General features: G+C 41.8%; 35 protein-coding genes (2 of these 35 cut by a window edge). 31 read left to right on the top strand and 4 right to left on the bottom strand.

Annotated elements, in window-relative coordinates; all coding sequences use genetic code 11:
• The 13 genes from ppc to IFO66_RS09345 all read left to right on the top strand — a co-directional run.
• Positions 1-1069 carry the end of a phosphoenolpyruvate carboxylase gene (gene ppc / locus IFO66_RS09405; protein ID WP_192024906.1) on the top strand. Its footprint begins 1724 nt before the window's first position, so 1069 of the gene's 2793 nt are visible here — the last part of the coding sequence; the start codon falls outside the window, past its left edge; the stop codon is at positions 1067-1069.
• Positions 1070-1285: 216 nt separating this feature from the next.
• Complete coding sequence (gene sigW, locus IFO66_RS09400) at positions 1286-1852, top strand: RNA polymerase sigma factor SigW (protein ID WP_192024905.1); 567 nt, start codon at positions 1286-1288, stop codon at positions 1850-1852.
• 143 nt (positions 1853-1995) lie between these two features.
• Entirely contained in the window at positions 1996-2613 is a 618-nt protein-coding gene (locus IFO66_RS09395) for an anti-sigma factor (protein ID WP_192024904.1), read from the top strand.
• Positions 2614-2792: 179 nt separating this feature from the next.
• Positions 2793-3617 (top strand): diadenylate cyclase CdaA, encoded by an 825-nt coding sequence (cdaA, locus tag IFO66_RS09390; RefSeq protein ID WP_028595364.1) that lies wholly within the window; start codon positions 2793-2795, stop codon positions 3615-3617.
• The gene (locus IFO66_RS09385; RefSeq protein WP_192024903.1) at positions 3610-5061 is read left to right on the top strand and encodes a CdaR family protein; all 1452 of its coding nucleotides are present in this window, start codon (positions 3610-3612) and stop codon (positions 5059-5061) included. The genes cdaA and IFO66_RS09385 overlap by 8 nt, the downstream gene beginning before the upstream one ends.
• Positions 5062-5220: 159 nt before the next feature.
• Positions 5221-6561 (top strand): phosphoglucosamine mutase, encoded by a 1341-nt coding sequence (gene glmM, locus IFO66_RS09380; protein WP_192024902.1) that lies wholly within the window; start codon positions 5221-5223, stop codon positions 6559-6561.
• 826 nt (positions 6562-7387) lie between these two features.
• Positions 7388-9223, top strand: coding sequence for a glutamine--fructose-6-phosphate transaminase (isomerizing) (glmS, locus tag IFO66_RS09375; protein WP_192024901.1), 1836 nt, complete (start codon positions 7388-7390; stop codon positions 9221-9223).
• A gap of 275 nt (positions 9224-9498) precedes the next feature.
• The gene (locus tag IFO66_RS09370; RefSeq protein WP_192024900.1) at positions 9499-10860 is read left to right on the top strand and encodes a hypothetical protein; all 1362 of its coding nucleotides are present in this window, start codon (positions 9499-9501) and stop codon (positions 10858-10860) included.
• Between the two features lie 139 nt (positions 10861-10999).
• On the top strand, positions 11000-11824 hold the full coding sequence (locus IFO66_RS09365) for a TnsA endonuclease N-terminal domain-containing protein (RefSeq protein WP_192024899.1): 825 nt from the start codon (positions 11000-11002) through the stop codon (positions 11822-11824).
• Positions 11825-11829: 5 nt separating this feature from the next.
• Positions 11830-14022, top strand: a complete 2193-nt coding sequence (locus IFO66_RS09360; protein WP_192024898.1) for a Mu transposase C-terminal domain-containing protein — start codon at positions 11830-11832, stop codon at positions 14020-14022.
• The gene (locus IFO66_RS09355) at positions 14019-15689 is read left to right on the top strand and encodes an ATP-binding protein (RefSeq protein WP_225445623.1); all 1671 of its coding nucleotides are present in this window, start codon (positions 14019-14021) and stop codon (positions 15687-15689) included. Before IFO66_RS09360 ends, IFO66_RS09355 begins: the two co-directional genes overlap by 4 nt.
• A 12-nt stretch (positions 15690-15701) precedes the next feature.
• The gene (locus IFO66_RS09350) at positions 15702-17456 is read left to right on the top strand and encodes a TnsD family Tn7-like transposition protein (RefSeq protein WP_192024897.1); all 1755 of its coding nucleotides are present in this window, start codon (positions 15702-15704) and stop codon (positions 17454-17456) included.
• Entirely contained in the window at positions 17444-19042 is a 1599-nt protein-coding gene (locus IFO66_RS09345; protein WP_192024896.1) for a Tn7-like element transposition protein TnsE, read from the top strand. Before IFO66_RS09350 ends, IFO66_RS09345 begins: the two co-directional genes overlap by 13 nt.
• A gap of 19 nt (positions 19043-19061) precedes the next feature.
• Here the strand turns inward: IFO66_RS09345 and IFO66_RS09340 are convergent, their stop codons facing one another.
• Positions 19062-20384 (bottom strand): TRM11 family methyltransferase, encoded by a 1323-nt coding sequence (locus tag IFO66_RS09340; protein ID WP_192024895.1) that lies wholly within the window; start codon positions 20382-20384, stop codon positions 19062-19064.
• Between the two features lie 113 nt (positions 20385-20497).
• Here IFO66_RS09340 and IFO66_RS09335 point away from each other — a divergent pair, with 113 nt between their 5' ends.
• From IFO66_RS09335 to IFO66_RS24215, 5 genes are all read left to right on the top strand, one after another.
• The gene (locus tag IFO66_RS09335) at positions 20498-22462 is read left to right on the top strand and encodes an AAA family ATPase (protein ID WP_192024894.1); all 1965 of its coding nucleotides are present in this window, start codon (positions 20498-20500) and stop codon (positions 22460-22462) included.
• 206 nt (positions 22463-22668) lie between these two features.
• A complete protein-coding gene (locus tag IFO66_RS09330) occupies positions 22669-23076 on the top strand; it encodes a hypothetical protein (protein ID WP_192024893.1) in 408 nt (135 codons plus the stop codon).
• A complete protein-coding gene (locus IFO66_RS09325) occupies positions 23069-24103 on the top strand; it encodes a hypothetical protein (RefSeq protein WP_192024892.1) in 1035 nt (344 codons plus the stop codon). Before IFO66_RS09330 ends, IFO66_RS09325 begins: the two co-directional genes overlap by 8 nt.
• A 554-nt stretch (positions 24104-24657) precedes the next feature.
• Positions 24658-26091, top strand: coding sequence for a Cthe_2314 family HEPN domain-containing protein (locus tag IFO66_RS09320; protein ID WP_192024891.1), 1434 nt, complete (start codon positions 24658-24660; stop codon positions 26089-26091).
• 853 nt (positions 26092-26944) lie between these two features.
• A complete protein-coding gene (locus tag IFO66_RS24215; RefSeq protein WP_337912783.1) occupies positions 26945-27313 on the top strand; it encodes a DUF6713 family protein in 369 nt (122 codons plus the stop codon).
• Between the two features lie 289 nt (positions 27314-27602).
• On the opposite strand, the gene IFO66_RS09315 is transcribed toward IFO66_RS24215, so the two are convergent.
• On the bottom strand, positions 27603-28934 hold the full coding sequence (locus IFO66_RS09315; RefSeq protein ID WP_192024890.1) for an IS3 family transposase: 1332 nt from the start codon (positions 28932-28934) through the stop codon (positions 27603-27605).
• A gap of 599 nt (positions 28935-29533) precedes the next feature.
• Here IFO66_RS09315 and IFO66_RS09310 point away from each other — a divergent pair.
• From IFO66_RS09310 to IFO66_RS09300, 3 genes are all read left to right on the top strand, one after another.
• A complete protein-coding gene (locus IFO66_RS09310) occupies positions 29534-30007 on the top strand; it encodes a DUF2975 domain-containing protein (protein WP_192024889.1) in 474 nt (157 codons plus the stop codon).
• Positions 30004-30207, top strand: coding sequence for a helix-turn-helix domain-containing protein (locus tag IFO66_RS09305; RefSeq protein WP_113035934.1), 204 nt, complete (start codon positions 30004-30006; stop codon positions 30205-30207). Before IFO66_RS09310 ends, IFO66_RS09305 begins: the two co-directional genes overlap by 4 nt.
• 710 nt (positions 30208-30917) lie before the next feature.
• Positions 30918-31781, top strand: a complete 864-nt coding sequence (locus IFO66_RS09300) for a polysaccharide deacetylase family protein (protein ID WP_337912781.1) — start codon at positions 30918-30920, stop codon at positions 31779-31781.
• A gap of 186 nt (positions 31782-31967) precedes the next feature.
• Here IFO66_RS09300 and IFO66_RS09295 read toward each other — a convergent pair whose 3' ends face one another.
• On the bottom strand, positions 31968-33191 hold the full coding sequence (locus IFO66_RS09295; RefSeq protein WP_192024923.1) for an MFS transporter: 1224 nt from the start codon (positions 33189-33191) through the stop codon (positions 31968-31970).
• Between the two features lie 422 nt (positions 33192-33613).
• Between IFO66_RS09295 and IFO66_RS09290 the strand changes: the two genes are divergently transcribed.
• From IFO66_RS09290 to IFO66_RS09280, 3 genes are all read left to right on the top strand, one after another.
• Positions 33614-35257: a sensor histidine kinase gene (locus tag IFO66_RS09290; protein ID WP_225445621.1), complete on the top strand. Its 1644-nt coding sequence runs from the start codon at positions 33614-33616 to the stop codon at positions 35255-35257.
• Positions 35254-36003, top strand: coding sequence for a LytR/AlgR family response regulator transcription factor (locus IFO66_RS09285; protein ID WP_192024888.1), 750 nt, complete (start codon positions 35254-35256; stop codon positions 36001-36003). Before IFO66_RS09290 ends, IFO66_RS09285 begins: the two co-directional genes overlap by 4 nt.
• Positions 36004-36175: 172 nt before the next feature.
• A complete protein-coding gene (locus tag IFO66_RS09280) occupies positions 36176-37429 on the top strand; it encodes an L-lactate MFS transporter (protein WP_192024887.1) in 1254 nt (417 codons plus the stop codon).
• 120 nt (positions 37430-37549) lie between these two features.
• Here IFO66_RS09280 and IFO66_RS09275 read toward each other — a convergent pair whose 3' ends face one another.
• Positions 37550-38800 carry a macrolide family glycosyltransferase gene (locus IFO66_RS09275; RefSeq protein WP_192024886.1) on the bottom strand — a complete coding sequence of 417 codons (1251 nt, stop codon included), beginning with the start codon at positions 38798-38800 and terminating at the stop codon, positions 37550-37552.
• 468 nt (positions 38801-39268) lie between these two features.
• Here IFO66_RS09275 and asnA point away from each other — a divergent pair, with 468 nt between their 5' ends.
• The 7 genes from asnA to IFO66_RS09235 form a co-directional block, all read left to right on the top strand.
• Positions 39269-40291 carry an aspartate--ammonia ligase gene (gene asnA, locus IFO66_RS09270; RefSeq protein WP_192024885.1) on the top strand — a complete coding sequence of 341 codons (1023 nt, stop codon included), beginning with the start codon at positions 39269-39271 and terminating at the stop codon, positions 40289-40291.
• Between the two features lie 643 nt (positions 40292-40934).
• A complete protein-coding gene (locus IFO66_RS09260; protein ID WP_192024883.1) occupies positions 40935-45479 on the top strand; it encodes a non-ribosomal peptide synthetase in 4545 nt (1514 codons plus the stop codon).
• A 70-nt stretch (positions 45480-45549) separates the two neighbouring features.
• Positions 45550-46794, top strand: coding sequence for a macrolide family glycosyltransferase (locus IFO66_RS09255; protein ID WP_192024882.1), 1245 nt, complete (start codon positions 45550-45552; stop codon positions 46792-46794).
• Positions 46787-49915 (top strand): cyclic peptide export ABC transporter, encoded by a 3129-nt coding sequence (locus tag IFO66_RS09250; RefSeq protein ID WP_192024881.1) that lies wholly within the window; start codon positions 46787-46789, stop codon positions 49913-49915. Before IFO66_RS09255 ends, IFO66_RS09250 begins: the two co-directional genes overlap by 8 nt.
• Positions 49916-49951: 36 nt before the next feature.
• Entirely contained in the window at positions 49952-53800 is a 3849-nt protein-coding gene (locus IFO66_RS09245; protein WP_192024880.1) for a non-ribosomal peptide synthetase, read from the top strand.
• Between the two features lie 35 nt (positions 53801-53835).
• Positions 53836-55122 (top strand): ACP S-malonyltransferase, encoded by a 1287-nt coding sequence (fabD, locus tag IFO66_RS09240; protein WP_192024879.1) that lies wholly within the window; start codon positions 53836-53838, stop codon positions 55120-55122.
• A 50-nt stretch (positions 55123-55172) separates the two neighbouring features.
• On the top strand, positions 55173-57671 hold the 5' portion of the coding sequence (locus tag IFO66_RS09235; protein WP_192024878.1) for an SDR family NAD(P)-dependent oxidoreductase. 1662 nt of this gene lie beyond the right edge of the window; 2499 of the gene's 4161 nt are visible here — the first part of the coding sequence; the start codon lies at positions 55173-55175; its stop codon lies beyond the right edge, outside the window.

Genomic DNA, 57671 nt, shown 5'->3' with positions numbered 1-57671 from the left:
GCAGGAGATTATGCTTGGCTACTCCGATAGTAATAAGGATGGCGGGATGCTTACTGCAAACTGGGAGCTTCGCGTTGCATTGAACGAGCTAACAGAAACTGCGAAACAACATCAAGTGAAACTGAAGTTCTTCCATGGACGTGGAGGTGCACTTGGACGTGGTGGTATGCCGTTGAATCGTAGCATCTTGAATCAACCGCCTCATACGATTGGCGGCGGGATTAAAATAACGGAGCAAGGTGAAGTGCTATCTTCGCGTTATTCTATGCAGGGGATTGCATACCGCTCCTTGGAGCAAGCAACGTCTGCTTTGCTGCAAGCGGCTATGTTGGCCCGTTATCCGCAAGTTAACGTTGAGGAAGAGAAATGGGAACTGCTTATGCCGAGCATTTCAGAAACGGCGCAGAAGAAGTATCAGGATCTCATTTTCCGTGATCCAGGATTCTTAACCTATTTCAAAGAGTCTACACCGCTTCCTGAGATTGGTGAGCTTAATATTGGTTCACGTCCATCGAAGCGCAAAAATAGTGATCGATTCGAAGATTTGCGTGCAATACCATGGGTATTTGCTTGGACTCAAAGCCGTTACTTACTGCCTGCATGGTATGCGGCGGGTACTGCATTGGATAAGTTCTATAACAATAATCCAGAAAATATGGCGACATTGCGAAATATGTACGACAACTATCCGTTCTTCGGATCTATGATCGACAACCTTCAAATGGCTCTTGCTAAAGCTGATCTGCTTATCGCGAAGGGATATGCGAGCATGATTAAAGACGATAGTATTCGCGAGCGTATTTTTGCTCTGGTAGAAGAAGAATATAAGTTAACTTCCAAAATGCTGTTAGAGATTACAGGCCAACGCGAAATATTGGATAATGTACCAGTCATTCAGGAGTCCATTCGCTTGCGTAACCCGTATGTTGATCCTCTCAGCTATATGCAAGTTGAATTATTGAAGGAACTACGCGCTTTGCGTGAATCTGGTGAAGATGATCCGGTATTGCTGCGCGAAGTGCTGCTCACCATTAACGGCATTGCATCAGGTCTTCGCAATACAGGTTAAAATTATAGCTAATTCGGTTCATCTTTTCATGGAAGCATGCCTTATAGCAGAAATGCAGTCATGGATAAGGAATGGTACGGTGGTCGAGTCTTGTTCCAGCAAGGCTCGGCCTTTCCTGTGTTACGTTGCAGGGATTTATGCCCTAAGCTCCGTCAAATTCCTAGTATGGATTTAAACCGATAAAGCAACACGAGTAGTGAGGACGGAGGGACACTGTTGGATACGTTAGAAAGACGACTCGCGAAGTTAGCCCGGGCGGGAGACACACGAGCGTTTGCCGAGATTGTCGAACTGTATAAAGACAAAATCTTTCACCTCGCATACCGTATGTTGAGTAACCGACATGAAGCGGAAGATATTGTGCAGGATACTTTTCTGCGCGTATACCGTAACTTAGATCGATACGACGAGAATCAGAAGTTCTCGACTTGGATATACCGTATAGGGACGAATCTTTGCATTGACCGTTTACGTAAGCGCAAGCCGAACTATTCGCTTGATGCGGAAATGACGGATCAAGATGGTGTAGATGGCTATGCTATGATTCCAAGTGATGATCGTACACCCGAGACGTATTTGCTTGTCAGTGAGACGCAGCGAATGATACACGAAGCGATAGAGACGCTTCCGGCTAAATACAAGTCAGTTATGATTCTACGGTACTTGCAGGACATGTCTTTGCAAGAGATAAGCGATGTAATGGATATGCCGGTTACAACGATCAAAACCCGTGTGCATCGTGGACGTGAGTTTTTGCGGAAGAAATTGGAGAAGAAGATTTAATAACAAGCGTAAGAAAGTTTGAAACGCTTTTTGGAACGTAACGTATCGTATATTGTTACGAAAACATTAAATAATGGGTTTATCCGTATTATCGGACAAGAGCTGCTTACTCTCTCACAAACCCTAAGAAAGGATTGGCTCAGATGGATTGCAAACAAGCCGTCTCATTGATGCATGATTTACTGGATGAAGACCTGGAGCGACAGTGTGCCTTGGACCTAAAAGCGCATATGCTTGCATGTCCGGCTTGCCGTGAGCGTTTCCGCCAGTTAGAAGAAGCGGAAAGGCTGCTTTACGGATTCAATCATCGTTTGCAGCCGCCGTCGGAAGATTTGACTGAACGGATTATGGGTGTGATTCCGCGGCCGCAGCGTAAGCAGAGTCCAATGATTGCTTGGGTGAAACGTCATCCTGCCATCACAGTAGCAGCTGTTTTCTTCCTCGTCATGACGACGAGCTGGTTAAGCATGTGGAATGCTGACAAGCAGTTAATCGTCAAAGGCGATCAAATGAATATTATTATTCAAGATGACAAAGTCATTGTGCCTAGTGGTCAAGTTGTTAATGGTGATTTGACGATTCATAATGGCAAGGCGGAAGTTCATGGCGAAGTCAAAGGTAACCTAACGGTTGTTGACGGACAGGTATATCAGGCGTCAACGGCACATATCTCAGGATCGGTTCAAAAGATTGATGAGGCATTTGATTGGATTTGGTACCAGATAAATAGCCTGTTCGGCAGTTCGGCGGTAGCGCCGTAGTCTGACGACATCTCGATCGATAAGCTAGCTCTCCCGTGTATATGTCTACGGGGGAGTTTTTTTATATTCTAAGTGAAAATGTACATATTCTTGAAGGAACTTTGTAATCTGTTGCCGAAAAGGATATAGTTAAACTAAATAGAGAAGGATTATCTTATTAGGGTCTCGGGGGTACCTTCATGGATTTTTTTGCTGAAATCGAATGGACGAATACGATTAAGAACATACTCGATATTTTAATCGTCAGTTACATCATATATAAATTACTCGTACTCATTAGAGGTACACGAGCAGTACAGCTGCTTAAAGGGATTTTTGTACTGGTTGTTACATGGGCAGCTAGTACGTGGCTCAATTTGTATACACTAAAATGGTTAATGAATCAGATGTTCACGTTCGGGGTATTGGCACTGGTAATCATTTTTCAACCTGAACTGCGTCGTGCGTTGGAGCAGCTTGGTCGAGGAAAGATTTTTGGTGGTCGCTCGAATACGGAGGAAGATGAGACAGGGCGTGTCATTGGAGAATTGATTAAAGCCATTAATTATATGTCTCGTCGAAAAATAGGGGCATTAATCGTGTTTGAGCGGAGTACAGGACTGAATGAGTACGTCGAGTCAGGCATTCCAATGGATTCGCGGATTAGCTCTGAACTGCTTATCAATATTTTTAGCCCAAATACACCGCTTCATGATGGAGCTGTCATAATTCAGAATAGTAATATTGCGGCAGCGGCTTGTTATTTACCATTGTCAGAAAATCCTTTTATTAGTAAGGAATTAGGCACAAGGCATCGTGCTGCCATCGGCATTAGTGAAGTATGCGATGCAATATCTGTCGTCGTTTCAGAGGAAACAGGGCAGGTGTCACTGGCTATTAACGGTCAAGTTGTGCGTGATATTAAAGAGGAATCACTCATTTCTAAGCTATTTGAAGAGCTGAAGCCGGATACGAAAAAGGAACGTCGTTTGTTCTGGAAGCGGAGAGGTGATCAGCGTGGATAAATGGTTAATGAACAATAACTCAGCAAAGATCATTGCGCTTGTGTTGGGCGTGCTGTTGTTTGCTGTAGTGCACCATAATGAAGATAGTGCAAATGAAGTGACACATCCCCTTATGGAAACGCGCGTTATCGATGGGGTGAAGCTGCAAGAGAGAGGTTTGGCAAGCAATCTTGTTCTTAAAGGAATAACGCCAAATACGGTCAGTGTGAAAGTAAGCGGTAAACCGGCAGCGGTTGCGGCAGCTCTTTCTGAGGAATATAAAATTGTTGTTGATCTTACGGGCTATGGAGCGGGCAAACATATTATTCCGTTGCGATATGATTTTCCAGATGGAGTAAGAGTGGATAGCTTACAGCCTTCGATGGTTACGGTTGTACTTGAAGAGGTGCAAACGAAACAAGTTGATGTCGTGATAAAAACAGAGGGAACGCCTAAAGAAGGATACAAAGCAGGTACGCCAATTGTAACTCCATCTAATCGAGTACATGTTTCGCTGCCTACATCACGTATGACGGAGGTTAAGTCTGTCATAGGTATGGTGAACATTGATGATGCAAGCGAGTCCGTCAAGCAGCAGCAAGTGAAGCTAACTGCTTACGATGGAGCGGGGAATGAAATTAAAGATGCAGTTATTACGCCTTCTGTCGTAGAGGTAGAAGTGCCGATTACGAAGCCTTTCAAAACAGTACCTTTGCAAGTTAACTTTAAAGGTCAACTGCCAGAAGGTTTATCCGTTGCTCAAGTGACACCGAGTGTGAATCAAATAACGCTATACGGGCCGCAGGCTGATTTAGATGAGATTGAGTTCTATGATCAGGCAGTAATCGATCTAGCTAATATTAAGGCTAGTGGGCAGTACACCGTAAGTGTGAAGTTGACTGCGCCACCAAACATTGAGAAAATGGAACCTAGCGAGATTCAGGTAAATGTCGTAATATCGGAAGAGAAAGTTAGGACGTTGAAAAACATTCCAATCACGCTAACTGGTATCAATGATCGCTTAGTAACGACCATAACAGAACCAGCATCTAGGGCTTTTGATATTACGGTTGTAGGCTCGCCAGCAGTTATCGATGCGATGCAAGCAAGCGATATTCAATTGATAGCAAATGTGAATGATCTGCCGCAAGGTAATCATGTTGTTACTCTTCAAGTGAACTTGCCACGGTTCGTCAAGTTGACTAAATCCCAGCAGTTTATGGCGAAGGTCACGATACAGGAAAAGGGATCGCCAACAGGTACGAATTCCAAACCTAATCCTGAACCTAACCCTAACCCAGGGACAGAAGTAGAGACGGATGCCGGTGTAGATCAGACGAATCCTGATTCAACTTCGAATGAGAATTCGACAACAGATCCGCAAGAGGGGACGAGTGATTCGTCTGAAAGTCCGGATGCTGGATCGAATTCACCAGAGGCACCAGCTACGGATGGGACAAGTTGATTACATGTGATAATAAACAGTCCTATAAGCTATTCAATGGTGCTCACTAGCAGCACAGATAAAGAGAAAAGATTGCAGATATCACAATGACACTGCTTTGCGTATACAGAAAATAACTAATTTTATCAATGGGATATAATCGAAGGGAACGAGACGAAAATGGGGAAATATTTTGGTACGGACGGTGTCCGCGGAGTAGCAAATCAACAATTAACAGCAGAATTGGCATATAAAATCGGACGCTGTGGCGGGTATGTATTGACGAAAGAAGTATCTAAGCCGCGTGTACTTATCGGGATGGATACACGCGTATCTGGGCGTATGCTTGAAGCATCTCTAACAGCAGGGATGCTCTCGATTGGTGCAGATGTTGTGCAAGTAGGTGTTGTATCGACACCAGCAGTTGCTTATTTGACAAAGGAACTTGGATTTGATGCAGGGGTTATGATCTCTGCTTCTCACAATCCGGTAGAAGATAACGGAATTAAGTTCTTTGGCCGCGATGGCTTTAAGCTGCTTGATGAGACTGAGAATGAAATTGAGGCACTTATGGATGCGGCTGTCGACGAACTTCCTCGTCCAATTGGCGCAGACTTGGGTACGATCTCTGTAGACACAGAATTGAAGTGGAAGTACGTTGAATTCTTGAAGACAACGGTCAAGAACTCTTTCGCTGGCAAGCGTATCGTATTGGACGGTGCGAATGGTGCTGCGTTCGAATTGGCGCCAAAAATTTTCCGTGATCTTGGCGCGGAAGTTATTGCAATTGCTTGTGAGCCAAATGGTTTGAACATTAATGCGGATTGCGGTTCTACACACCCAGAGAAGCTGCGCGAAGAAGTATTGCGTCAAAAAGCGGATCTAGGCTTGGCATTTGATGGCGATGCGGATCGCCTTATTGCTGTCGACGAGACAGGTGAAGAAGTTGATGGCGACTTTATTTTGCTTATTTGCGGCGAAGCTATGAACCGTGATGGTCGTTTGAACAACGGTACGATCGTATCGACGGTTATGAGTAACATCGGTTTCTACAAGGCAGCAGAGAAGCTTGGCTTGCAAACGGCGAAAACAGGTGTAGGTGACCGTTACGTAATGGAAGAAATGCGTCGTGGATCGTATAACCTAGGTGGCGAGCAATCTGGCCATGTTATTTTCCTTGATTACATTACAACGGGTGACGGTATGCTGACAGCGATTCAGCTTGTGGATACACTTGTTGGTGATGGGAAAAAATTATCAGAAGCGAAAGCTCTTATGCGCAAATATCCACAAGTACTTGTCAATGTACGTGTACAGGATAAGAGTAAGTATGAAGGCAATGCAGCTATTCTAGAAGCAGTGGCAGCTGTAGAAGCTGAGCTTGGCGATAATGGGCGTGTATTGGTGCGTCCATCCGGTACAGAGTCTCTGATCCGCGTTATGGCAGAGGGTCCTGAAGAGGGCTTGGTAGAAGCTTATGTGAAGCGTATTGCAGATGTTGTTGAGCGTGAGCTGCAATAGTTGGCTGTGAATTAAATAAGGATACCGTTCTTTCTCGCTAAGCAACAGAAGCGGGGAAGGACGGTTTTTTTGTATATTAATAGTTCAGTTTTTATGTATGTATATTCATATAAAGTAGTAATTATATACAAATATTATGGCGTATATTGCAAATGGGTGCCGCAGTGCATATAATAAAGAACATGTTCAATCTAAAGGTTATGGATAACGTCGAACATTGCCGTGTTCGAAATATCTTTGAAATGCGATCCATAGATTGAATACGTATTCAAAATTAGAAAGGTAGGGTAGTAACTAAATAAGGTTATACAAGCGCCAGCACTTGCAGCTATGGACGGCAGCAGCAGCAAGTGGACGAGGTGGAGGTGTTCGAACCTGTTCGGCGGGGACCTCCCGGTGTACCATCTACATCGAAACGGTATAGCAGAAAACAACGAGGCAACTTGTTGGACAATGCGTATCGGCAAGGTGGAACTTGAACTTTTACATTACTATTGATCTTATAAAATATATGAGGTGGTCTGCCTCCTTACAGCATCGCACAACCGTAGACTGAATAATGATTCAGCTTCTGCTCGTTGGTGCAAGAATAGGGTCTCCCTAATCGACATGCTGCAGGAGGGAACTACCTTCCATCTGGATGCAGTTGTCGGAACAGGTAGACCACAGCTTCTTTGAATAGGTACAGTCATAGTGTGACGTTTACAGCTCTTGGACGGATAAAGGGTCTGTATATCTATATAGCTGATAATCCAACGAGTATGAAGGAACTTACGTGCGCGGCGATGTCGAATGAGGCAGCCCCGATAACGGAGGTTACCTATTTATGTGTGGTATTGTTGGATATATTGGAGCTCGTAATTCGCAGGAAGTATTGTTGGATGGACTAAGCAAGTTGGAGTACCGTGGCTATGACTCTGCTGGCATTGCTGTAACGACTGAACAAGGTCTGCAAGTTCGTAAGTCGAAAGGTCGCTTGGCAGTGCTAGCTTCTCAATTGGAAGAGAATCCATTGCGTGGCGACGCTGGTATTGGTCATACACGTTGGGCAACACATGGTAAGCCATCTGATGAGAACTCCCATCCACATACAGATGCAACGATGAAATTCTCTGTTGTGCACAACGGCATTATTGAGAACTATTTGGAGCTAAAAGAAGAGTTGATCGCTGCAGGCGTACAATTCTTGTCTGAGACGGATACAGAAGTTATTTCTCACTTGATCGCTCGTGAATACGATGGGGATATTGTGAAGGCTGTACAGCGTGCAATTCGTCATATGCGCGGTGCATTTGCACTTGGTGTGTTGACAGAGCATGAGCCAGATCGATTGGTTGCAGTACGTTGCGCAAGCCCACTTGTTATCGGTGTTGGCGAAGGCGAGAATTTTATCGGCTCTGATATACCAGCTATTTTACAATATACGCGACGCGTATATATTTTGAATGATAATGAAATGGCAATCCTGACAAAGGACGCTGTCGAATTGATGACGATCGAGGGCAATACTATTTCTCGGGAAATGATTGTTGTCGATTGGGATGCATTGACTGCGGAAAAGGACGGATTCGACCATTTCATGCTGAAAGAAATTTACGAACAGCCTAAGGCATATCGTGACACAATGCGCGGACGTATACTGGATGGCTTGGAAGGTGTCAAACTTCCTGAATTGAAGGTTCTGACACCTGAGCGTTTGCAGTCGATTCGCAACGTTCATATTATCGCTTGTGGTACAGCTTATCATGCAGGATTAGTTGGCCGTACGTTAATTGAGCGAGCAGTGAAGATACCTGTAGAAAATGATGTTGCGTCTGAGTACCGTTACCGTGATCCGATCATTACACCAGAGACGCTTGTTATCGTAGTTAGCCAATCTGGTGAAACAGCAGATACACTAGCTGCACTGCGTGAAGCGAAGAGATGCGGAGCACCTGTATTGGCGATTACTAACGTTGTCGGCAGCTCGGTTGCGCGTGAAGCAGATGACACGATCGTAACATGGGCAGGTCCTGAGATTGCTGTAGCTTCGACAAAGGCGTATACGTCTCAGTTGATTGCTTTCATGCTGTTCAGCCTATACTGGGCACAAGTTACAGGTCGTGCTGAAGTAGCTGATCTTCGTCGAGAGCTTGCAGCAATGGAAGCATTGCCTGAGCAAGTAGAGAAGCTACTTGAACAAGCGACAGAGATGAAGCGTGTTGCTGAGGACATGGCGAAGCATGACAACTTGTTCTTCATTGGTCGAGGTGTTGACCATGCGGTTGTGCAGGAAGGCTCTTTGAAGCTGAAGGAGATCTCCTACATTCACTCTGAAGCGTATGCAGCGGGTGAGTTGAAGCATGGTACGTTGGCATTGATCGAAGATAACGTTCCGGTTATTGCTTTGTTGACTCAACCAGCTCTTATTGAGAAAATGGTGAGCAATATTAAGGAAGTAAAAGCTCGTGGCGGTGTCGTGTACGCGATTACGGATGAGGCACATGCAGAGCTTGTAGGTAAGGAAACAGATGGTGTGTTTGTGATTCCGACTACACTTCCTCATTTGAGCCCAGCATTGTCGGTTGTTCCACTTCAGTTGATCGCTTACTATGCATCACTTGCACGTGGTAATGACGTTGATAAGCCGCGTAACTTGGCGAAGAGTGTGACGGTTGAGTAGGATTGACTTAGCTGTGATTTGATGTTGTCAGAAGAAAATAAAGTGTTAGACTGAAAAATAAAGTATTAGACTAAGAAAATAAAGTTGTAGACTGAGAAAATAAAGTATTAGACTCACATATACGGACATACTGCTACTAGTAGCTCTTCTACAGTCTTAGATTCGACATCTAGAATAACAACACGACTTTTTATTTAGGGCTGCCTTTTAGGTAGCCCTAAATTTTGGTTTTGAACTAGCAAATAAGATTAGAATCTTTAAATGGGGGCAGAGAGATGAAACTACAAATCGAACAGTGGGTTGAAAAAACACACCCTTTTGAAGAAATTGGACTTGATTTGTTTAAAGAATCGGTATCCTGTTACAAGATAGGTGCATATCGTTCAGCATTTTTAATGTCCTATCTTGCATTGATGCAAACAATACGGTATCGAATTTTAAACTTTACGACTAAGCCTCAGTTTGTAGAGGAACGAAATTGGAATAATTACCGGAGTGCATTGGATAGTGATAGGAGCTGGGAAGAAGCTGTCTTTAATGTACTATCAATATCAAAACCAAAGTTTAATAAAGCGAGCAAGAGTTTTGAAGTTGATAAAAGGGTTATTAAACTATCAAATCACGATGAGATAATTGCTGATCTTTTAAGTTGGAGATACAAAAGAAATCGATGCGCACATGCAAAAGTAGGCACCATCAATAGCTCAACCGTAGAATGTTTTTGGAGTTTTATTCAAGATAACATATTTAAGTTCCATGTAAACGGGGGACTAGAATACTATAAGGAAGCAATATATAAAGCTTATAGAGATCAATATGAGAAGGTTCATGTAACATACAAAGAGCATCTTGATGCTCTTCCCACTGCAGAACTGACCAAAGAGGAATTAATTGAATTGTGGGGAGAACTAGAAAGTAAAATAGATAGCTTAAACAGTACAAAAAAAGAAAGCCTAACTTTATTTTGGTCAACAATATTATTGCATTCAGATTCTATGATAAAAAGTAGTTTTGTAGATTTTGTTAATGATAATAGTATTAGATTTATTCGATTTTATAGCCTGACACCGGAATTATTACCTATGGTAATGCAACAGGTGGATGCACACCTATTTAAAAAGGAAAAGTTATATTTATGGATAAAGAAAAAATTTCACTATGTGGAGGAAGATTTCTTTTGGAAATTAGTTGTTGATATTCTTAAAAACTATACTCCTAAAGAAGATTTAGAAGACTTCTTCAGTTTCATTAATTTAAGTAAGATTCGCGTACTTCCAAATGAAGAAGAAACAAAGATCCTAAAAGAAAATTCTTTTTTTGCTTCAGTTGAGGAATGGCTCTGTTCACGTCTGAGATATAGTTATGACGAGGTGCCTTCCCATTTAAGTGATATACATTGCACGCTGTATGTGTTAGAGAATATAACCCTTAATTCAAAGATAGTAAGCTTTTTAAATGCGTATATGGAGAATTTACAATCTAAACATTATCCAATGACAAATGATCTGTATTACAAATTTAAATATTTCATTCGATTCAACAAAGAATTTTCTGGCAGGTTACGAATGTTTGTAAATGAGAATCAGATTGAATTGTGTAGGGCATTAATTGAAAATTTAGACAACCAAGAGGAGTAACACTGATAACTGAAACGATAATAATTTTAATTACGAGTAAGGCTTCAAGCAGTCTACAGAATTGACATCCAGAATAACATCATGACTTTATTTGGGGCTGCCTTCGGGTAGTCCCGTTTTTTATAGAGGGGGTGTAATAATGGCTAAGCGGAAACGTGAGATTACACAAGCTAAGATAGAACGATTTCTTAAAGAAGGAAGAGGTCAAGGTAACGGAAAGGACTATCTTCCTTGGCTTAGTGTTCAAGATGTTCCCTCACAAGGGAGAGCGACGCGCGGCATAGGTTGGACTACTGGCCGACGACATGAGCTTTTTTCCAACATCGAACGTGATTATTGCTACCTTCTGGATTATTCAGAAGGGGTAACGGATATTCGAGAGCAGTTTCCACTCCTTCCACTTGAAGAAACATTGATGATCGCAGAGAAATTAGGCGTCAAACATCCGGAGGATCCTAAGACGGGCACTCCTATTGTAATGACAACAGACTTTTTGATTACTTATAAGGATAAAGAATATGCAAGAACGGTTAAACCTGCAGCTGAGTTAGAAAATGATAGAACGATTGCAAAGTTTGAAATTGAGCGTGTTTATTGGGAGACACATCATGTTGATTGGGGAATCATTACGGAGCGTGATTTACCTAATATATTGATTCGAAATATTGAATGGATTCATAAAGAATTTTACAACGAGGATGTAACGGAATTAGGGATATTAGTTGTACAAAACATGCAAAGAATTCTATCAAATCGCCTATATGAAGGAGATACGATTGCAAGAGCCTGCTTGTCTGCTGATGAACAACTTGGATTGGAAGTAGGCACATCCCTTGCGATGTTCCGCCATTTTATAGCACGTAAGATTTGGTCAGTTAATATGTATGAAAGAATTATTCCAACGCAAGCAGCCATTGATTTTGAAGTACATACAACAATAGAAAGATTGGCGAAAGGTGGGTGAATGAAATGAAATCGCTCTATGAAAATATGGTTCTTGAGTGGCATGTGGCAGATGAGGAGGATCATTACATCGAACGTATTCTATGGATTTCTCCTGCTAGAGATACTGTCATTAGTATTGCAGTGAACGACGATAAAGCATTTCCGATTATGAAAACCTACTCTGAGTATACGGCTGGTATAGAGTCCAACCTTTGTAAACAAATCGAGTGGATTAACACAAGTGTCCCTTTATTAGATTCTGCTATAGAGCCCGAGCATTTGAGTCTACGTGATAAATCATGGGATGCAATCAAGGATATTGTAAGTGATGAGCCAGGCTGCTTCGATAAACGTTATAGGGGATCTTGTGTAAGAGAAGCACAAGAACGAACAGGTCTTCATAAGAGTACCATTTATCGTTATCTACGGAGATACTGGCAAGGTGGGAAACTGAAAAATGCACTATTACCCCACTATACGAATTGCGGAAATTATGGAGCAGACAGAACACCGACTGAGGTAAAGCGAGGACGGCCAAGGAAGTTTCAAGATGAACCGACAGGTATCAATATTGATGAGGAAACGAAGCAATTACTTCGCTCCGGTATTCGCTTGTTCTATAACAGCAAGGATAAGGCACCACTTAAGCACGCTTACCAGAAGACCTTGGAAAAGTTCTTTGCTACTGGATTCCGTCAAGATGGTCGCGCTCTTGTACCTGTGCTGCCTCCCACTGACAAGCTACCAACCTTCGGACAATATAAGTATTGGTTCAAGAAAGAAATGGATTTGGAGAACACATTAACAAGCCGACATGGGAAGAAACGATTTGCCTTGGATTACAGACCAATACTGGGTAGTTCTACGTTTGAAAGCTTTGGTCCGGGTTCTAGGTTTCAAATAGATGCTACGATCGCAGACGTTTACTTGGTTAGTGAATATCGACGTGAATGGATTATTGGGAGACCTATCATTTACATCGTAATTGATGTGTTCAGTCGCTATATTTGCGGTATTTATATTGGGCTTGAGGGTCCGAGTTGGATCGGTGCCATGATGGCACTAGCAAATACAACAACGGATAAAGTCCAATTTTGTGCTCAGTATGACATCGATATTAGTCCAGAAGAATGGGTAAGCAGTCATTTGCCCCAGAAGCTTACAGCGGACCGTGGTGAACTTGAAGGTACAAAACCAAGTCATCTCATCGACATATTAGGTGTGGATGTGGAGAATGCACCTCCTTATCGAGCTGATTGGAAAGGGATAGTGGAGCAACAATTTCGATTAACGAATATGCGAAGCATTCGCTTTATTCCAGGAGCTATAAAAGAGCGTTACAGGGAACGTGGAGAGCGTGACTATCGTTTGGATGCCAAGCTGACGCTACGAGAGTTCACACAAATTATGATACATAATGTTCTCTATCATAATAATAACCATCATATGTTGTGGTATGACAGAAATGAATTTATGGTTGCGGATGAGGTCGCTCCGGTCCCTAGTGAGTTGTGGCATTGGGGAGTTATTAATCGTAATGGCCGTCTTAAGAAGCAGCCGGATCATATCGTGAAGTTGAATTTAATGGCTCAAGGAGAGGCAACTGTAACTGCGGCTGGAATTCAGTTCAAGGGCATGCATTATAGTTGTGACTTGGCCTTGCGAGAGCAGTGGTTCGTGAAAGCGCGAGCCGGAAAAACATGGCGCGTTAAAGTATGTTACGACCCTCGTTCTACAAATGAGATTTACTTGTGGTTAGATGAAGGACGCAGCTTTGAAACATGCACGCTGTTAGAACGGGAAGAACGTTATCTTGATAAAAGAATTGAGGAAGTAGAGGACCTGCTGGAAATTGAAAGATACCAGGGACGGCATCAGGAAGTAAACAATATGCTGTCCAAAATTGAACTTGATGCTCAAATGAAAGCCATTGTAGATTCGGCAGCTAAGATGACAAACGAGGCAATTCAACATAGCGAGGAAAGTAATCATAAGCGTGTTAAAGGCACTAGGCAGCGCCGTTCCAATGAGAAACTGTTAAATCGAGAACAAGAAGTTTTTCACTTATCTGATCGGGGTTTAACTCCTAAGAACTCACAAAATAATGTGGTTCCATTAAAGCGTGACGAGGATGCGGATAAACCGGTTTACATACCTCCTGCGGACAAGCTCTCTAAAATTAAAGCATATTTACTTGAAGATGGTGATGACGAATGAGTGAGTTCGATGTTCCGTTATTTCATTTCAGCCGAGGTGAATTTGTAGAGGCAGATTATCAAGATCCTTTACTGGAAGACTATCGAAACAATCCGTTATTAGAAGCTCTTCCGCCAATATGGGACGATAAGACGGTTGTCAATAAATTAGCATCTAAGCCAATCTTTCATGCTTCAGAGCGTGATCTGCCTGTTCACTTGCGTTTACATTGTGTACAACGTATTTCTCGTGATTTCTTTTGGCCATTATCAAGGCATTTAGAATTACAACAGAGTATTTCACGGCTCATTCGAGATGGTTATGTAGGCCGCAATCCTCTTACCCCGAACTATGCGTTCAGGGCTCGTAGAGACGCCTATGATCTCATTATGAAGGGCAATACAAGCGGATATCCCGTGAACACACCAACTTCAGCTGGATTTGCGTTAGTCGGTATATCCGGAATCGGTAAATCCAGTAGCTTATTACGCATTTTACAGATGTACCCCCAAGTTATTTTACATCGTAAATATAAAGGCCAAGATATGCCGGCTCCTTATCAAATTGTATGGCTGAAGATGGATTGTCCGCATGACGGATCTATAAGAGGTTTATGTCTTAACTTTCTTCTTGCTGTTGATAGTCTGGTTGGAACTAGATACTACAAGAAAAATGCAACAAAGAACCCTGATGAGCTGCTTCCATTAATGGCGCAAGCTGCAGCTGTTCATTGCCTAGGTGTTCTCATCATTGATGAAATTCAAAATCTTCAAGAGGCCAAAGATGATCGAGCAGCGCAAATGCTTAATTTCTTCGTTCAACTAGTGAATACGATAGGATTACCAGTGGTTCTTGTGGGTACCTATAAAGCTCTGCCTGCACTTAATGGAGAGTTTCGCAATGCTCGGCGTAATAGTGGTCAGGGTGATGCTACGTGGCATCATTTTAAGAAGGATGAGGAATGGACTTGGTTGTTGCAAGGTCTGTGGAAGTATCAATGGACAGACCAAAAAGTAGTGCTTGATCAGCAATTTATCGATGTCATGTACGACGAGTCACAAGGGATTTCAGATATTGCGATCAAACTGTTTATGCTGACTCAGTGGCGAGCTCTAGATAAAGAAATATCTCATATTACACCCGAGTTAATTCGTTCTGTTGCTAGGGATCGCTTCACCTTAATTCGACCTGCTCTGGAGGCTTTGCGTTCCGGTAAGAAGAAGCAAATTCAGAAGTTTGCAGACATCTACGATAGTGTTTCTATTGATGACTACTTAGATAGAATCGAAGCTGAGCAAAGGCAAGCAGAACGTCTTGAAGTAATAAGATCAGAGCTTGGCTATGACGTAACGGAGCAAACCACGAATGAAATAAGTGCATGGCTCGTTGATGCAGGCATTGAGTTAGCGGCTGCTCTTCAGTCAGCAAATGAAGTAGTAAAGACGCACTTGCATGAGCTGGACACGATAGACCTGCATAAAGAGGCTTTGAAATATGCGCTTCAGCAGCAGAGTACAGCTGTGAATAAATTACCTTCCAAACAGGGAAAGGGCAAGTCGAAGGTGATGCCGACAGAGCCTAATGATCTACGCTTAATTGTAACCCAAGGGAAAAAGAAGAAGTTATCTGCATACGATTCATTACAGACGGCTGGTTACATCAAAGATCCATTAGAGTTTATTGGATAAGGTTGTGTTCAGATGAATGAACGTTGTGAGCTTCCCCTTCCTTACCCGGATGAGCTCCTATACAGCGTTGTTGCACGGTATCACTTAAGAGCAGGCAATAGTAGTGCCAAGTGTACGCTTAGGGAAGTATACGGCACAGAGAATGTCATTCCAACCACGGATCTACCGAGTCATTTGGATTCATTGAATGCTATACAACCTATCTCCGTGGATCAGTGGATTGATAAGCATACTTTCTATCCGTACTATGCTTCTTTCATGCCAAGAGATCGTGCCCTTCTATTACGCCAACTAATGAAGAGCTCAGACGGATCGGGTATACATGCTCTGGTTGGTATTACAGCTAGCACTATTGCTAGGAACAGTCATTTACACTTTTGTACGACCTGTTATGAAGAAGACGTTCAGAGATATGGTGAACCTTATTGGCACCGTGTGCATCAGCTTCCAGGTGTGAAGGTTTGTCCTACACATGGTTACGCTCTGCAACGAATTACGAGTCCTATGTCCGAGCGTCATGGGCTAACTGCTCTCCCAATATCCAGAGATAAGTTTGAATCCATACCGATAATCGAGCAATTGAATGAGTATGCACAGGGACAACTATTTGAGATTGCTTCGGACATCCAATTGCTTATACAGATGCAGGATACGCAAGTTTTCTATAACTCTAGACGCTTATTGATGCATCGTTTGTCAGAGATGGGATTGGTGACACCGGGAGCGCGTGTTAGGCAGCGTAAACTACAAGAAAAATTCATTACTTTCTATGGGAGAGAGCTATTAAACATGCTGGAATGTCTGCCGCAGCAAAACGATCATAGCTGGCTTGCTAGTGCTACAAGATCAATGCGATATGTTGTGCATCCTTTACGACTAGTGTTTTTATTACGGTATTTATATGGTTCATTCTCGGAATTCTTAAAACGGTCTGATCAAGAACTAGCTCCTTTTGGTAAAGGTCCCTGGCCATGCTTGAACAAAGCGGCGGATCATTACAGGGAAGCTATTATAAAGGAGTGCAAAGTTACTCGCTGCTCAGATACTGGACAACCTGTTGGAACATTTCATTGTGCATGCGGCTTCTCGTATTCAAGGAGAGGACCGGATCAATCGGAGGAAGACAGATTTCGTAGAGGTCGGATTAAGTCGTTTGGTTCGGTATGGGAAGCTAGACTCAAGGGATATCTGCAAGCAGGCCTGTCCTATCGTTCAACAGCTATTAACCTTGGTGTCGATACGAATACCGTCATTAAGTACGCCGACGGAAATACCACTAGACATATATGCAGTTTGAAAGTAACAGGAAAGAAGAACAAGGTAAAGAAACCGTCTAAATTAAACGGATGCAAGCCTGTTCGCGTGGACTGGGGACTCCGTGATTTAGAGCTGAGCTGGCAGGTTGAGGAGACATGCAAGGAGCTTATGAATGATCAATCTAGACCAGTTAGAGTACGTGTAGCAACCATAGGGAAACGAATTGGTAAGTTGAGCGTGCTTGAAAAGTATAAAGATAGGCTTCCTATTACGAAGAATATTCTATCGAATTATTTGGAATCTGTATCACAGTTTCAAATTCGAAGAGTACGCTGGGCTGCTGAACAAATGAATGGTGAATGGCCTTTGAAGAAATGGAAGCTTGTAAAGAAAGCTGGACTTCGACCAGGATATTCTCCAGAGGTGGGGGATGAGATTAGTCGTTGTATCAGTTATAACACGTTTATATCCCCACTTACATCAACTGAGGTGACACAATGGCTGCAGTAACGTTGAGACCCTGGCCATTTCCAGAGGACCAGGAAGCTGAATTATATTGGTTTGGATCGCCTTATATGGACTACAAAGAAAATTGGCGCATACGAGTCGCATTCCGTATATCTTCTAACAATATTAAGGTAGTTTCCTATCCATGGGGAACGCTACCTTGTTTGCGTATTGGACAACTTTATACAAACGGCGCTTACGATCCTGTAAAGCCTTTAAATGGCTCTACATTTAAGCTATCTATAAATAACCTAAGTCAAGGTATTGTCGTAAACAGCTTTAAATTGCCCAAACGATTAATCGATCTAAATAAAAATCCTGAACTCGGATTGCAGAACATTATTCAATTTAAAGTAGATTCACTCACCTATTGTATTCCTGTCATAGAATTCATTCGGGCCATGTTTGTTAACTCAAGAAACATGGCGTTGCATTTGCTTCAACCTCATGGATTAGAGCTGCTTGTTGATCGAAGTGAAATGTATGGAGACGTACTTCATTTCGATATGAGTGCACGTGTTCCTGTCAAATTAGCGACCGATAGTAATGCACGACACCTATCGTGGATCTACATGGATAGAAGGATACGAGCGATGTGGGACTCTGTATATCAACTTTTGTTCAGTCAGGCCATTAAGAATTCACCGCAGAATCCTCAAGCCGCTCTAAAGAAAGGTATTCCAATGGATATTGATTTAACAGAAATAGGTCCTCTTCAAATGCATGTTCGAGGAGAACAGTTCATTGATTATGTTTTAGTTAAAGAGATCATTGGCTTCAGTGGATTCGAACATCCACATGAGAAAATCTTGTTCTGGCACCCATCTAAGAAGAGACGAGAATCGACTTATGGTGATAAACAAGTGCGACTAACTTCAAGAGCAGACAATGATGATTTCATACTGAACGATGAAAGTGATCATGCGAAAGAGGATATTCATCAAGATGTCTTGGAAGCGCCACCTACCTTTATGCATTTTTCAAATGTTCCAGTTGTAACCACTCGCAGGCAAAATGTAAGGCAATCGAACACGGGGCAAGATGTTATTGTTAACTCAGGCAGAGGTGGTAAAGCATCAGGTGCACAACAAGAAGTAAGCACACAGGATTCCATTGTTGGTGGTGACACACCTCCTATTGATTTTCAAACACTTGAAACAATTCCAGCCTCAGAGGGAATCGGATTGGAGTCTTTTTTCGAGATGATTCAGTATTTGAAGCAGACGTACCCTGTTACGATCAGTATGTCATTACTACGGATACCGCTAGGTAAACGTTTTTCCGTATGTCCGAATGGAGCTCGCAGGACATGTGCTGTTGTGCAAATTACCCATCATTTAAAAATAAGATATATAGTGGAGGTTGCTCGTCCTGATTCTTGGTCTATATCGACGTTAATTTTTAATCAAAGAGAGCAAACCCCACTATATAGAATAGAACATTATATTAAGGAGCTTCTTGAAAAAATGGTTCAAAAAGGAGGTCACTGGGACCAAACTTTATTGAATCAGTACAAGGTCGAAAAATTAAAGCATTATAAGAGTGATAAGTCAGAAGAATGGGCACTCAAGTTATATACAAAACTCTGAAAAAGCAGCTTAAATTAGACTAATTACTCGAAGAGACTTTTTTAAAATAAATTATGCTCTCTCTTCCATAAGGAAATGCAATCCCTCTTCTTGTTAATTCTCTGGCAACCTTAATGGAGACAATTTCAAATCCAATATCTTTAGCAATTTCAGAAATTATTAAGTCTGTCGCAACAGGAGTCAAATTATCTTTCTTTTTAGAACCAAATAGTGAATTGGCAACAATACAGGCCAAGGAAGCATCGTTAGAAGTGATGCTGTGTAATTTCGATAGTGTCTTGTACATATCATCAATATAGCCGAGAATTGTAGTATAAAACTGCTCTTTTTTCTCTAATGATTCTAAATAAGTTATTAAATCATTAATAATTTTAGAATGATAAGATTTGTAAATATCAGTTTTTTCGAACTTTATACTGGGATGAGAACGGAATGTTCTATATCTCAGGTTACGGAACTCTTCTTTATTCGAAACAAATTCCAACATCCAAAGTTCTATTTTATACACTTCAGTGTAGTCAAAGTGATTCAGATATGGTGGGGAAAAGACAACAAGATTATAACCTTCAAATACGTCATAAGGTTGAAGTTCCCGAATATCAATATTAACAATCTGTGCTTTAGAAACAGTGTGTGGACTATGGCTTGACTGAAGGACTTCACATTCTTCAATCATTTTACAACATTTCTCAATAAAGATTTGTTTAACATCATAATCTACCAATTCTCTGACGATTTTTAGTGCTCTTCCTGATTTTCTCATACAACTCACTTGCTCTAGTATTGATGCGAGAGCGAGTTTGAAAAAGTTTGCTTCATACGAATCAGAAAAAGTATTTTTTATAAGTTCTCGTAAATTAAGGAGTTGAATTAAAGTTTTATGAGAAAACGCCTTGGGTATAGTGCTTAATTCTGGTATATTTAATTCAGTTGTGTAATTAAATATATCGATGGACTCTAAATTTTTGATAAATAACTTAGAAGCTGAAGTATTAAGGGTTGAAAATTTCACCTTAGTGTCAGCAACAAAGTGAATAAAAGGATTTACTTCAATACCAGTAGCCAACTCAACATGTATATCTGTGTCCAATAAAATGGAAGATAGTATAGTAGTACCTGATCCACAGAATGGATCTAGTAACCGAACATTTTTATTGATACTGAAATACTCTAAGATTTCATTTAAAAGGTTGGGCGAGTAACCTTCTTTAAACTTATACCAATTATGAACATTGGATTGTTGAGTATCCGATGGATGTACAAGTGACTTATATTTAATGTCCTCATCGAGGTTTATAGTACTTTCAATAGCTTCATAGTAGGTAAGTATATCTAAATTCATAAGTTGCACCCTTCTTGTGTAATTGCTTAGATTATGTATATGATAACAAATTTGTGTGCATACCGGTAGTGTTATTTTGAATGCATTTTATATTTCCGAAGGAGATAATTAAGATGGAAAGTACCAGAATATCGTTACCCAAATTGATTTATTTTGAAATCAATAACTTTTCTCTGTATGACGTGAGTGAACATAAAATTACTATTGATTTTATGAAGCCTGCTGCTTGTATCATTGGAGCAAATGGTTTAGGAAAGAGTACAATGTTGAATTGTATCAACTATGCATTAACAGGGATGATAAATCAGCCAGGAAGAAAGGTCAGATCAATATTTGAGTACTATAGACAAAATAAGTATTATAATGAATATTTTGAAGGAAGAATTCAAGAAAAAGATCGAGATATTGCTAACATTAAAATTGTCTTTTCTATAAAAGATTGCAAAATAACGGTCGTTAGAGGATTTTATCCTGACAATTCAGTGATTCATTTTGAATGCAGCAATGATAAATATGATAGATATGAGGACGCAGTTGTATCATTGATGGGATTAAAAAACTTTGATCAGTTTGCGTTTTTACAGGTTAAAGTACTCACTTTTGATGAAGAGAGAGAGTGCTTATTTTGGGATCCCAATTTATTAACCTCTACATTGTATCTGACAATGAATTTGTCTCCAGAAATTGCAGAGAAAGCGGACATTATTCAGAGTAATGTTCAAAAATCAAACTCTAGAATTCGAAATCTTCAATTTGAAATCAATAAATTGAATAAAAGAATTGAGACTCTGACATCTGAATTAATTGAAAAACCTCAAAGTGATACTAATCAAGAATTGTCAGATACAGAGTTGAAAGAAAAACATGAGATGTTAATAGAGGGACTAGAGAAAGCAGAGAATGATTATTCTCTAGCTAGATCCGAATATGACTTTCTGATTAGTGTTATATCTGAACTAACTGCAAAACAGCATCTTGTTAAGTCAGAGTATGACAACTTATACAAGACACTGTTCAACAGTAACTCGGCTGTTGATTTAAGAAATAGTCCAATAATTTCTGAGCTACTTCATGGGAACTGCATAGTATGTGATACAAAAGGCACAGATATATGGAAAGCTTCTGAAGAAAAAATTCTAATGAATAAATGTCCATTATGTGAGTCTGAAATTTTGCATGATAATCATAATCATGATGAAATTATGCTTCGGCTTGAGGAAGTAGATAATAATTTGCAGCAAATAAATGCAGCTTTAGAAGAGCACATATTAAAGTCTGCTCGTTTAAGAGGTTTGATGGAATCATCTTCTAATTATATAGAGAAAACAAAACTTGAAGTTATGAAAATAGAGCAGAGTTCTACATATATGATAATTAATGATGGCGAAGACAGTGGAGATATACGCATTAGAGAAAGAATTGAATCTTTAAGACGTGCGGCATTAGAGGTAGAGATTGATAAAAACGATCAGATTGTACTGCGTGATAATCTTATGGATGAAGCCTCGGATTTACATAAACTGTTGACTAATTCATATAATGATGCGAGAAAACACTTTCTCCCGAAATTCCGGACGCTCGCGAGAGCCTTTACAGGATTAAATGTAGATATCATTTTAAATGAAGTTATTGTGGATGCGAAGAAAATGCTTGCATTTTCTTTATCTATGGAGGAATCGGGAAGGAAGTATGATCACCAACTATCGGAATCGCAACGTTTTTTCCTAGATATCGCATTGCGGATGGCTATAGTCGATTATATCGCGGACAACAATTACGAAGGATGTATGCTAATTGATACACCGGAAGGTTCTTTAGATATAGCCTATGAAGCAAATGCTGGTGAAATGTTTGCTGAGTTTATAAATCGTCAGCATCAATTAATTATTACAGCAAATCTAAATTCATCAGGCTTGGTGAAAACTTTTGCAAACAAATCTGGAAGCGCAAGATTTAATCTAATTAACATTATAAAATGGGCTAACTTATCAACTGTTCAAAGTGAGCGTATGCCTCTCTTCACTGAAGCTCTTAAAGATATCGAAGCTGCTATGAAAAGCGGTGAAGATAATAGATGATTTCACCCGAGGCGAATTTCGACATACAGTTTCTTTTAATACAATCTAGAAAAAAATATAATGAACTACACAATTCGGAAATAAATGTTCTTACGTATCTCGCCCAATTATTAAGTGTTTATGATGGTTTGTTTACTAGCGACTGGAAATACTATTTTACTTATCATTCATTAGGTGGTCCTTATAGTACGGAAGTAGCTAATGAGATGCTGCAACTTAAAAGAAAAGGGATAGTATTTGAGTCAAAAGAAACTCCAAATTATTATTCAATTAGTGACTCAACTAATGTGATAGAGAGTGTCCTTAAATTATCAAAATTTGATCGTTTTAAAAGTCGGGCAATGTATTTAGAGACTGCATTCAATGCATGCTTAACTAAATCTTTACCTGAGGTATTTCATGCATTAAAAGAAGAGCCAGGATTATCAGATGCAGAGGAAATTGGTAGTAGAACAGTATTGCATAGTGAAAGTAATAAAATGATATATGAATATTTTGGAGCATTAAAAAGAGAACTTGGTGATATAAGAGAGGATATATTAATCCCCGCTTCAGTTTGGATTGATTATTTATTACTACTCTCTGAAAAAAAAGCAGGTGAAACAAATGATTGACTTATCCTTATTAAGGCAGGCTATGGATCAAAACTTAGAATTTAAAGTAAAAGAGGCTTTTGAAGGTAAGCAGCAACTTAATATTTCTTATTTGACTTCTTTTATGGCCGAGCTTTATAAATATCACCCACCTGAAAAAGTAAAATGGAAGTTTAAATGTATATTAACAACTGAGGAGATTAATTATTCTAAAGGAAAGATTGTGCACAGAGCAGAACTTTTTCGTGATTTCTCATCTTCTATGTGTATATTACTTATTAGCAACGATAAATGCTTAGTTTCAGGGCTAGATGACCATACTTTTGATGAAACAAAGGCAGTAATTTATACATATGAAAATGGAGTTGAAATATTTAAAGCCAATGGGAAAATAATAGAAGTTCCCAATCCTGATTCAGCATCAATTAGTATTTTTGCAAAGCCGACATTTAAGGATCTAGATGAAGCATTGTGGATTTACTACAACAAAAGAGCTAAAACATCAATTTGTACTAAATTGAGAGAATGTTGGATTTCATCAGATAGATTAAGATTCAAAGCTGGCCCAGAGCATATTATGAGAGATTCATTATACTATTTCTTAGATACTGGTCTCAGAGGATCTCCAATTGTAAAAAGAGAACAAAATGTTGATGATACTGATCCTGTTGATATTAAGGTATCATGGAGTTGGTCTAATGCCTCAGCATTAATTGAGGTGAAGTGGCTGGGGAAATCATTTGATCCAAATTCTAAAAAACAAACTAAGGATTTCTCTCAAGCAAGAGCCATCGATGGAGCACAGCAGCTTCAAAATTACTTAAAGGTTTCAAATGAAGAGAACCCTGAAATATATTTTAAAGGATATCTTGTTCTTTTTGATGGTAGAAGAAGAGGATTAGGAACAAGTTTCACAACCGTACCTAAATCAGATCAAGCTTGGTACTACAAAGAGAAAGAAATTCCTTATCCTGAATCTGTGCAAAACGACTCACATTTGCAATCATATAGATTTTATTTGGAACCTACTGCTGTAGCAGAAGGTTAGTCTTGAAGAAATAAATATTGATGTTTAAGCCATTATCAATTGTTCTAATTAGTTTATGGACATATAACTTTATCTAACTAAAAGAATCCACATGATCTAAATCACAGGGATTCTTTTTTTTTCCAAGAGTTTAAAGCTACAGACTTTGCAGAGTCTAACAATATATTTTTTTGAACAGGTGGCTGTAGAAAACAAATTAAGTCTGCCACTCCGCACACAAAGTCTGCTACTGAGCAATTAAAGTTTGTCACTAAGCCGAACGAATTTCAGGAATTTCTCTGATTTTCACGCGGCTTTTCTTTTACCCAGATTCTGTTTCAAGCCCTTCTCCATACAATTACTAAATTGATAATTTTATAAACTTTTCCATATACGAACATTCATATTTTTCTATGGAAATAATTCCTTATTGGTAACTTCAGCTATTCCGAGAATACCTGTTTTTTTCTGTGAAGGTCCATCATAATAGACATATTTGTATTGCAATTTCACTATCTTTCAAATTAACCTAAAGTTAAATGTATAAAATCTCTATGTTTGGAGCTGAACAGACAATGGCTAAACAGAAGAAAAAAATTGACTTAAAAAAAAGTTGTATGGAGTTAATTAACCAAAATGAAGAGTTAAATAGCCTGTTCGACAAGGTTGCTGTTAATTACAGGGAAGAAAGTGACGATTTTAGTGTTAGCATATTACCAAATTACTCTGAAGCTAACAAAGAACGATATGCTCAACAGAAATCATATACTAATTATCTTTTATCTCTTCTGGAGGAGATCCATCGGTACAGTTACCTCGCCCTATGTGAAACCTTCATGTATCAAGAACGATTGGATTATAAGGACGATAATAACTTTTTTAGTTCTCGTTACTTTTTATCCAATGCGTCTTTTCACATTATAGGGGCATGGGAGAGAACAATACGTTTATCTGGCCTCCTTTATGGATATGACTTTAATCAATCTTTGAAGTATTCTCACATTTATAACGCTTTAAAAAAGAATAGGGAGTTTAAATGCAATGAGGTTTTTCTTGTGATTCAGGAGTTGAAGAGTAGCACTCATTTTCCTGATATTGAGGAATTGCGAATCAGTAATGACCACAAACTTTCAAAGCATGTTGAGTATGAGAGTGATGATGATTTACGAAGGATGGCTTTGTCTTGTTACGAAAATGCAAAAGGGCTTTATCAAATTATTTACTATTACATAAATCGATTTCTAAATGAAAGAATTATTAGAGTCACTGAAATAGATTTGACGCTTTTTAAATGGAATCTAACTTTAGATGTAGTTAAAATAAAACCCATTATTTCAAAAGAACTTACAAGTGAACTACTCCCAGCACGATTGGATAGATGTTCAGATTATCTTTCTAATCATATTTATACTTTTGAAGCATTAAGGTATATCACCAATCATTTTCTTACTACGTTAAATAATAATTCTAAATACATGCTTCTTCATTCAGATCTTGTGTTTAGGTTGCATGAGGCAACTAGATCTTTAAAATTCGCTTATAACCTTATTGTTAAAGCCAAAAAAGAACATAAGGAACTTGGCGAAGAATCGGTGTGCTTTGTAAATATGGACTATGCTTACTTTGTTGAATCGGCTATATCACGCGTCTACTCAGCCTATGATAAAATAGCAATGCTTCTCCATTATTATACTGGCGGAGGAAGTAAAGAAAATTCATTTGAGCAGTTTATGCGAAATCATAATGATGAACTAGAAAATGAAGAACTACTACGGCTGGCAAATTCAATCTACAATCGAGACGAATATAAAGAATTGTATCAACTTAGACAAAACAACTTTCATCATATGGTGAAGGAGAACTTTATCAATCGTAGTGATAGCGAATGGAGTCATGTATACAATTTGATTCTCGTCAGTAAAAATATTCAGATCTTAAAGCCCCTAGTAAGTAAACTTATGGAACTCTATGTTGATGATCCAGCTTGTTTGAGGAATTCTGGGAACTAAAATTGAGTCTCCGCAGGCTCTATTGTTTATTGAAATTAAAGTGCTAAATTGAAAATGAGAGTTATAGGATGAAGTAATCATTGTAAATGGAGATGCTTAATTTGGAGAGAATCTTGGGCACTTGTCCGAGGAATTGCTCGATAATTTACTTGTTTATGTATTTCGTACAGCTAACAATCTGTAATTGACGCAATTTTTGAATTGAGTAGCCACAGGAATTCGTACTTGACAATTACTCTTGGCATCGAATAGTCTAATACTTTTTTTTCTTGGTGTAAGCGACTAGACACCGTAAATAATGGATCAGTCTAAAACTTATTTTTCAAAAGCTGACGATTTTCAAACTCGAAAACCGCGCTACAGCAACAACTCTAGTCTAACACTTTATTTTCTTCGAACAGATGTGATGAGTGTCTAGTGACATTAAAGTTGGTAACTAGACATTATAGTTGGTTACTGAATATGTTTGTAAATGCCTAGAAATAAAAAGTGTAGGACAGTACAATGTCGTGTCGACCTAATAAATATCAGGTCGGCACTTTTTTATGTGTTTTTCGGAAAACTATAGAACGTAAAGATATATGGGTTATTATTCCGTGAAAATAAAGTTGTAGACTGTAAAATATAGTATTAGACCGAAAAATAAAGTGCTAGACTGTGAAATAAAGTGATAGACTGGCTGCCAGTCATTAAACTAACAAGCCGTTAAGCTTAATATATAGTGGTACGGGTTTTCAAATAATCAGGACATGGTTTTCCAAATTGTGATAATGTTGTGTCCGATTTGTATTTTGATCTCTTTATTTATTAGGGTGTAGTAACATAAAGTAATAAAATTGTAGGGGGCTTTTTAATGCCTGATCTCTTGCTAGTGTTATTCTTGATAAACTTATCTTTATTTCTCTTGCACGAAATGGATGCGATAAGACGTTCTGAGTGGAGATTGTTTATCGTGCTTAAGGATATGGAAGATTCTAAAGCTTATAAAGTATTCACATTTATTCACCTTCCTCTTTACACAATAATACTCTATTTACTTTTTAGTAAATATCAGACAGTTACTTTTTGGGTCCTAGATTTATTTTTAATCATACATGCAATCCTGCACCTATTTTTTGAAAAGCACCCCCGTAATGAATTTAAAAATACTTTTTCAAGAACAATTATTTATCCAATGGGAATCCTTGCGGCTATTCATTTAGTATTACTATTTAATAACTGAGTATCAATAATATCAAAGACAAAGATGTTTGATTCGATAGCAATATTAAAACTCTGACGACTAAGCTAACAAGAAAACGATTGTTTATTTTCTCGTCCAAGGCTGCCGATTTCCAAATTCAAAAATCCTCATAAGATCAACATCTCCGGTCTAATACTTTATTTTCTTTGAACATGATGTTGTGAATGTGTTAAATATTGATTGTAACTAAATAGCAGGACCTCAAACGCCACGGCCAAGTGAACTGTAACCCTATTAGTGGACAGTATATAAAAAGGGTCCTTTCGATTTAAGCAGCAATGAGATGGCTCCTGAATTCATCAGGAGTCATCTTATTTAATGTCCACTGATATCGATGTGAGTTATAAAATGTGATGTACTCATCTACACAAATTCGAAGTTCTTCTAAATTTGTACATTGCTTATAGTCCAATTCATCTTTCAAGTGACCAAAGAAGCTTTCCATGGAAGCATTGTCCCAACAATTACCCTTACGCGACATAGACTGCTGGAACCCTAACTCAGCGATCTGCTTCTGTATGTTAGGATTCGTGTAGTGCATACCTTGATCCGAATGGAATATCGCCTCGGGGTGAACATAACCATCAAATCGTTCCATTAGTCGATCAATCGTTTCTTGCACTAATGATATCCCTAAGCTGGATGATAAGTAGTGAGCAAGGATTTGTCTGGTTGAACCATCTTTAATGCACGACAAATAAGCCCATTTTCCGTTTCCATAAGAGATATAAGTGATATCCGTTAACAGTACTTTCTCAGGTTCTCCTTGATCAAAAACACGGTTAAGAAGGTTAGGGCAGGTTTTGTGTTCTTGTGTTGCCTTAGCCATCTTACGATATGGATTTGCTCGACGTATCGATGTGATTAGTTTGAATTTGTGCATGATGCGACGAATCTTTTTATGGTTCATCACGACATTATCTATTCGTTCTAATCTCATTTTAATATCAAGTGCACCAGCTTTACGGTTTCTAGCTTCAAAATGCTCATTTATAAGTTGAAAATCTCTTTCATCCACAGTTTTTCGAAGTTGACGCTGTACCTCGGCATTACACCAACGATAATAACCACTTCTGCTCACCTCAGCAATTTGGCAGAGGAAACGGGTTACGCGATGTAATTTATATTTGCATAGCACTTGATGAATGAGTTCGAAGCGCTCGGAAGGTGTTAATGCCTTATTGGTTAGCCTTTCGAGCGCTTCTAGCTTTTTTAACAACTCATTCTCCGCCTCAAGCATCTTAATGCGTGCTTCAGCACATCGTAACTTCTCGTCTAGAGTTAAAGCATCTTTAGTGGACCTTCCTGTACTTGCCTTACCTCTACGGTCATAAAGTAATCCATCTTCACCGTACTCCGAGTAAATATTTCTCCAACGATGCAAACATTTCTTGGGTGTGTTTCGTCCGATGATTTCTGTAGGAAATCCTGCATCTACGAATATATCTAAAGGTGTTTTTCCTTGTTGATAAGCTTGGATACTAGCTACCTTAAACGTTGGTGAATAAGTGATGTTCTTTTCCGACACATGCAATACATTTGAATTTTTACTCAGTAACTCTATCTCATGCTTAGTGAAGCTCTTTCTCAATCTTTTCATAATCCGCATCCTCATCTACTTCTCAATACTATGATTAAAACATAAAAACCCGTAAGAGGGCACTTTTTTTAAAGTGTCCATCTTACGGGTTACAGTTCAAAGTGGAGGATGAGGTCCTTTTTTATAGGCGAAATTCAACTCTTAATGGGTTTGTAAAATCGTAAAATGACTTTTGGGACAGCCCCAATGTTTTTTATTCCTTCTGTTTCAGTTAGCAGCTAATCAGAAGGGGCTTAAATAATTATTCAAAGCACTACGGGAAATCAATAGCAGTTTATTCTTGAAACCTTCGTTACGCCAATAACGATGGTCTTTTTTTCTGTTTATTGATCTGAGAAAATAAAGTATTAGACCGTGAAAATAAAGTTATAGACTGCGGTTGTGCATTAGCGGGCAGGATAGTTTAATTTTTTTTCCGAATAACTTCAATTAGTGGGTTAATAAATATGTCCGTATCTCGGATCAAATTTGAAGGAGGAACAAATAAGCCGTATGGCTTCTTCTTTATAAATAACTTGTTGGGCTCAAGCATAAAAATCAATATATTTTTATTGTAAAACAATAAATTAAGTGATAAAATCAAAAACGAGGTGAAATAGATGAAAAAAGAGACGCTCTTTTTAAAAGTTGTTTTGGTTGTTATGGCAATTCCTGCATTAGTGATGTGTTTTTATGGACTTCCAGCGATGGCGCATAGTATGATGCCGGATTTCTCGTATATTAAAGTTTATCTTTCCGCTTTGGCTGCATATGTGGCGTCTATTGCGTATTTATTTACGCTACTTCAGGCATTTAAGCTTCTCAGGTACATAGATACTAATACCGCTTTTTCGCAAACCTCTGTTTTAGCGCTTAAGAAAATAAAGCGAGCGGCGGTTGTCGTATCACTCATGTTTGCATGTAATCTCCCGCTTTTCTACTTTGTAGCTGACGGCGCAGACGCACCAGGCGTTATGGTCATCGGGCTATTTATAACCTGTGTGCCAGTTGTAATCGCAGTATTTGCCGCAGTTCTTGAGAAACTGCTCAAAAACGCGATCGAGCTCAAAGAAGAACAGGAGTTGACCGTATGATAGTGGTTAACATTGACGTTATGCTTGCAAAGCGGAAAATGAGCGTTACTGAGCTATCGGAGAAAGTCGGCATTACAATGGCAAACCTGTCGATACTTAAAAACGGAAAAGCGAAAGCCATTCGAATCTCAACACTCGAAGCGATCTGCAAAGCACTCGATTGCCAGCCTGGAGATATTCTCGAGTATCGGCAGGATTGAATAAAATAAAAAAACCGCCGTACGTCGCAGATGTAAGTAATGATGAAGAGTTCTAAAGCTATATCAATCCTAACCACTACATAGCCTTCGCCTTTAAGGCTAACGGCAATATGACACTATGTCATAAGAATAACTCATCAATAATAATGCTTGCTCATGACCATTGTTTTCAGCACATTACACCCCTTGATAGTTATCCAGATTAATGAATGTACAAACTTGTTGCTTGGGTTGAAGAAGTTGCTAAGCAAGAACTAAGTAGATTGATAACACAATGAATGATTAAGCTAACGAGAACGTTAGTTCAACATAACAGCAGAAGTGCCACGCTGGAAGAGCGAACATTTATCTTGGAATGATGATAGCCTCGTTTTACTCTAAACACCTCTATTACGGAGCATCTCATTGCTCTGTAATAGAGGTGTTTTTAATTAATGTAAACAAAAAATTACAAGGGCATGACAACTTGTTTACATCTCCATCATACTTTAGCTACATCTAACTATTATAGTGATCTACAGAAAGATATAAGCTCTCTATTCTAGCTGTAATTTACTTATCGCTTCGATATGGGAGATGCACTAGGTAGATTACAGGTTTACTAGAGTCATTGAAATATAATCATGCAGGAAAGGACGGAATGAAAATTGAGAAGGGAGCAATATCGCGCAGTAGCTAAGAGGAAAAGACGCATACGGAAGAATATCGTAATGGGGTTAGGATTTATTATTATCCTTATCGTACTTACCAATGTTGCAGTAGGAATAATGCGATCTGTTTCTCCAGAGCAATTATCCGTAAATGAGGAAACCGTTGAAGTAGTAACGAGTGCTCCACCTTTAGCAGGGAGAATGGAGACACCACCGGATAATCAGAATTCAACAATCGAAATAGAAACGAACGTTCCATCATTAACGAAGAAAACGGAAGCTCCAAAGAGTGCTCAGAAGTCGACGAGCAAATCTAATAAAGCCGTATACTTGACGTTTGATGATGGACCTACGAGTTTGACGGATGATTTCCTCGACTTGTTGATGGAAAATGAGGTTCAGGCAACATTTTTTATGGTTGGCACTAACTTAAACAATGTTGAATGGCAGGATGAAGTGAAGCGAGCCGTAGAGGAAGGGCATTATGTAGGGGCACACAGTATGACACACGACTATAACAAGCTGTATAAGCAGGGAGAGTTTGTGGATGAAATGAAGGAAAGCTTGGCACTTATCGGTGAAATCACGGGAGTAACCCCAACATTAGTGCGTCCCCCGTACGGTTCAAAACCTGGGCTAAAAGATTCACTGCGTAATGAAATAGCAGATGCCAACTTGAAAGTATGGGATTGGACAATCGATTCGAAAGACTGGAAACTGCAAGGAAACCCTAATGGCATTGTGGAACAAGTGAAAAGTACAACGACTGAAGATATCGAAATCGTACTGTTACACGAAAAAGAGACAACTCTAGAGGCTCTACAGGACATTATCGATTTTTATAAAAATGAAGGTTATGAGTTTGCTGTTTATCAAGAAGGGGAACATTTTATGAGTAATTTTTGGAAAGATGAGCGGTTGTAATGAATTCTATTCTGCAGGATGAAATAAACACAGCACGACAAGCCATCAGTAAATGGGCTGAACTAATATTTATTAGGTTCAGCCCATTTGCATGTGCTGGAGAAGGAATAAGCGATGAGTATTTCCTTATTGCGTAAGAAAAGAAGATTGTGAATAAATAAAATTCTTTTTCTCCCAGTTCTTCATCTATCCGTCGTGATGCTGAGCGGCTCTATGTTGCTCGTCTATTTTTCTTTTTTCTACAATTAGCGGAATTAGCATAAATGCACCGACAATAATGAGAACTCCGCTTGTCACGTATACGGCTAGTAAGGAAAAGGCTTCTTTCAAATAACCTGACATGGACATACCAATGACCATTGTCCCCATAAAGACAGGCGTAATTATGCCAGATACGCGGCCTATAAAGGTTCCTTCCGTGTTGCGTACAATAAGCGTTTGGATGCCTCCGTGAATACAGGGATAAAATAAGCCGCTAATGACTAATAGAACAGTTGTCATCCAAATAACTGAAGAGGCTCCTATCCCTATCGTACAGAAAGCAGCGACGAGCAAGCCTATCATGAGCAGCAGTTGAGGCTTTACTTTTTTAGCTATCCCCATTATAGCAATTCCCCCTACGAGCATGGCAGCGCCGTTGGCCATGACAAACCACTGAAGATCCTCTTTATTTAATCCCAATTGTTCGATGACAAGGAAGATTTGAAGAGGTTGGGTCAGACCTGACGCCAACCCGACTGCTGAGAAGGTCAAGCAGAGTGTGCGTAAAGAGGGATTAGAACCGATATAACGCAGCCCAGCCATTACTTCTTTTGTAAAGCTACCAGCATCTATTTGCTTTGGTTGCTCCTCATCACGTGGGAGCCTTGATAATATGAACGAAGATCCGAGGAACAGGAATGCTGTCAAAATGAGAGAAACGTTTATTTTAAACTGTATAAATATAAACGTCCCAATGACCGGACCTAATACGGTAAAGATAGCTACGAGTGTTTGAAACATCGCCATCACACCTTGTAGTTGTTCCGCAGGAACATGCCTCTTAAAAAGCTTCATGGCTGAAGGCTGAGAAAATTGTGACAGGCTCGCAGAAATGAAAGATCCGATGAGAAGCGCAATCCAGCCGTCGTTTATGACAGCAAACCATACAGTCACTATCGATAGGGCAGACAGTAGGTCGCTCCATACCATCGTTCGCTTAGGCATCCATCTATCGGCAAAGGTACCCCCAATGAGGCCGAATAGAAAGATGGGAGCAAATTCAGCAACTGATATGAGTGAGACATAAACGGGATTATTATTTGTTAGTTCCGTTACATGGAGAAGTATGGCAAAGTTGCGGATCCATATTCCCAGTTGCAGCAGCACGCGAGAGAGTAGAATCGTTCGAACATATTGATTGGAAAAAATCATGTATACCCCACATCCTTTCTTAATGTGATAAGTGATTCATGTACGAAGTTACTGCATTAGTTTATATTTGATTCAAACTTTAGTCAACAAAAAACTAAACAAAATGAATATAAGTTTGTTATTTAACAAACATAAAATTAAAATGTTTGTTAAAATGGATAAAACGATCCTTGGCATGTATGCTGATTATTTTTGGATTGTAGATGTGAAGAATGAAAAATCAAGGCCTTTGAGTGAGGGGAGATTTTTTCATAGAGAGGTTAAAACTCCGTTCAACTTTGTCAGCTGTATTTTTATACAGTTTCATTGCTCCATTCCATTGTGCGGTTTGAAGCATAAAAACAGATCAAACTTTGATAAACTAAGCAAACAACAGCTGTTCATAATAGGAGGTAAGTTCCATAGGGTATGAATTTACAATGCTGCTTCAGCTCTTTGAGCGGGCGGCATTATTGCTAATTATTTTGTTTTTATTAACTCGTATTTCGAGTTTTAAGCAGATCCTACAAAAAGAATCGCAGACACCTAGGGAGTTCGCGGTCGTTACGATTCTATTCTGTGCCTTCGCACTTTTTAGTACCTATGCAGGAATTGATGTGGAAGGCTCATTGGTTAACGTACGGATTATCGTCATTATGGCAGGAGGTATTTTATTCGGGCCTTGGGTCGGTATGGTCGTGGGAGTGGTATCTGGCATCCATCGCTACCTTATCGATATCGGCGGGGTAACTTCGATTCCCTGTCTCATCACGAGTATTATTGCGGGGCTCGTATCCGGCTATATTTATCTGCTAACGCCGAAATCGAAGCGATGGTTTGTCGGTATCTTTGCAGGGATGGCCTGCGAGGCATTAACGATGCTGTTGATTATATTCATGGCGCAGCCTACAGCATTAGGAGTAGACATTGTATCCAAAATTGCCATACCGATGATTCTAGGTCAATTGAATGTGGGATTGATCATTTTGTTAATTCAAAATGTGGAAAGTGAACGAGAAGGAATCGCTGCACAGCAAGCGAAGCTAGCTTTGGATATTGCGAATAAGACATTACCTTATTTTCGCTCGATTAATACCGAATCGTTACACAAAATTTGTTCCATTATTAAACATGATATTCAAGCCGATGCGGTAGCCATTACGGATGCCTCGACTGTGCTCGCTTATGTAGGCTATGGGGAAGGTCGCTATCAATTTCGGCATGAGATCATTAGTGAAATGACCAAAGAGACGATACGGAGCGGGGAGTTCATGATAAGCAACCATGCGTTGGATGATGCGCTGCCGGGTGTTCAATCCGTTTTAATTATTCCGCTGAAAGAGCGGGAAGAAGTTACTGGGACGTTGAAAATTTATTATCGGAAAGCACATAAAATTACGTATCCGCTGCAGACGATGGCTGTCGGTTTGTCCCAAATTATTTCGACGCTAATGGAGGTCTCTCGTGTGGAAGAAATTAAGGCGATGGCGAATAAAGCCGAGCTTAAAGCATTGCAGACAACGATTCAGCCACACTTTTTGTTCAATGCGTTGAATGCGATTGGCTCGTCGATTCGGACAAGGCCGGACCAAGCGAGGGAGTTACTCGTCAACTTATCGGGATATTTGCGTTATAATTTGGAGCTTACGGATGAGTTGATCGATATTCATCAAGAATTGGAGCAAGTTAGAAACTATATAGAAATTGAAAAAGCACGCTTTGGAGATCGCCTACACATTGTTTATGATGTGGATGAAGTTGCTGTGAAGATTCCTAGTCTTATTATTCAACCGTTGGTGGAAAACGCGATTGTCCACGGAATATTGAAGGAGAGAGGCCCCGGAACAGTTACCATTTATGTCAAAGATACAGAAAATTACGTTCGGATTGGCGTACAGGATACAGGTGTGGGTATCCGTGAAGATATTATTGAACAGGTGAGAGAAGAGCGAGTTCCATCGAACCATATTGGTCTTTTCAATGTGCACAAGCGTGTGAAGCTTATTTTTGGGCATGGCGTTACGGTCGAGCGATTGGATCAAGGAACGAATATCTTTTTTGACGTACAGAAGGAGACAAGATGAGAGCCATAATCGTGGAAGATGAAATATTAGCCCGTGAAGAGTTGGAGTATTTAATTACCAAACATAGTCGCATTGAAATCGTGGATCGATTCGAGGATGGTCTGGATGTGCTTAAATTTCTACATGAGAAGGAAGTCGATGCGATTTTTCTCGATATTAACATTCCATCGTTAGATGGCATGCTGCTTGCGACTAATATAAGCAAGTTCGCGCGCAAGCCCTATGTTGTTTTTACGACCGCTTATAAGGAACATGCTGCCCAAGCATTTGAATTAGAAGCCTTTGATTATATTTTGAAGCCCTATGACGAGAAGCGGATTGCTGCCATGTTACGCAAGTTGGAGACTACTTTTGATCGGGAACAACAGGAGCAAGGAGAAAGTCCAAATACTGTGGACAGTAGGCAAAGGTCAGAGGAAAAGCGCATTAATTTGCTGAAAAATGACAAATATATCGTGACGAGCAGCGATGACATCTACTATGCGGAAGCACAAGAGAAGGTAACGAACGTATTTACGAAGAGCGGTATGTATACGATGCCGATGAGCATTTCGGATTTTCATGCGCTGCTGCCTCAAGATCGTTTCTATCGTTGTCATCGTTCCTACACCGTAAATTTATCTCAAATCCATGAAATCGTTCCATGGTTCAACAATACTTATTTGTTGCGTCTGCGTGATATGGATGCGAAGGTACCAGTCAGCCGAAGTAAGGGTAAAGAATTTAGGCAGTTGATGCATATATAAAGGCAGTTCATTCCGTAATCCCGTCATTTCATGTCGAGCGTGGATCAAGAAAGCGTTCTCTCTTGTAAGATAAAGGCGTGGAAGCAAGGCGTATGAGGCTTTCACTTCCCTACAGATACTACAGATAACGCACACATCTTGGTCATAGCAGAATGGAAAGAGGGGATTTATCATGAGTATGCATCAAGCGGCTCATTCGAAGGTAAATCGGTGGATCATCGTACTTGGAACGATCATTATTCAAATGGGATTGGGCACCATATATACGTGGAGTTTATTTAATCAACCGCTAGCTGACAAATTTGGCTGGGAGCTAAGCTCCGTATCCATTACGTTCTCCATTACCAGCTTCGCATTGGCATTTGCGACACTGTTCGCTGGTAGAATACAGGATCGTATCGGTATCCGAAATCTGACGATGATCTCAGGTGCTGTTCTCGGTGCAGGGCTTATCGCTAGCTCGCAAGTTTCATCTTTATGGATGTTATACTTACTAGCTGGTGTAGTTGTTGGCTTTGCAGATGGTACAGCATATATTACATCACTATCGAATTTAATGAAATGGTTTCCTGAACGCAAAGGGCTAATAGCGGGGATATCCGTGGGAGCTTTTGGGACAGGTAGCTTGCTCTTTAAATATATAAATGGACATTTTATCAATACGTTGGGGGTTTCCCAAGCTTTCTTAGTCTGGGGATTGATCGTGATGGTAATGGTAATTGTCGGATCATTCTTAATTAAAGAAGCTGTAATGACGGAAACACCTGCAAACACCAATACTCCATTGCACAGTCAAAAAAACTATACAGTCAAAGAAATGCTGCGTACGAAAGAAGCATATATGCTCTTCGTTATTCTATTCACAGCTTGTATGAGTGGGTTGTATCTGATTGGTATCGTTAAAGACATCGGTGTACAGCTTGCTGGACTTGATATTAGTACAGCAGCGAATGCTGTAGCGATGGTAGCGATTTTCAATACAGCTGGCCGTATCATTCTCGGTGCATTGTCGGATAAAGTAGGACGTATGAAAGTTGTAGCGGGTGCGCTGCTTGCAACGGCTTTTTCAGTCTTAACGTTAAGCTTCGCCACTTTGAACGCTGGTATCTTTTTCATATGTGTCGGGGTAATTGCATTTTGCTTTGGTGGTAACATCACGGTCTTCCCAGCGATTGTTGCTGACTATTTCGGTTTGAAGAATCAAAGTAAAAACTACGGCATCATTTATCAAGGTTTCGGTTTAGGTGCTTTGGCTGGTTCGTTCCTAAGTGTTTTGTTTGGAGGTTTCCAAGTTACCTTTAATGTAATCGCGGTTTTATGCATGATATCCTTCTTGATAGCTATTTTTATCACAGCACCTGGTCAACGTAACGAGTCGAACAAGACCAAAGAGTCTGTACTGAAACCGCATTATAATGCGGGATAATCGCAGTAGAATGCCTTATTCGATAAGAAAGACCGCTAAAAGAGTGTTGGCAAGTTAAATAGGCATCCTTTGCACATATAAAATATGCAAAGGATGCCTATTTCTTCGTGTAAGTGGTACCTAAGAGGAATGTATTGTTATTGATGCGGCGCGTTCTCGTTCCACATAGGCGGCAATCTCATTGATTGTATAATCCAAGGGCTTGAAACTAGCTTTTATCGTTGTACTGCGGTCTTTGTAAGTCGAATCGGACAGCACTTGCTGCACTGCTTCTCGCAGTTCGTCGGTAGTTGGAGCCATATTTCTTATGTAAACCCCGATTCCAGCCCGCTCTACCATTTCAGCTCCCATAAATTCATCGAACGCTTGCGGTATGGCGACCTGTGGCACCTCGAAGCAGATGCTTTCGTACACGCTATTCGTGCCTGCATGATTAATAAACACGCTTGCATGCTTCAGTATATCAAGCTGCGGCACGTAGTTGCGGACGATAAAATTGTCGGGGATGCCTGTAATGTCATCTAATCGCAAACGATTGCCTACTGACATTACTACCTGTACATCCGATTGTCCAAAAGCTTCGAAACAGTTCAGAAATAGCTTCTCCAATTCATTCAAAATCGTACCGAAGGAAATGTAAATTAACGGCCTGCCATCAAGTTGATCGAAAGGGAATTCCACTGTCTCCGTGCGTGGAGTGATCGAGTAACCAGCAAATAAATAGCTATCGTCGAACGCATCCGGGAATAAATAAACGGACTTGGAACTATATATAATATTTAGTTTCTCTTTGCTTCCCAAGATATCATTAATGACATTCACGTTATTTAGTCCGTATTTCGATGCAATGGTTTTGGAGGACATATCAACTAATCTTCGGTAAAGATCAGCTTCCTTATATTTCTTATAAACCGAATGTTCTTCAGGCCGAATAAAGTTAGAAATAAAGAAATTAGGATCAAAATCTGCCATTTCGTCGATATATGCGAACGTGGCGAATGCGGAAATGCCAGGAATACCAAGCAGTTGGGCAAATTCTTTTCCCCAATACGCAAACGCATCATGAATGATGTAATCAGGTTTCCATGCCGTAACCTCATCTTTGAATCGTTCTACGAGTGATCGGCTTTTATCTAAAATATAATGGGAGAATAGCAGAAATGTATCGACGCGATCTCCCTCTCGCATTTCGAATCCACCCATATCCTCGTAGTTTCTAAACTGAGCGCCGGTTGCCTCAATTTTTTCACGGAACTCGTTACTGGAGTAGTATAGTACTTCCTCACCCTTTTCAATAAGCGCCCGTATCAACCCCAGTGAAACATTGATATGTCCGTGTAGATCGATCCCGAAATATATCAGCTTAGACATTACACTCCTCCTTCTCAAATCTGTTAACTAGGATATTTGTTCAAAGCAATATACACTGTCTTCTACGTCCAAATACAATTTCTACTTATGATTGGTAATTCCTTCTTCTTTAACCTTAAGTTCACTTTAAGTAATTATGGATAGTGAAATAATTATCGAAAGGTTGTTATCGTGTATTGATTTTCCTTGTAAAGGCGTGTACGATGCACCTATAACACTAAGGCAAACCATTATTCCACTTAGCTCCATCCATTTGACTTAAAGCGGTATTACTTTTAGAACTCTCCACAATGATTTAACAACACACAACACACAACACACAGCACACAACACTTCCAAAATAAAACTGTACACAGGTTAGATTTCCTCTAGTTATCTTATCTATTTATCTCATTGGCCTTACTTTTGTTAGAAGTTCGAAGGTTCTTTAGTCTATTAAAAAATGTTGAAAGCTTGGGGGCATCTATAATGATTATTCAAGCACGGACCGAACTGGAGAGTAACGTATCGAAAAAGACGACTGAGAAGTTGATTCACAAAGTAAAAAGTTTGTTCGAGCATAAGCTGAGCGAGAAGTTGAACTTGATGAAAGTGTCAGCGCCTCTTTTTGTAGAGGGGAGCACGGGCGTCAATGATAACTTGAACGGATGGGAAAGATGTGTTGCGTTCGATACAGCTGCTTACCCGCCAATGATGCTGGAGGTTGTCCAGTCGTTGGCTAAGTGGAAGCGGATGGCTACTCACTATTATGACTTGCAGCCGGGAGAAGGATTGTACGCGGATATGCGGGCGATCCGGCGTGACGAAGTACTCAGCTCACTACATTCGCTGTATGTTGATCAATGGGATTGGGAACTGGTTATCGATAGACAAGAACGAACATTGGAAACGTTGAAAGAAAAGGTCCTCCTAATCTACGAGGCACTTAAAATGACAGAAGAGGAAGTAGCAGAACTGGATTCGTCATTAAAGCCTTTCTTACCACAAGAAATAACGTTCATCACGTCGCAAGAGCTTGAAGATCTGTATGGCGTAGATACGGCACCGAAAGAGCGTGAGCATCGGATCGCAAAAGAGAAGGGTGCGGTCTTTATTATGCAAATTGGAGGTAAATTGGCTTCTGGCGAGCCGCATGACGGCAGATCTCCAGACTATGACGATTGGCAGCTGAATGGAGATATTATCGTCTGGTATCCTGTTATGGAAACGTCTGTTGAAATTTCCTCTATGGGTATTCGTGTAGATGAGGCCGCACTTGAACGTCAACTTCAACATAGTGGATGTGAGAATCGTACAGAGCTACCTTTTCATCAAATGCTTCTAAATGGCACTCTCCCTTGTACAATGGGTGGGGGGATTGGCCAATCTCGTGTTGTTATGCTTCTCCTGCACAAGTTCCATATTGGTCAGGTGCAGATGTCTGTATGGCCGCAGGAAATGGTACAAGCATGCAGGGAACGTGAAATCGAGTTACTTAACGTCATTAGCTAACAATATACCGTTAATAATGGTGAGATAACTGCCCTATGACAATGATGTTTGGGGCAGTTGTTTTCATAAACTTTAACATAACTTTATCAAAACTTAAGATAGAAGATTCGAATGATTCTAGTCAAATGGAAGGATTAACACCTCGCTATTACAATAAATTAGAAGGTGATAAGACGAGTTTTATAGTTAGCGGTAAATCGTAAAATTACGATCGAATAAATAGAAAAAGGGTGATACCATAACGGTTTTCTCGGCAGCGGGCAATGATTAGCACGTGCAGCGAGAATGACATAAAAATACAAATATTGGACTGTGAATGCTAGTTTCGCCCAAAGTGAACGTTTTTCGAACACAACTTTCGTCTTGTTGACTTTATTTGACGAGCTTTGATAAAGTATTTCTAATTCAATCACCATGATTCGATATTCCATCCTGCAATCTCCGACTTTATTAGACACAATTTTCTAACCCTGCTCACGAAATCAACCTAACCTAGACTATCTCACATAAGCTTGTTTACCAACTTAATGATTCAGGAATGACTCAGATTCACGTCTTTCATTATTCGTCGATCTAGGACAGGAGCATGCGGACACGCAATCGGTCGAGGCGAAATGAAATGGAACGAAATTGGAGGAATGTTATGACCGTACCGACATCGGTTCAGGCTCCGAGCAATACGACGTATTCTTTGACCCATCCGCAAAAGCGTATTTGGTACATGGAACAGATCTTTCCGGGCACATCATTCGCTAACATAGGCGGTCCCGTTCGGATAAAGGGAGCGATTGACTTTAGCTTGTTGGAGCAAGCCATTCACACCCTTATTCAACAGCATGATGGCTTGAGAATTGAGCTTGTGGAGCAGGATGGGGAAGCAACACAGATCGCACAGGTCGTTACAGAGTACGAAGCGCAGCCGTTGGATTTCTTAGATTTTTCCGAAGAAGCGGATGCAGAATCAGCTTTTTGGTCCTGGGTACATCGTGAGGCGGGGAGACCCTTTCAGTTACTGAACTCGAAGCTTTTCTACTTTGCGTTATTCCGTATATCGGATGAGGATAATGGCTACTTGGTCAAGTGTCATCATATCATTTCCGATGGCTGGTCGAATCAATTGACAACGTCTCAAATTGCTGAGAACTACACAAGGCTGCTGAAAGGCGAGTGTCTCGAAGATGAGCAACAACCGCCATCGTATATCAACTACGTGCAAGATGCCGATCATTATTTTACCTCACCGAGATGTATGAAAAGCAAGCAATTCTGGCATGAGAAGTTTCAGTGGCTTCCGGAAAGTTTAACGCAATCGTCTGTTGCAAGCACTGAGGGAAGGCGCTATTCTGTACAACTTCAGGCAGGACTCTCGCAGCGTATTCATTCCATGACAAGCGAAGCGAAGGTTTCCGTGAATACATTTTTTGTACTCGCCAATCTGATCTATGCGTACAAAACGACTCAACAAAGCGATCTCGTTATCGGCACGCCGGTGCTGAATCGATCTGGCAAAAAGGAAAAGTCGATGTATGGGATGTTCACGAGTACGATGCCGTTTCGATGGCAGTTGGATGTCGATTTGAGCATTGATGAGACGCTTAAGCTGGCTCAGAAGGGATTGATGGAATGTTACTTCCATCAGCGATATCCGTACGATGTGCTGGTACAGGAGCTGGAACTGAAGAAAAAAGGATATGATCAGCTATTCCATACGAGCATTAACTACTACAATACGAAGCTGCTTACAACGATGAATGGCATGTCTATCGAAAATGTTGAATTTTACAACGGTCATCAAATCTATGAACTTCAGCTCGTCATTAAAGACTGGTCAGCATCCGAAGGCCTGACACTTGATTTTGACTACCGCCTCGATGTGTACCACGCCAATCAGATCGAAGAAATGTCCAGACGAATGCACCTTATTTTCGAACAAATGTTAGACAAACCGCAGGCAGCTATTAAGGAATTATCCATACTAACAGGGCAGGAGCGAGCACGAGAGCTTTACGATTACAACGCAACGGTTGTACCGTATCCTTCCGATCAATCGGTCATCCAGCTATTTGAGGAGCAGGTCAGACGGACACCTAATGAAATCGTAATCACGTATGAACAAGAACAGTGGACGTACCAGCAATTGAACGAGCAAGCTAATAGACTGGCGCGCTATTTGAGCGCTAAGGGAGTAACAAGGGAATCTATCGTGGGAATATGGATGCAGCATTCTATCGACTCCGTCGTAGCGATATTGGCAGTGATGAAGGCAGGTGGAGCATACTTGCCCATTGATCCGGCCTATCCCGAAGAGCGGATTCGTTACATGTTGGAAGATTCTCGCACACAGCTCGTGCTTACGAACATGACAGATGGAGTTATAGCAGAGTTTACAGGTGAAATACAAAGCTATCATAGTCTTGAGCTGGATAAGTTGGATGCATCAAATGTTGATCATGTACATGAACCTACTGACCTCGCTTATGTCATCTATACATCTGGATCAACGGGGCGTCCTAAAGGAGCGATGATCGAGCATAGAGGATTAACGAATTACATCTGGTGGGCGAAGAACGTATATGTTCGTGACGAGATACCGACATTTCCGCTGTATTCCTCACTAGCATTCGATCTCACAGTAACTTCTATTTTCACGCCGCTTATATGCGGAGGTCGAATTGGTGTATACCGGGATGATGGCGATGAATTTATTTTATATCGAATTATAAATGACAACGCTTCAACCATTGTGAAACTGACGCCAGCACATCTTGCATTACTCAAAGAACGAGATTATGAGCATTCGACTGTTAGACGATTTATCGTTGGGGGCGAAGATCTCAAGACAGATTTAGCTAAAGACATTACCGCTTTATTTGGACAATCCATAGAAATTTACAATGAATATGGTCCTACCGAGACGGTAGTAGGTTGCATGATTCATCTATACAACAGCAGTGAGGATCGGCAAGTATCCGTACCTATTGGCGTACCTGCGCACAATGTCATGCTCTACATCCTTGATCCTGACCAGCATCCCGTAGGTGCAGGAGCAATCGGGGAATTATATATCGCTGGAGACGGAGTTGCTAGAGGATATCTTCATCGAGAAGAGCTGACCAAGGAGCGTTTTCTGAACAATCCATTTGTTGAAGGAACGCGGATGTATCGCACGGGTGATTTGGTCAAGCGGCTTGAAGATGGCAAGATCGAATATGTTGGTCGTGTGGACCACCAAGTGAAAATTCGTGGTTATCGCATTGAAACAGGTGAAATCGAAAAAGTTATGATGCAGCATGAAGTCATCCAAGATGCAGTTGTTATAGACCGTGAGAATGAGACGCTTGGGAAATACTTATGCGCATATATAGTGAAGAAATGCTCGATTGCGAGTTCAGAATTGAAATCATACTTGTCTGTGCAAGTGCCTTCGTATATGGTGCCTTCCATATTCGTGGAACTGGATGAGATTCCATTAACGATTAACGGCAAAGTAAATCGCGCGTTGCTTCCAGAACCGGATTTTACTTTAACACAGGAATACGAGCATGTATCAGCGCGAAGTAGCAATGAAGCGAAATTGATCGAAATCGTTAGCGGTGTGTTACAGCATAATCGGATTGGGATTACGGATCATTTCTATGATCTAGGCGGGGATTCCATAAAAGCGATTCAACTATCATCAAGATTGAACAAAGCGGGATACGCGCTCAAAGTTAGAGATATATTGGAATACCCAATTTTGGAGCAAATGGCGCTGCGTATTCAACCGTTGCATCGTTCACACGTTTATTCACAAGAACGTTGTGAAGGAGTGCTTGAACCGCTGCCGATTGCTCACTGGTTCTTCCAGCAGCAACTGCGTGAACCTGACTATTACCATCAATCCATATTACTTGAATTGCAACAAGAAATTGACCTCGATGTGTTGGAAGCCATTCTCGTACAACTTATAGAGCACCATGATGGCCTGCGTCTACAAGTAGATATACAGACTGGAACATTAACCTATTCGAGTCAGTCTGATCGGACAAGACTTGTTCAGATCGTTTCCCTAGCAGAGTTCGATTCCGATAATCAAACCCAACAGCTACGGATGCTTGAGCAATGTGAAACGTTTAAATCCCAGTTCCGTTTACTTGATACACTGCTGATTGGGATGTGCTTATTCGATCTTGGCGGTAACGGGAAGAGATTGCTTATTACTGCGCATCATCTCGTTGTGGATGGTGTATCATGGCGTATTTTACTGGAAGATCTGGCAGAAGCACTTCATAGCCATTCTAGGGGAGAAGCGTATCAGCTTCCATCCAAAACAGCATCGTTACAAATGTGGTCCCAATATATATGGAATCATCCCATAGCAGAGCAAGAGCTTCACGACTGGCAATCTACCATTGAACAAATTAGGTTCATTCCAACTGAATTACAGCATGGGGAAGCATGGATGAGCAGCGCTAATACGATCGAGCAATGGCTGACGGTGGAGCAGACGAAGAGTCTATTGTATGAGAGTCACCGAGCCTATAGTACCAAGCCGCTGGAACTGTTACTAGCAGCCTTATCGTATGCGATATATAGCTGCTTTGATAGGGAAGAAGCAGTGGTTGAATTGGAATCGCACGGACGAGCACAGCTCCATGATGAGATTGACCTTTCCAGAACAGTTGGTTGGTTTACAAGTATGTACCCGGTGAAACTAACGATGCCCGCTTGCGGGTCTGATGTATCTTCACTAGCTTCTCTAGTAAAGACGACGAAGGAGAGACTACGTACAATACCAGACCAAGGAATTGGCTTCGGGGTACTTCAAGCCCAAAAGAAATTAATATCGAATTACGATTCTAAAAAGTTAATACGATTTAACTTTCTTGGTGACTTTGACAGTGTTTGGGACAATCCATGGTTCACGTTAGCAAAGGAAAGCAGTGGTCTAGATACAAGTAAATACAATGCGCTCACTTCATTATTAGATGTGCAAGCCATGATCATAAATGAATCGCTGCGTATGAGCATTACCTATAGTCGGAATCAGTTTACAGATGAGACCATTACTAGGTTTATGCAGTCATATGGGGAAGCATTGACCTTGATCACCAACCATTGTTGCGGCAAGCAGATAAAGGAATATACACCGTCTGACTTCGAGACAGTTGCTATTTCTCAGGATGAACTGGACAGCTTATTTTTGTAATCATGCATAAAGGCGGCTTGATTGCACCAGTTCGTTATTCCAGATCTCAAAGGAGGTCGTACAATCTTATATGTCTAGAGTCATATTTTTTGGAGTTGATCTGCACGGGCATGTGAATCCAACGCTAGGATTAATTCACAAGTTGGTTGAGAGAGGCGAAGAGGTCATTTATTACTGTAGTGATCCATTTCGTGAAAAAATTGAACAAACGGGAGCTTCATTTCGCAGTTATCGAGGCTTACTTAGCTTCGGAAGGCATAATGGCACCGGCATCGAGACGATTCTTATATTTGCAGACTTTCTGATGGATAAATGCCGGACACTAGTCGAGGAGCTTCAGGAAGAAGTTACTCAGTTGCGGCCGGATTATATTATTCATGACAGCTTTTGCTTGTGGGGCAAGGAGCTCGCAGCTAAGTTGCAAATTCCGGGGATCGCTGTATTCGCCAACTTTCCATTTATCGATGAGATGGCTCAGAAGGACCCATCGTTCTTTATGGAGTACGTGCTCCTAGCAGCGGACGATCCACTCTATGTCAAACATAAAGGGAAGCATGATGTGTATCGCAAGCTGCTGGACAAGTTGGCACGTGTTATTTCGCTCAAATATGGGGAGCCATCGCTTAATGTGATGAATGATATTTTTTGCAGCAAAGAAAAGTTAAACCTATTATTCACATCTCGCCAATTTCAGATCTATGAGGAAGTGTTCGACGATACCCATCTATTCGCTGGCTACGACATTTATCCTAGATCGGAGCCGTTAGATTTCCCTTTCGAGCGATTGGATGATAGACCACTTGTCTACATTGCTTTTGGGACAATCTTGAATGATTTGTCCGAACTGTATGAGACTTGCTTCCAAGCATTTCGCGATGGCCCCTATCAAGTGGTGATGTCGATTGGCATGCATACTGATCCAACAGCATTCAGCGCTGTTCCCGATAATTTTATTGTTAGGTCTTATGTGCCACAGTTGGAGCTCTTACGCCGTGCCGATACGTTTGTTACACACGGTGGAGCGAACAGCATCTATGAATCGATTTGCAATCATGTGCCTATGGTTGTTCTACCTCAAGTGTTCGATGAATTTATGGGAGCATTAATGGTTGAGCGGTCAGGTGCGGGCATCTACATGCGCAATCATGAACCGAGTACGGACGAGCTGCGAGACGCAGTGGAGCAGATCTTAACCAATACACGTTATCGAGATAATTGTAAGCGTGTCAAACAGTCCTTTGAGGCCACTGGCGGCTTAGATCATGCCGTTAATGAAATTATCCAATTTACGAAGCAGAAGGTGTGCCATGTGTAATGTAAAACGGCTGCTATTATCGATAAGTTTGATTGTTATGTTAAGTGTAAGCACAGTAGGTTCAGGTGTAGCGGCTGCGACAGCAGCTTCAACAGTTGGTGCTACAACGATCAGTAATATTGATGCTTACGTGGAAGAAATGATGGATAAATCAAAAATACCTGGGATGTCAGTTGTCATCGTTAAAGGTGGGGAAACGGTTTATCAAAAAGGGTTTGGCTACGCGGATGTCGATAAAGAGTTACCTGTTCGACCAGAGACATTGTTTGAGCTTGGCTCTACGAGTAAGGCCTACACAGCATTAGCATACATTCAAATGGAAGAGCAAGGACTTGTGAATCGAGAAGATCCAGTAACGAAGTATCTCCCTTGGTTGGAGACTACGTATGAGGGCAAGCCTGCTCCTATCCGATTGAAGCATTTGCTGTATCATACAAGCGGCATCCCGTTTAAAAGTATCAGTGATATTCCTATTGCTGAGGATGGTCAAGCACTTGAAGCCACAGTACGTACTCAGATCGGGCAGAAGCTCGACGATGAGCCTGGTGAAACGTATTCGTATGCAACGATTAACTATGATGTGCTAGGCCTAATCATTCAACAACAATCAGGCATGAGTTATGAGGCATATATCCAGCAGCATGTACTAGCTCCGCTGAAGTTAAGTGACACGTACTTGTTCCGTGAGGAAGCAGCAGCCAATGGAGAACTGGCTCAAGGCTACAAGTACAACATGCTGCGTGCAGCAGCTTATGATGCGCCTATGTATAGAGGCAACACACCAGCAGGTTATGTTATTTCCAATTCGCTAGATGTGGCAACATGGCTCAAAATTCAAATGGGTACGGTTCCTGAAGCGAAAAGCTTTGAGAAATGGCTCGTTCGCGCTCATGAACCGGATCGTTCTGTATCACCTGCTGGAGATGGTTCTTCCTACGCTGGCGGTTGGAGTGTGTACCAGGATGGAACGGGGATGCTAGCGCATGCAGGCGCTAACCCCAATTATTCGTCCTACTTTGCAGTTCGTCCGCATGATGGATATGGCGTAGCCGTGCTTACCAACATGAATTCTCCCTACACCATCACTACGGCACAAGGCATTATGAACATGATGCATGACAAGGAAGTACCTGAGCCTGGAAGTGATATGTACAAAAGTATCGATATGATTTCCTCTGTCGTGCTGTTATTAACGACACCCGTTATCTTATTAGTTCTATGGCTGACGAGTAAAGCCATCTGGCAGGCTGTTCGAGGCACTCGCAGCTATGTTGGTCGCCATACGACTACGATTGTCGGATTCTCGATATTCGCTGCATTTATGGTAGGGCTTGCCTACTGTTTCTATCAAATTCCGAGTACTTTATTTTGGGGCGTGAACTGGCCATTTGTCGAAGTTTGGGCACCTAATACGCTTCCATACGCTGTTTTTTCCATGTATACAACGATGTTCCTGTTCGGAATCTACTTCCTGTTTACGACCGTATTTCCGAAATCCGATGACCGCTCCTTTTTTGCGATTACGCTGCTTAGTGTCGCAAGCGGCTTTGGTAATGCCCTAATTATATTTATCGTCAATGAAACATTGAATCGGGATATTGAGAAGTTTCAGAGTGGGTTGTTTGTCTATTTTGTACTCGGTATCGCGATCTACGTCTTCGGGCAGAAGTTGGTTCGTACTCGATTGGTACGGATCGCAAATGACATGGTATATGAGAAACGAATGGAACTGCTTGGGAAAATATTAAATACGTCGTATCAGAGAATCGAGGGGGTAGAGGAAGGTAAAATTCCTGCTTCACTCAATAACGATACAGAGACGATATCCGGCTTCTCCAATATTGTGATCACGGGAGCTACTAGCTTAGTAACCTTGATCAGCTGCTTTGTGTACATGGGCATGATTAGCCCGATGGGCGTGCTCATGGCCATCGGATTTATCGTAGTGGCTGCTGGCTTGCATTATTTTATAGGGTTAAAAGCCAACCAGCTATGGGAGCAGACACGTGACATTCAGAACGTATTTTTCCGATTTATTAACGATCTGACAGGTGGGGTTAAAGAGTTAAGCCTTAATAAAGACAAGCGCACAGATTTCCAACAAGATATGCAGGACAACTGCCATACCTATCGTGTAAAGCGGATTGGTGGGGATCTCAAGTTCGCCAATGTAAACGTCATTGGAGAGTTGTTATTTACATTCGTCATTGGTGCAGTCGTCTTCTTGTTCCCGCTGTTGTTCAGTGACTTAAAGGTGAGTACGCTGCGCAATTACGTATTCGTCCTGCTCTATATGACAGGACCGGTACACGGGATTCTCGGCACGATCCCTAACTTGTTCCGCGTGCGAATCAGTTGGAATCGCATTAACCAGCTATCGAAGGAGCTTGATTCCATTCAGGAAGCTAAGCAGCAAGTAGCATCGAGCTTGGAAGATAACGAGCCTGTAGAGATTAAGCTGCAGGCAGTCGAGTATCACTATGGAAATAGTGAAGGAGAGCGATTTGCAGTAGGTCCGATTGATTGCTCATTCCGCACAGGCGAGATTACTTTCATTACTGGGGGCAATGGCAGTGGAAAATCGACCTTGGCGAAATTAATTACGGGGCTTTATGAGCCTGTACAGGGTGGCATAACGATCAATGACCAGTCTATCGCACCAAGAGATCTTAGCCAGCAGTTCTCAGCGATATTCAGCGACTTTTATTTATTCGATAAGCTGTATGGTGTTCCGTACTCCACGAAACAGTCGGAAATCGCTTATTACCTGAATGTCCTTCATCTGCAGGATAAGGTGGAAATCCGTGACGGCGCGTTAAATACGACCAAATTGTCAACCGGTCAACGCAAGCGCCTGGCGCTGCTCATTAGTTATTTGGAGGATCGACCGATTTGCTTGTTTGATGAATGGGCAGCGGATCAAGATCCGGAGTACCGAGCATTCTTCTATCACACGTTATTGCCTGAGTTGAAGCAGCGAGGTAAATGCATCATTGCGATTACACATGATGATCGATATTTCCATTTGGCGGATCAAGTAATCAAGATGGAGCTTGGGCAAGTCGTACAAATCGTGCAGAACGAAGAGAATAGAGAACTTGTTAATTCTGAAAAAGGTTGAACGAGTAAATGGTCCAGCATGAGAGGATGTGGTTGTATGGGAGAGACGAAGTCCAATCTATTGGATAGAGAAAATGTCGAGGATATTATTGCGTTGACGCCGATGCAAGAAGGTCTGCTGTTCCATTATCGAAGCGACAAAGACAAGGGGCATTACACGCAGCAATTTTCGATGCGCCTAGTAGGCAATTGTTCGGTTGAACGATACAAGAAGGCATGGCAAGCAGTTGCTCGCGCCAACGATGTGCTGCGGACGATCTATCGGTGGGAGAAGCTGGAGAAGCCTGTTCAAATCGTTTTGAAAGAGAAGGAAATACCGATTGAGGTGCATGATTTCTCCTCTCATCCGAGAGCATATGCGGAGACTCTTGTTGCCGAGCTGAAAGAGAAAGATCGTCATCAGGAGCTGGACATTGGAGTTTCACCGCTTCGAATTGGACTATGCTTGCTGGATAGTGAAACAAGCGAAACGATAATAACGTGGCATCATATTTTATTCGACGGTTGGAGCAACGGAATATTGCTCAAAGCGTTTATGCAAGCTTATCAAGCGTTCTGTGACGGAACAGATGTACTGTTCAACAGCGAATCTATCAAAACCCCATTTAAGCACTATGTACAGCTGCAACAGCGTCAAGACAAAGGGGTACAACGGCAATATTGGGAGCAAGAGCTGGCTGATTGGCAAGAGCGGACTCGATTAGTAGAACCGTCAGAACTGCTATTTGATCGAGATGATAGGGACGGAACTGGCCATAGTGGCTCCCGCTATAAGTTAGATGTCTCTGTCAAGACGGCCCAACAAATGCATCAATATGCACAGCAACATAAAGTGACCTTGGCCGCGCTCTTGTACACCACTTGGGGCTTGCTGCTCGGACGCTACTGTCAAACCGAAGATGTGCTGTTTGGTACAACAGTGTCGGGCAGGCCCCCGGAACTTGCTGGTGTGGAAGAGATGATCGGGTTGTTTATAAATACGATTCCACTTCGGATGCGTTGGCAGTCCGATGAGCTGGCCAGTCAAGTCGTTAAAGCGGTCGATGAACAAGTTAGGCGAAGAGTAGATGCGGAGCTAACACCGCTAGTCGATATTCATGCCTATAGTGGTGCGGATCATTACGAGCCATTGTTTAACACGATTATGGTTATTGAAAATTATCCGCTAGATACGAGTATCGGGCAAACGGGAGCTTTGCAAATCGAGCATTACGCAATGGAAGAGTCGACACACTACGGGATGACAATTGGTGTGCAAATGCTTGGTACTGGGGAAATGGAGTTGGAGTTTGCTTATGATGCGAGCTGCTTCTCAGCGGCTATGGTAGAGCGGCTAGCTGGTCACTATAAGCGAATCGTAGAGCAGATTTGTGAGAATAGTGAGCTGCTTATAAGCGAGATTGGGCTCTTGAATGGACAAGAGCGAGAACAGTTGCTGCATACGTTCAACTCCAAACCAGCGTCTGCAAGTAGCACGGAGTATGAAGAAGCTGACATTGTGCAGGCTCGGTTTGAGCGTATAGTGGCACAATTTCCTGATCGCATCGCCATTAGATGCGGGGAACGGAGCTATACATTTGCCGAAATAAATGTGGCAGCGAACCGTCTTGCACACCGACTGAGCGATCTTGGTGTATGTGTTGATGAACCTATTGCCATCTGGCTTGAACGCTCAGAGCAGCTCATTGTTGCTTTATTGGCTGTGCTAAAGACGGGGGCAGCTTATGTCCCTATCGACTATGAGTATGCACCAGGTCGGATCAATCAGATATTGGAAGATTGCCAAGCAACGAAGTTAGTCGCTGCAGATGATCGGCTGCCGGACTCTATTACATTTACCGGGACGATTGTAAATGTACATGGACATAGCGATGATCGTGCTCAGTCATCGATGCAGCAGAGAAATGAAGAGAGCAACCTCCCTCATAAGAACAAGTCGGGAGACGCGGCTTACATTCTCTATACATCGGGTACGACTGGTACGCCGAAAGGGGTCGTTGTCGAGCATCGCAATGTGCTAGTTTATGTGGACGCCTTTCAACACGAGTTTCAATTGACCGAGAACGATATATGTTTGATGCAAGCTTCGTTTTCCTTTGATCAATTCGTCGAGGAAGCGTATCCGGTATTGCTCGCAGGCGGTCATGTTGTGATAGCTAACAAGATGGATGTTATTGACATTCCTAAGCTGATTCAACTGATCGATAACCATCAAATTACGCTCATTTCCGTCTCTCCGTTGCTGCTGAATGAGCTAAATACGCGGGAAGGCATGGATAGCGTCAAAACCTTTATTAGTGGTGGAGACGTATTGAAGCCCGAATATATATCGTCTTTGTCAGGCAAAGCGAATATTTACAACACGTATGGTCCTACAGAAGCAACGGTATGCGCGACCTATCATCGGTATTCGTCTGTTGATTTAGCCCGGGGAAGCATTCCGATAGGCAAACCGATACTCAATTACCGTGTGTATGTGCTTGATCGTTACGGGCATCCTGTGCCGATTGGTGTACCTGGGGAAATATGTATTGCTGGAGCGGGTGTAACTCGTGGCTACTTGAACAGAGCTGAACTGACCGCTCGCTACTTTGCTGTAGATCCATTCTACGCGGATGAGCGCATGTATCGTACCGGGGATGTAGGGATGTGGATGTCGGATGGAAGCTTGCAGTATGTAGGCAGAAATGATCATCAAGTGAAAATTCGTGGTTATCGTGTGGAGCTAGGTGATATCGAGCATCGTCTGCTGACCCATCCAGCGGTGGACGGGGCAGTTGTACTTGCACATCAAGATGAACATGGCATGAAGTCGCTGGCTGCTTATGTGAAGACGAATGAGACGATTACCGCTAATGAGCTGCGTGAGGCACTGGCACTAAGTTTACCAGCCTTTATGATTCCTGCTTCGTTCTATCATATTGAGAACATCCCGACGACATCGAACAACAAGTTGGATCGTAAAGCTTTATTGCAAGTTTCTATGCGGTTGCCTAATGAGCATGCAGGCAATTCGATGACGGATCACGATGCCAGTGAGACAGAGCAGAACATTCGTCGCGTATGGCAAGAAGTGCTGAAGCTGGAGCATGTCGGACTGCATGATCATTTCTTTGACCTAGGTGGCAATTCCATCTTGCTTATGCAATTGCATGCCAAGCTGGAGAAAGAGTACGCATGGGGAATCGAGATCGTAGATTTGTTCACGTATTCGACGGTCGCTAGATTAGCGAAATGGATAGACGAAAGGCAATCGGGTAGTGAACATGATGATGATGCTTGGCGTATCGAATATCAACAGCTGCCAGCAGATATGTTCCATCGTCAATGGCATGGTACTGGGGTAGGAATTGTCCGTTTCCACCTTCAATCCAATCTCCGTGAACAAGTCATTGCGATAGCCGAGGATGCGCGGGTGTCATCGTTTGATGTTCTTGCAGGAATCGTTATGTATCTGTTCAGCGAGTGGAATGAGAAGCCTCATGCCTCCATTCAATGCTTGCAAGATGGTGGGGAGCGGGTAATCTCCCTGTCGATTGACATGGGGAAAATTAGTGGGTTTGAAGAGCTGTTTCACGATGTACACCAAGTACAAGTTAGCGGTACGGTAGGTCATTATGCAATTCGTTCAATTGCATCCGAGCAGTTGAAGAAGGCGGAGGATGAAATATTGCCGCTCGTCTACCTTCAGCAGGACATCGAGATCGATTCGACCTTGTTAGAGTCTTACGATATGGCTTGGGGGATAGACGATCAGGATGAAGAGCAACTATCTATATCGATCAAATTCAACGACAAGCGAATGAAGAAAGAAGCCATTCAAATGCTGGCTAACGGCTATGTTGATCTGCTGCGTCAATTGGCGGCGAGTCATGTCATGTCGTGATGTCGTGAAAGGAATATCGTGAAAGGAGTACGTGAATGAGAAAGCTTGCGCTTCTATTTCCAGGTCAAGGCTCGCAATATGTCGGGATGGGCAAAGAACTGCTTGAACGCTCGGCAACGGCAAGATCCGTATTTGAAGAGGCGAATGAGGTATTGGGGTTCGATCTGCAGCAAATAATCGCCGCAGGAAGCCCGGAGGAGTTAACTCGAACGGAGTACGCGCAGCCTGCACTGCTTACGGTAAGTGTTGCTGCGTATCGAGTGTATATGGAGGAGATTGGTGTAATTCCTACTTATGCGGCGGGTCATAGCTTGGGCGAGTTCTCGGCACTAACTTGTGCAGGAGTCCTATCATTCCCTGATGCGTTGAGGTTAGTTCGGCGCCGAGGACAATTGATGCAGGAAGCTGCTGCTGAAGAGGCTGGTGCGATGTGCGCCGTTATTGGCAGCAGTCGGGAACGCATAGAAGCAGTGTGTGCGCAGGCGTCAAGTTCGGATGAACGAATGGTCGTCGTCTCTAATTACAATTCATCGGAGCAGTTGGTCATTTCGGGGCATCGTCTGGCCGTTGAAGAAGCAGCTCGTACATTGGAGTCTGACGGAGCCCGCATCTCGTTTCTAAAAGTGAGTGCTCCCTTTCATAGTCCGTTGATGCACTCGGCTGCTGCAAAGTTTAGAGAGGAGCTTGATACCTGCACATATGGTTCGTTCGAATGGCCAGTTGTCGCGAACGTTACAGGCAAGCCCTACGAATCGCCAGCGCAGATCACAAGCTGCCTAACACAGCAACTTACGGCTCCTGTGCGTTGGGATTTGACGATGCAGGAATTGTGCGATGGTGGGGTTTCCTTAGCGGTTGAACTTGGGGCGAAGCGGGTGTTGACACAATTTATGAAAACAGATGCCAAGTCGATTGTATGCTATCCCTACGAAAAAGTAGCGGAGCTTGATCTACTGCGGCAGGAACTGGCACCAGAGCTGTTGGAGCAGGCTCGTCGACTAGTGGCCAATAATGTTGTGACCAAATGTCTGGCAGCTGCTGTATGCACGAGGAACCGCAATTGGGATTTAAATGAATATGAACAGGGCTTTGTGGCACCGTACAAGCAAGTACAGCGATTGCAAGAGCAATTAGATGAAACAGGGGCTCCGCCAACGGAAGCTCAAATGAGAGAAGCGCTAGAATTACTGAAGCAAATGTTCATAACGAAGAGAGTGCCTGAACAGGAGCAGCGAGAACGATTGGTTCATATTTTGAAGCAGACGGGGACAACATCGTTATTTTCTAACATGCTTGATCATCCAGAGCAGTTGCATGTGTAGGAGCTTTGTTGAATATGGTGAATGCTTGATGATGTATGGAGGTGATCAAGGTGGATTTTCAATCAATCAAGTTGAACCGTAAGTCTGTTGCTGTACCTGAAGATGATGTTTCCTTTGATCAGACTTCGAATGCCAATCAGGATATCGCCATTATCGGAATTGCATTGAAGCTGCCGCTAGCGGATACCGTGGATCAATTCGCAAGCAATTTGGAGATGGGAAGGGATTGTGTCAGGCCGCTCCCACAGTCGCGTAAGCAGGACACGGACTTGTACTTCAAGCGAATGGGTATGAATCCTGAGGAGGTCGCCTATGGCGAGGCTGCTTACCTAACGGATATCGACAAGTTTGATTACCCCTTCTTCAAGTTGTCTCCGAAGGAAGCAAGCTTGCTCGATCCGAATCAACGGCTATTTCTACAAACGGCATGGAAAGCCATTGAAGATGCTGGCTATAGTGGTGGGAAACTTGCAGGCAGCCGGACAGGTGTATACGTTGGCTACGGATCGGATCCGGACTATTTGCAGCTAATTCGCCAAGTAGAGCCAGAAGCTGTATCGCTATCTATGACTGGGAATGTGCGACCGATCATCGCCAGTCGATTATCTTATTTGATGGATTTAAGGGGCCCAAGCTTGTTAGTGGATACCACATGTTCCTCCTCTCTAGTTGCTGTCCATTTGGCTTGTCAGGCCATTCACAACGGGGAGTGCGACGCGGCGATCGTAGGCGGCATTCAACTTCATTTGATACCCGTGCGGGAGTATGAGGTTGGAATCGAATCATCAACTTCCCGAGCGCGGTCATTCGATAATGATGCCGATGGTACCGGAACAGGAGAAGGCGTCGTAGCGATGGTGATAAAGTCGCTTGATCAAGCGCGGGAAGCTCGCGATCATATTTACGCGGTTATCAAGTCGAGCGCGATGAGCCAAGACGGGGGCGGTTCTGCTGGTATTACGGCACCGAATGCAGAAGCGCAAGAGGCTGTCATCGTTGATGCATGGAAGCGAGCAGGTATTGACCCAGAGACGATTGGCTACATCGAGACACATGGAACAGGAACGAAGCTCGGAGATCCAATCGAACATAATGGGCTTGAGCGAGCATTCCGGCGATTTACACAGAAACGGCAGTTCTGTGCGATAGGAGCGCTCAAAAGCAACATCGGTCATTTAGATAATACTGCCGGTATTGCGGGCTTGCTAAAAGCGGTGATGTCTCTTAAGCACAAGCGCATCTATCCGACGCTGCATTTTGACAGGCCGAATCGAGTAATTGATTTTGCAAATTCTCCGGTATATGTGAATGACAGATTGGTGGATTGGGAGAGTTCTCCTACGCCGCGCAGATGCGGAGTGAGTTCCTTCGGTATAAGCGGGACGAACTGCCACGTTATTTTGGAAGAGGCTCCAGAGGGGAAGCATGTGGCGAAATCGGATAAGCCTCACCATCATTTGTTTCTACTGTCTGCGCAGTCGGAGCCTGCCTTGAAAGCTTATGTGGAGTCGAGCATTCAATTTATCGAGCAAAATCCTTCGGTCAACATAGGCGATCTTTGCTTCTCCCTAAGTACGGGAAGAGGTCATTACCGCTATCGACTTGCTATTGCAGCGAACGATGCTGCTGAGGTGTTGGAGGAGCTTATACGGTTTAACAAGATTGGCTTTGCAACCTTTGTGCATGAACGGGAAGCTGAACCTAACGGTTACTTGCACGCCGATTATATCGAACGAGCAGATCGTAATAGCTCGCAATGGACAGTGATTCAGTCCAACACCGCATCGATGGTAGCTTCATTTGTCCAGTCGGATAAAAATGATCGAGAGCTCTGCGGTGAACTAGGCAAGCTTTATGTGCAGGGGGCTAACTACAATTGGGAGCAGTTGTACAGGAAAGAGCGCAGAAAGCGGATTAGTTTCCCTACGTATCCATTTGATCCTTATCGTTGTTGGGTTAAGTTGGACAATAGTAGTTTGGACGAAACATCTTCAGTTCGTAAGGTGAATGGTGATAGATCAGCTGCTGTGAACGAGCAACTGAGTCGTCGGCATGGGTATGAGAACACGGATGAGGAGCATTCAAGTAGTTTCTATCATCATCGCATTTGGCGCCCTGAGCCCTTAAGCAATAGCAGCCAAACAATAGGGAAGCAGACTAACATCATGTTGTTCCACAATGATGATCAAACAGCAGCATCGTTAATCCGTCGTTGGGAAGATGCGGATGCATCCATCATCCAAGTTGTAATGGGCGAGCAGTATGAGCGAAGGGATGCGCGCAGTTACGTCATTCGTGATGAGGCGCAAGATTATGAGCAGCTTCTGCTAGATATGGCAGATGTCTCGTTTACTCATATCGTAGACCTACGCTATATACGCAAGCACGAGGAAGTAGACCATGCAGAGGCGGAGGCGCATGAGCGAGTGCTGGATCAGACGATGTATAGATTCTATCGTCTAGCACATGCTCTAACACATCGTTCAAGCAACGAGCCGCTAGACATGATAGTTGTGTCGCAATATGCCGACGAAGTTGTAGCAGATCAA

Source organism: Paenibacillus arenosi (assembly GCF_014841135.1).
GTDB classification, from domain to species: Bacteria; Bacillota; Bacilli; order Paenibacillales; family Paenibacillaceae; genus Paenibacillus_B; species Paenibacillus_B arenosi.
This window is presented reverse-complemented; position numbering and strand designations above follow the sequence as displayed.

Coding starts and splice junctions, on each gene's coding strand:
- IFO66_RS09360 (WP_192024898.1), top strand. CDS start 11,830: ATGAAATCGCTCTATGAAAATATGGTTCTTGAGTGGCATGTGGCAGAT.
- IFO66_RS09250 (WP_192024881.1), top strand. CDS start 46,787: ATGTGTAATGTAAAACGGCTGCTATTATCGATAAGTTTGATTGTTATG.
- IFO66_RS24215 (WP_337912783.1), top strand. CDS start 26,945: ATGCCTGATCTCTTGCTAGTGTTATTCTTGATAAACTTATCTTTATTT.
- glmM (WP_192024902.1), top strand. CDS start 5,221: ATGGGGAAATATTTTGGTACGGACGGTGTCCGCGGAGTAGCAAATCAA.
- IFO66_RS09300 (WP_337912781.1), top strand. CDS start 30,918: ATGGGGTTAGGATTTATTATTATCCTTATCGTACTTACCAATGTTGCA.
- cdaA (WP_028595364.1), top strand. CDS start 2,793: ATGGATTTTTTTGCTGAAATCGAATGGACGAATACGATTAAGAACATA.
- IFO66_RS09330 (WP_192024893.1), top strand. CDS start 22,669: ATGCTGCAACTTAAAAGAAAAGGGATAGTATTTGAGTCAAAAGAAACT.
- IFO66_RS09255 (WP_192024882.1), top strand. CDS start 45,550: ATGTCTAGAGTCATATTTTTTGGAGTTGATCTGCACGGGCATGTGAAT.
- IFO66_RS09275 (WP_192024886.1), bottom strand. CDS start 38,800: ATGTCTAAGCTGATATATTTCGGGATCGATCTACACGGACATATCAAT.
- IFO66_RS09315 (WP_192024890.1), bottom strand. CDS start 28,934: ATGAAAAGATTGAGAAAGAGCTTCACTAAGCATGAGATAGAGTTACTG.
- fabD (WP_192024879.1), top strand. CDS start 53,836: ATGAGAAAGCTTGCGCTTCTATTTCCAGGTCAAGGCTCGCAATATGTC.
- IFO66_RS09335 (WP_192024894.1), top strand. CDS start 20,498: ATGGAAAGTACCAGAATATCGTTACCCAAATTGATTTATTTTGAAATC.
- glmS (WP_192024901.1), top strand. CDS start 7,388: ATGTGTGGTATTGTTGGATATATTGGAGCTCGTAATTCGCAGGAAGTA.
- IFO66_RS09345 (WP_192024896.1), top strand. CDS start 17,444: ATGGCTGCAGTAACGTTGAGACCCTGGCCATTTCCAGAGGACCAGGAA.
- IFO66_RS09365 (WP_192024899.1), top strand. CDS start 11,000: ATGGCTAAGCGGAAACGTGAGATTACACAAGCTAAGATAGAACGATTT.
- IFO66_RS09340 (WP_192024895.1), bottom strand. CDS start 20,384: ATGAATTTAGATATACTTACCTACTATGAAGCTATTGAAAGTACTATA.
- IFO66_RS09325 (WP_192024892.1), top strand. CDS start 23,069: ATGATTGACTTATCCTTATTAAGGCAGGCTATGGATCAAAACTTAGAA.
- IFO66_RS09285 (WP_192024888.1), top strand. CDS start 35,254: ATGAGAGCCATAATCGTGGAAGATGAAATATTAGCCCGTGAAGAGTTG.
- IFO66_RS09260 (WP_192024883.1), top strand. CDS start 40,935: ATGACCGTACCGACATCGGTTCAGGCTCCGAGCAATACGACGTATTCT.
- IFO66_RS09280 (WP_192024887.1), top strand. CDS start 36,176: ATGAGTATGCATCAAGCGGCTCATTCGAAGGTAAATCGGTGGATCATC.
- IFO66_RS09320 (WP_192024891.1), top strand. CDS start 24,658: ATGGCTAAACAGAAGAAAAAAATTGACTTAAAAAAAAGTTGTATGGAG.
- IFO66_RS09395 (WP_192024904.1), top strand. CDS start 1,996: ATGGATTGCAAACAAGCCGTCTCATTGATGCATGATTTACTGGATGAA.
- IFO66_RS09355 (WP_225445623.1), top strand. CDS start 14,019: ATGAGTGAGTTCGATGTTCCGTTATTTCATTTCAGCCGAGGTGAATTT.
- IFO66_RS09370 (WP_192024900.1), top strand. CDS start 9,499: ATGAAACTACAAATCGAACAGTGGGTTGAAAAAACACACCCTTTTGAA.
- IFO66_RS09245 (WP_192024880.1), top strand. CDS start 49,952: ATGGGAGAGACGAAGTCCAATCTATTGGATAGAGAAAATGTCGAGGAT.
- IFO66_RS09350 (WP_192024897.1), top strand. CDS start 15,702: ATGAATGAACGTTGTGAGCTTCCCCTTCCTTACCCGGATGAGCTCCTA.
- IFO66_RS09290 (WP_225445621.1), top strand. CDS start 33,614: ATGCTGCTTCAGCTCTTTGAGCGGGCGGCATTATTGCTAATTATTTTG.
- asnA (WP_192024885.1), top strand. CDS start 39,269: ATGATTATTCAAGCACGGACCGAACTGGAGAGTAACGTATCGAAAAAG.
- IFO66_RS09305 (WP_113035934.1), top strand. CDS start 30,004: ATGATAGTGGTTAACATTGACGTTATGCTTGCAAAGCGGAAAATGAGC.
- IFO66_RS09310 (WP_192024889.1), top strand. CDS start 29,534: ATGAAAAAAGAGACGCTCTTTTTAAAAGTTGTTTTGGTTGTTATGGCA.